The following is a 57,671-nucleotide window of genomic DNA, read 5'->3' as shown; positions in this document are numbered from 1 at the left end:
GAACAAAACAAAAAGCAGGAACAATAGGAAATGTAGGAACTACCTCTTTTTTCCCTTCTAAAAACTTAGGTTGTTATGGAGATGGAGGTGCAATTTTTACAAATGATGACGCACTTGCACATACCATTAGAGGTATTGTAAATCACGGAATGTACGAAAGATATTATCATGATGTGGTTGGTGTAAATTCTAGGTTAGATTCTATTCAGGCCGGAGTTTTACAAGCCAAGTTGCCTAATTTAGACGCGTATTGTGATGCTCGCAGAGATGCTGCTCGTTTTTATAATAATGCATTTGCGAACAATACAAATATTACAACACCTAAAGCAACATCGAACAATACAAAAAATTGCAATGAAATTTGTGATAGTTGCGATTGTCATGTTTTTCATCAATATACGTTGCAAATTACAAATGGTAAGCGCGATGAATTGCATAAACATTTATTAGAACTAGGAATTCCGAATGCAATTTATTACCCTGTGGCGCTGCATTCTCAAAAAGCCTATGCAGATACTAAATATAAAGAGGAAGATTTCCCCGTTACGAACGATTTAATAAAAACTGTAATTTCTTTACCGATGCATACTGAGTTAGACAAAGAACAACTTACTTTTATTACGAATACAATTACCAATTTTTTAAAATAAATTAATAGCTAACAATCCCCAAAATGAAAAAAATACTTGTAACAGGAGGCCTAGGTTTTATAGGTTCTCATACAGTTGTAGAATTGCAAAACGAAGGTTTTGAAGTAGTAATTATAGATAACTTATCTAATACAACCATGGATGTTTTAGATAAAATTACAGAAATTACTGGCATAAAACCAGCCTTTCACAAAGCTGATGTTCGGGTAAAAAGTGAAGTAAAAGCGGTATTTGATGCTCATAAAATTGACGGAATTATTCATTTTGCTGCCTTTAAAGCAGTTGGCGAAAGTATGGGGAAACCTTTAGATTATTATGAAAATAATTTAAGTTCGTTGATTTACATATTGCAAGAAATGAGAGACAGAAAATTAGATAATTTTATCTTCTCTTCTTCTTGTACCGTTTATGGCCAAGCAGATCAATTACCTGTAACAGAAAAAGCACCTGTAAAAGCGGCAGAATCTGTATATGGAAATACCAAACAAATTGGAGAAGAAATTATTAGAGATACTAGTAATGCCCACGGAATAAATTGTATTGCGTTGCGTTATTTTAATCCCATAGGAGCGCATCCATCGATAAAAATTGGAGAATTACCTTTAGGTGTTCCGCAAAATTTAATTCCGTTTATTACTCAAACCGCTGCAGGAATGCGTAAAGAATTAGCTGTTTTTGGTGATGATTACCCAACTGTAGATGGTACAGCTGTTCGTGATTATATTCATGTTGTAGATTTAGGAAAAGCGCATATTGCTGCTTTATCTAGACTTCTAAAAAAGAACAATAAAAAATCTTTTGAGTATTTTAATATTGGTACAGGAAAAGGGAGTTCTGTTTTAGAAATTATCAACACTTTTGAAAAAGTAAATAACTTAAAACTAAATTATAAAATCGTTGGAAGACGCGAAGGTGATGTTGTTGCTGCTTATGCTGATACTACAATTGCTAACAAAGAACTAAACTGGAAAACAGAAATAAATCTAGAAGAATCATTAGCATCTGCTTGGAAATGGCAACAGAAACAATCTGTTTAAGCGCTTAAATACATTTTAAAATTCATAAAAAAACCTCAAAAGCCATTTAACTTTTGAGGTTTTTAAATTAATAATGAACTATAATTTTATCCTTTTACCGGCACAGCTACTATAGTGTTTGCCCAACCTAAATACATTGTTGCATTTTCGCCTTCACCTTCAAAGACAATAGAAAAAGACTCTATAGCTTCGTCAGATTTTGATACTTTACCACTTACTCTAGCAACATCTTCTTTCATGTCATAATAATAAGCACCCCAAACATTTTTTTGGTTACTTAATATAACAGTCCAATCTCCATTAGTAGGAATTGTATACAATGTATATGTACCCGCTTTAACGGCTTTATCTCCAAAAGTTACATCTTTATAAAAAGTGATTTCTGGGGCTTCATTTGCTCCTGTTCTCCAAACTTTGTCATTTGGTGCTAACTTGTCTAAAGATCTACCTTTTAGTTGTGGTCTACCGTAAGTAATTTTAACAAGTTTGTTAGATTCTTTCCAGTTATTTGGATAAGAAGCTCCATCCATAGGACTTACATCTACTTTAGCAAATTTTTGCGCAGTAACATCTGCTGATGAAATTAAGGCAATTGTAAAAATTGCAATTGATAAAAAAGCTTTTTTCATGTATTTTAATTTTAATATTTTAATTTATTTTACTTGGTCATCAAAGTTAAAAAACCTTACAATTAATGACTACTAATATTCTGTTAAGATTTTAATGACAACCACAATCTGTGCTACAGCTCTTATCTTTTTTTTTTGGAAAAACAAATTTTTTCAATAAAAAAACAACAGCTAAAATTACTAAAACATAGGCTATAATTTCTTGCATTAGCTTAAAATTTGATAGGTTAAAAAAGAAGAAACATAGGCTAGAAAAGTCATTCCAAATAATTGTATTAAAGGCCATTTCCAACTTTTAGTTTCACGTTTTACAATGGCTAAAGTTGCCATACATTGCATTGCAAAGGCATAAAAAACCATTAAAGACATCCCAACAGGAAAATTAAAAAGTTTACCTCCTGTTGCATTTACTTCGGAAGCCATTTTTTGCTTAATGGTTGTGGTATTTTCATCATCTGCTTCTACACTATATATTGTAGCTAAAGTACCAACAAAAACCTCTCTTGCTGCAAATGATGTAATTAAAGCAATTCCTATTTTCCAATCATAACCCAAAGGTTTTATAACGGGTTCTATGGTTTTTCCTAAAATTCCGATGTAAGAGTTTTCTAATTTTTTTGATGCAATTATTTGCTGAATTTCATCTGTGTTTAATTGCTGATTGGCTATATTTTCAATAACATCCTTTTCTACATTTTTATAACTATCTCCTCCGTTTGATGCCAAAAACCACAATACAATAGACAATGCTAAAATAATTTTTCCTGCACCAAAAACAAACGCTTTCGTTTTTTCAAGTACATCAAAAAATACATTTTTTAAAGACGGTAATTTGTAATTTGGCATTTCTACCACAAAAAATGATCTAGATTCTACTTTTAATGTTTTGTGTAAAATGTAAGCCGCTATAATTGCAGATGCAAACCCCAATGCATATAAAGATAGTAACACCAATCCTTGAAGATTTAAAAATCCTAAAACTTTTTTATCCGGAATTATCAAAGCAATTAAAATTGCATAAATAGGTAATCTTGCAGAACAAGTTGTGAATGGTACAACTAAAATGGTTATTAAGCGCTCTTTCCAACTAGAAATAGTTCTTGTAGCCATAATTGCAGGAATTGCGCATGCAGTTCCAGAAATTAACGGAATTACGCTTATACCGTTCATCCCAAAGCGTCTCATAATTTTATCCATCAAAAAAACAACTCTACTCATATAACCCGTTTCCTCTAAAATGGCAATGAATAAAAATAGAATGGCAATTTGTGGGATAAAAATAATAACGCCTCCGATTCCTGGAATTATTCCTTCAGTTAATAAATCTGTTAACACTCCTTCTGGTAAACTGCTTTTTGCAAAGTCTGATATTTGTGCAAAAGTAGCATCAATAAAATCCATGGGCACAGAAGCCAAATCGAAAATAGATTGAAAAATTACAAGTAAAATTAAACTAAACAACACATAACCAAATATTCTGTGTGTAAAAATTTTATCTAATTTACCACGTAAATCTGTGGCTTTTGTTTTATCAACAATATAAGTTTTCTTTAATATTTTATTTATTTCTTGGTATCTAAAAATAGTTTCTTTGTGTTGGTATTTCTTTAACTTAAAAGTATCTTGCTTAAAAGCTAGAAGCTTCTCTTTTTCGACTTTCGTAATCGTTTCTGGAAAATTGTTTTGAGTAACCATTAACCACAATTCATACAAGGTATAATTAGAACTAATTTCTTTTAGTTTATGAAAATAATCTGGGTCAATTTTATGATTTATACCACACAAGGGCGAAGCTTTTGCCGCTACATGACAACGAATAATTGCTTCTTTTATTTCTTTAATTCCTTCGTTTTTTCTAGCACTTATTAAAATCACCTCGGTATTTAGCTCTTTTTTAAGAAGCGATAAATCAATAGAAATCCCTTTTCTATGCATTTGATCAACCATATTAATTGCCAAAACAGTAGGAATTTCTAAATCTTTAATTTGAGAAAATAGTAATAAATTTCTCTTTAAATTTTCTACATCGGCAACCACCAAAATTACATCTGGAGATTCTTTGATGTCTTTTTTAAGCAATGTTTTTAAAACAATGCTTTCATCTAAAGAAGTAGGATTTATGCTATATGTGCCTGGTAAATCTGTAATAATTGCATTTTGAGTTGCAGACAACTTACTAATTCCTTCTTTTTTATCTACCGTAACTCCGGGATAATTCCCAACTTTTTGAGTTAAACCTGTAAGTTGATTAAAAAGTGAAGTTTTACCTGTATTTGGGTTCCCGATTAAAGCAACTTTTATATCGTTTTTAGACATTTTTATTTACTCGCTTTTAAGGATTTTAATTATTTCGGCAGTTTCTTTTCTAATGGCCAAATGACTTCCGTTTACACAGATATATAATGGATCTTTTAATGGTGCAAGCTGTATTAGCTGCACCTCTGCACCAGGCAAACAGCCCATTTCTAGTAATTTTAGAGGAATAGAATCTAATGATTCTTCAGAAATATAACCTATTTCTCCGATATGTAAATCTGCAATTGTGCTCAAAATTTCTATTTATATTTACAAAGATAGGAATTTAGAATGATTCTAAACAAGTTATTTATTACTATATTCTTCTTTTAAAAGAGCCACATCTTTCTTAAGTTTTTCCATATCATTTTTTTCTGTACCATCGTAATATCCGCGGATACGTCGTTCTTTATCAACCAATACAAATTGCTCTGTATGAATAAAATCATCTTCACCGCCGTCACCGTCTTCAATAACAGCAAAGTAACTTTTTCTAGCCAGTTCATAAATATGCTTTTTAGAACCAGTTGTTACATTCCATTTTGCATCAATAACTCCTTTATTTAATGCGTATTCCTTTAAAACAGAAACACTATCTATAACAGGCGTTACCGAATGTGATAAAAACATAATATCATTATCATTTTTATAAAAATCTTGTAGTTCGCTCATATTATAAGCCATTGCAATACAAATATTTGTGCAACGTGTAAAAAAGAAATCTGCTACATAAATTTTATTTTTGTAGTTTTTTTGAGTGATGGTTTCTCCGTTCTGGTTTATCAACTCAAAATCTGCAATTCGATGATCTTTTGTAACATGCTTTATAGAAACATCTACCAAACTAGGGTTTACATCTGCAGGATTGTATATTTTTAGTTTTTTATCAACCTTAACTAAATGATAAAAAACAGGAATTGAAATTGCCGAAAAAACAAGTAAAAAAATGATTGTTAGTTTACTTTTTTTAAAAAAATTGAAGTCCATAAAACTAGTTTATTTCTGCAAATTTACGGCTTAAAAATCCTTTAAAAAAGGCAAGCAAAGTATATTTGATGCAAAATCTTTGTTAAAATAAAAATCATCTACTATTTGTACTTTTTAAACTCTCTTTAAAGACGTACATTTGCAGCTGTTTAATTTTTGATTTTAAGACTGAATGGAAATATTAATAAAAGCATCACAATTTATTTTAAGTTTATCTTTATTAATTGTTTTGCATGAATTAGGGCATTTTATCCCTGCAAAATTATTTAAAACGAGGGTAGAAAAATTCTACTTATTCTTTGATTATAAGTTTTCAATTTTCAAGAAAAAAATTGGTGATACCGTTTATGGTATTGGTTGGATTCCTTTAGGAGGTTATGTAAAAATTTCTGGAATGATCGATGAAAGCATGGATACCGAACAGATGAAATTACCACCACAACCTTGGGAATTTAGATCAAAACCAGCTTGGCAACGTTTAATTATTATGTTAGGTGGTGTTTTTGTAAATTTCATACTTGGTATTTTTATTTACATTATGCTTATGTGGTCTTATGGTGAAGAATACTTACCAAACGAAAATGTAACAGATGGCGTTTGGGTGCAAGATTCTTTAGCTATGAATATAGGCTTACAAACAGGCGATAAAATTTTAACTGTCGATGGAGAAAAAATAAGAAATTTCGCCGCTTTAACTTTAGAGTTTATTAACGGAAATAATTTTCAAATTGAAAGAAATGGTGAAGTAATTGATAAAAAGATTCCTACTGATTTTATCTCTCAATTAATGGAAAGAGGTAAAGATGCTGGGCCATTTTTATACCCACGTTATCCTTTTGCTATTGGTCAAATTTCTGAAGACTCGCCTAATCTAAATTCAGAATTAAAAACCAAAGATATTATTACAAGTATAAACGGTACTCCTTTAAAATATTATGATGAAGCCGAGGCTATTTTGTCAAACTATAAAAATCAAAAAGTTACTGCTACTGTTTTAAGAGGAAAAGAAACCAAAGAAATTAGCTTAAAAATCACTAATGAAGGCAAAATAGGTGTGGCATTTTCGGGCATCGCATTTAAAGATTTAGAGAGATTAGGCTATTATAATTTAGAGGATGTTGAGTATACTTTTTCTGAAGCAATACCTGCGGGATGGAGTAAATCTTGGAAAACGTTAACTGATTATGTAAAACAGTTAAAAAAGATTTTTAACCCAAGTACCGGCGCTTACAAAGGTTTAGGTGGTTTTATTTCTATTGGAAGTATTTTTCCTGATGAATGGAGCGCAGAATCTTTTTGGAACATTACTGCATTCTTGTCAATCATGTTAGGTTTTATGAATTTATTACCGATACCTGCTCTAGATGGTGGTCACGTAGTTTTTACGCTTTGGGAAATGATTACAGGTAAAAAACCTGGTGATAAATTTTTAGAATATGCACAAGTTATAGGTTTTATTCTATTAATAGCACTGTTACTTTTTGCAAACGGAAATGATATTTTTAGGTTATTTAAATAACCCTAAATACTTGTTAAAAGTAAACAATAATTAAAAAAATCCTCACAATTTTAAATTGTGAGGATTTTTTTTTAAACTCTTAAAGACCTATTGATTAAAGGAAACCAAGTGTATACAGTATTGCATTTGTCGCAACTGTAAGCTTTTGAGCCAGGAATTAATTTAGTAAATGGCTTTCTTTTCAATCTATGTCGCGACTCAGATTTACATTTAGGGCATGCCTTCATAGTTAATAGTTTTTGTTTGGAAGCGCCAAAGTACTAAAAATGAATTCGTTAAAAAAATAAAAAGCAATTTAGTACTAGACCATTCATTATTTAATGAAAATTCTAGTTTTCTAAATAACTTAATGCTTTTAAGTATTTCTGCAATGCGATGCAACTTAGATTTATTATTAAAACTATTAGACTAAGAGAAAACGATAATTAAAAAGCCCTTACAATATATAATTGTAAGGACTTTTTTAAACTCTTAAAGATCGATTTATTAGAGGGAACCAAGTATATACTGTGTTACACTTATCGCAACCATAAGCTTTAGCTCCCGGAACTAATTTAGTAAATGTCTTTCTTTTTAATCTGTGTCGTGACACAGATTTACATCTTGGGCACGCTTTCATATATAGATATACTAGTTAGGTAAGCGAAAGATAATCTATATGAGACTATTATATAAGTGTTTAATTACCTTCATTCTACGCTATATTAACTTAACCCAATTTATTTATAAAAAAGATCAGATAGTGTAGTTTGCAGTATTAGACCTTACTTATTAAAAAAATCCTTACAATTTTACATAGTAAGGATTTCTTTTTTAATCCTTTATAGATCTATTAATATAAGGAAACCAGGTATAGGTTGCGTTACATTTATCGCATGCATAAGATCTAGAACCTGGTATTAATTTTAAAAAGGCTTTTCTCCTCATTCTGTGCTTAGACACAGATTTACATTTAGGACAAGCTTTCATTAGTTAGTTGTTTTTAAGGTGATTACTCTTCGCGTGCAATGTACTTAAAAACAACTTGCTATAACTACCATTAAAGATTAGATGTCTAATCATTGATGGTTTAAAATACATATTTTAAAACCTCAACCTCACTACATATAGACTAGAACTAAAGATCTTCACAATATAAAATTATGAAGATCTTTGTTAAATTCTTAAAGAACGATTAAGAATAGGAAACCAAGTATACGCTGTATTGCAATCCTTGCAAGAAAACCCTTTAGAGCCTTTAAATAGTTTTATAATTGGTCTTCTTTTTAATTTTTGTTTTGAAACTGATTTACATTTTGGGCAAGCTTTCATTAATTTTAATGTTTTAAAAGAGGCCTACAATATACTTAAAACCTTTAATAGAGCACAAATAATAATATTTATTAATCAAAATAAGAATCAATTCTAAATAAATGACGCATCCTGAATAATCGATGTAAATTCTTCAAGACGCGTCATGTTGGGGGTTTTTATTAAAAGCTATAACGCAATCCAAATAAAACACTACTTGGTGGCATCGGTACAAAACCAGATTCTATATAATCCGCATTAAAAATATTGTTAGCAGTAACTGTAAAGCTAAATTTATTAATAGCTACAATTACAGATGCATCCCAAACATTATAACTAGTTCCAATAGAACGTTCTGCATATTTGTAGATAATATTTTGTGTTACATTTTTAAACAACTTACTTGTAAAACGTGTTGTAAAATGATTCTTTAATGTATTTAAAGAATACCTTGATAAATCTTTATTTTGATCTAAAATATTGTCATTTAAGTAGGTATAACCAACCGCCAATGTTTGATTAAAATCTTTTATCTTAAAATTATAAGCTGCATCAAGTTCAAAACCTTGTGTATTTACTTCTGTAATATTTGTTGCCGTAAAAACACTATTATTTGTATTTGGCCTTATATAATCTATTAAATTATTTGCATCTCTATTAAAAATAGCCACTGTAGTAGAAAAGTTAGATTTTGTATATTTTAAACCAATTTCTTGCGCAAATGCTTCTTCTGGTTCTAAATTCTCATTTCCTACCGTTACCGGATCTTTATAAAATAAATCTGTGTAGGTTGGTATTCTGTAAGTAAAACCAATATTTCCATAAGCCTTTAAATGATCAGATAAATTATAACCTACATCTATTCCTGGAAATGCGTGAAATTTAAAATCAGAAAAGTACGTTACAGCAACTCCCGGTGTAATATCTAATTTATCATTTGCTAGTTTAAAACGGTGTTCTAAAAACAAATTAGCCATAATTCTATTTCTATCACCCAAATTATTACTGCTAATAGAAACTCTAGAAATATCTACACCAAAACCTGTAATACCTAAATTAGAAGTATACGATGCATTTGTTTCTACACCCACTTTATTGGTAATGTGTAAATTTCTATAAAAACTAGGATTATCTCTTCTTAATAAAAAAATATCTTGACCACGTCTCCAATAAATTCTTGGTGTAATCTTAAATTTTTCTGATTTAAAAACTGTGGAAATTCCTAGAACACTATTCTGAGTTTCTTCATACTCATTAAAAGTAGGATTTGTTGTATAAAAATTTTCTGCTCCAAATTTTTTATCAAAAAAAGTTGCAATCAATTCTATTGGCTGCTTTTTCTTATTAAAAATTCCTTTTACAAAATAGTTGTAATTATTATAATCAGAATTTTCTCTATATCCATCCGAAGTTAGTGCACCAACATGCGCAATAATTGAGGTGTTTTCAGTTTCTTTACCAACTGTTAAAGAGTAATTTAACTGGCCAAAAGAACCTGTTTCCACATTTACTGAGGTTGATTTGTCTAACTTATTTTTAGTAACAATATTTATAGCTCCTGTAAATGCATTTTGCCCAAAAACTCTTGCTGCCGGCCCTTTAATAATCTCTATTCTTTCAATAACCTCAATTGGTAAAGCTGCATTTAAAGTATGATGCCCCGTTTGCGAATCATCCATTTTTATACCATCAATCAATAATAAAGTTTGGTCAAAACCGCCACCTCTAATATATAAATCTGCCTGGCTACCCGCAGTTCCTCTTCTTCTAATATCGACACCAGCAACTTGTTGTAACAAATCTGCTACATTTGTTGCTGCACTATTTTTTATTACTTCGGACGAAATAACAATTATAGTGCGTGAGTTTTCTTTAAAAGGCAAATCTATTCTTGAAGAAGAAATTATTACTTCTTTTAACGTGTCTCTTTTTACAGATTCAACTTGTGCTTTTGCTTGCACAACATAAAATAATAGAACAATTAGTAACGTAATTTTAATTTTCATAAATGTTGATTTAAAACGATGCAAAAGTGCTAACTTTCCGGACGATTAAACTAGTCCAGTTTTAAAATGACAGATAGTCCGGTTAATGCGCTTTTTAAACAACTCATTGATTTTAATAAATCGATGTCTCAACCTGTATATATTCAAGTTTCACAACAACTCATAAACGCTATACAACGCAGGTATTTAACCAAAGGCACTTTACTACCAGGAACCCGGGTGTTAGCTCAATTACTAAAAATCCATAGAAATACAGCTGTTGCTATTTATGACGAATTAGCTTCTCAAGGTTGGGTAGAAATTATACCAAATAAAGGCACTTTTGTTTTAGTGCCCGAACTAAAAACAGCAAAAATAAAAGCAACATCGCAAAAAACAAATCAAGCATATACCTATCCAAAAACAACAGGGTTTCCTTTTCAAGAATCATTTCATTTAGCTTCTACGGTTCAATTAACTGAGGCTAAATACACTATTAATGATGGTAAACCAGATTTACGCTTACACCCAGTTCATGAATTTACAAGGTGGTACAGTGCCGCTATGAAAAGAAAAACGGTATTAAAAAAATGGAACAGACCTAGTGAATCTTCTTATTCTTTATTTCAAAATCAGCTATGTAACTATTTAAATGCAACGAGAGGTTTTCATATAAGACCAAATAATCTCATAAGTACACGAAGTACAGAAATGAGTTTATACATTGTATCTCAGCTATTAATAAAACAAAACGATTTAGTATTAGTAGGTCATTTAAGTAATTATGCATCTAATATGATTTTTCAACAAGCAGGCGCTACTATTAAAACAATACCTATAGATGCCGATGGTTTAGATATTGATTACATTAAAAAATATTTTGTAAAAGGCAGCATTCGGTGCATCTACATATGTGCGCATAGACAATACCCAACAGCAGTAAAACTAAGCGTAAAACGTAGGTTAGAATTGTTACAACTTTCTACAGCCTACGGATTTGCAATTATTGAAGATGATTATGATTACGATTTTCAGTTTGATGGTTCTGCAATGTTGCCAATGGCAAGTGCCGATGCAAACGGAATGGTTATTTATTTAGGGAAGTTTGGGCAATCGTTATTCCCTAGTTTTCAAACAGGATTTGTAGTAGCACCAGAAAATCTAATATCGGAAGCAACAAACTATTTACAATTGCTTGACAAACAAGGCGATTTAATTCAAGAACAAATGCTATCTGAATTAATTAATGAAGGCGAAATTCATCGTCTGATGAAAAAAAACCTCATCATCTATAAAGAAAGACGCAATTGTTTATGTAAACTTCTAACCTACTATTTTTCAGAAATAGCAACATGGAATATTCCCGCTGGCGGATTGGCTATTTGGTTAGAGTTTAAACCGAATATATCCTTAATAAAACTGGCAGAAGAGGCCGAAAAAAATAATTTATTTCTCCCAAAAACAATTTTGTATCAAAATAAAAACACGTGTGCTATTCGTTTTGGCTTCGGGCATTTAAATAAAGAAGAAATGGAACCAGTGATTAAAAAATTAAAGAGCGCTTACTCCAAAATTTCGGTTACATCTATTAATAATTAGTTATACTTTTTTAGCCATAAAATTACTTTTTAAATAGTTATTTTCTATTACTAATTGTTCATTACTATTTATTTTCATCAAACTTTCATTCCTTATTTCTTGTATTTTTATACCATGTTTGCATTAATAGATTGTAATAATTTTTATGCGTCTTGTGAGCGGGTTTTTAACCCTAATTTACAAGGAAAACCAGTTGCTATTTTAAGTAATAACGATGGCTGTGTTATCTCTATGAGCGATGAAGCTAAAAAATTACAACTACCTTTTGGTGCGCCAATTTTTAAATGGGAACAATTTTGTAAAGCAAATAATATTATTGTTTTATCTTCAAATTATCCTTTGTATGGAGATATGAGTGCAAGAGTAATGAGTATTTTATCAGACTTTTCTCCAGATATTGAAGTATATTCTATAGATGAATCTTTTTTAGAATTAAAAGGTTTTGAAAATTATAATCTTACCGAATATCCAACTAGTATGAGAAGCCGTGTTTTAAAATGGACAGGCATACCAACTTGTGTAGGTATTGCACCAACAAAAGCATTGACTAAAGTTGCCAATAAAATTGCCCGTTCTAACCTAAAACAGTCTAAAGGAATTTGCATTATTGATTCTGATGAAAAAAGAATTAAAGCTTTAAAATGGACTAAAATTGGAAATGTTTGGGGAATTGGAAGTCGCCTAAAAAAACGCTTACAAGAAAAAGGATGTGAAACTGCATACGATTTTACGCAACTTTCTAGCGATTGGGTTTTAAAAAATTTCTCTATTGTAGAATGGCGTTTGCACAAAGACTTACAAGGTATTTCTAAAATTCCGTTAGGCGAAGTTTCATCAAAAAAGATGATTGCAACTACAAGAAGTTTTGAATACACATACACAGATATTGATAATATTAAAGAACGTATTTCTACGTTTACTGCAAGTTGTGCTCAAAAATTACGTGTACAGAAATCGAGCTGCCACATGCTAATTGTGCAACTTTCTAGTGACCGATATCAAAAAGATTTAGAACAATATAGCGCAAGTAAAACAGTAGTTTTTTCATATCCAACAGATTCTACTTTAACCATTTCTAATGCTGCGATAGAAGCTGTAAAAACGATTTTTAAAAGCGGCATTAAATATAAAAGAGCAGGTGTTATTGTTACTGGTTTAGTGCCAAATGATAATTTTCAACTCAATTTATTTTCGAGCGAAAACCCAAAACACAAACCTTTAATGGCTGCTATTGATAAATTAAATAGTAAATTTAAATCGGATAAAATTAAACTTGGCAATCAAGATTTAAAACGCACATGGAAAATGCGTCAAGACAGGTTATCGCCTAAATTTACAACCAATATTCATCAAATAATAACGGTAAACGCAACTAAATAAGGCCACTTTTTATGAATTCTAATTATAAAATTCTAGCTGTTTTTGACTATTCTACAGAAGCTCATGTAACAAAATCAAGATTATATGCAGAGGGTTTTAAAACAATGCTGATGGATGAAAAAACGATAGATTCAGATCCTTTAATTAGCAATGCAATTGGTGGCGTAAAATTGTTGGTTCATCAAAATGACTTTGACAAAGCTGCAGAAATCTATAATGAAATTAGAACGTATCAGAAAGACAAAAGCGGAAATGATATTTTTTGCACAAATTGCAACTCTAATAAAATTTTAATTGCGCCACTTCAAAGAAAAAATATCTTTTATATGTTATTCCCTTTTTTCGAAAAAACTAGACATCGCTGTAATGATTGTAAAACAGTATTTTAAGTTATAAAAAAATATTGAACATATACAAAAATGTTATAATTTGCAGTTAAATGAAAACATCAAAAATACTAACTTTTTTTACGCCAAAAGCTTCCACAGGAAATGGAGCAATCTTAGTTGACGTTGGCATTTCTGCTGGGTTTCCTTCGCCTGCAGACGATTTTAGAGAAACTAGAATTTCTTTGGATGATGAATTAATCAGAAATAAAGACGCTACTTTTTTTGCAAAAGTAAAAGGGCAATCTATGATTGATGCTGGTTTAGATGATAATGATTTGTTAGTAATTGACCGAAGCTTAGAACCTGCAAACAACAAAATTGCCGTTTGCTTTTTAGACGGCGAGTTTACAGTAAAACGTTTGCGTGTCGAAAAAAATGAAGTTTGGTTGCAACCAGAAAACCCTAATTATCCTATTATAAACATCACCGAAGAAAATGATTTTGTTATTTGGGGAATTGTAACAAACGTCATCAAAAAAGTTTAAAATTACCTTTTTTTAATATTTTATTATTGTTTATCGATAATTTTTATATATTTGCATCAGCAACTATTAAAAATTATTTAAAATGAAAACAGCAAAAATATTAAAAGTAATGCACATCCTTTCCTGGATTGTTTTTATTGGCTTATGTATAAAAACAGGTGCAATTTTAATCTCTTACTTTATAAGTACCGGTAGCCCCGAAGCTGCACGAAATTTGTATACAGGTTTAGATTTATCAGAATATTACAACCACAGTTTTAGACAATACACTTTTATCGTAAGTTATAAAGTGGCACTTTTTGCAACTGAAGCTTATATTGCCTTTCTAGTTACTGAATTATTAAGTTCATTAAACTTAGAGAAACCCTTTAATTTAGTAGTTCAAAAACTAATGCAAAATATAAGTTATAGCATTTTTAACTTATGGGTTCTTGCGATTCTACACAACGCTCATGTAAAATTTTTAGCAAAAAAATATGACTACTCCATGGATTTGTTCTCGAGTGATTTTATCTTTTTAGCAGGAGTAATTTTCATTTTTGCCCAAATGGTAAAAAGAGGCATTGAAATTCAATCAGAAAATGATTTAACAATATAAATTATGAGAAAATTATCTATTTTAAAAGCAACTGTAGACCTACTTTGGATCTTTTCTACACCAATAATACTTATCCTTCTTAGCTTTTCTATTGCAATATTCTTTATCGATCTTGGCGAATTTAATATTGAAATGAATTCAGTTAATTTTAATGAAAACGACATGCTATCAAAAGTATTATTTGCAATCTCTTCACTAAATTATTTATTGATTATTGCTGCCTTATACTTCTTTAGAAAAGTATTAAACTCTTTTATAAGAGTAAAAATATTTGAAGAAACAGTTAGTAAACTATTTAAAAAAATAGGAAATCTATTGATTATCTCTGGTTTTATTTCGCTAATTATATCCATAATTTCTACAATTTATTTTGAACAAAAAGTAACCTTAGAATTTAGCTTAAATCAACATTTAGTAATTATCTGTCTAGGCCTATTCTTTTTAATTTTAAGTGAAATATTCAAAATAGCTACATCAGCAAAACAAGAAAATGACTTAACAATATAACAATGGCAATCATCGTAAATTTAGATATAATGCTTGCCACTCGTAAAATGCGGAGTAAAGAATTGGCAGAAATAATAGGTATTACCTCCGCAAATTTATCCGTTTTAAAATCAGGTAAAGCAAAAGCAATTCGGTTTTCTACTTTAGAAGCAATTTGCAAAGCTTTAGATTGTCAGCCTGCAGATATTTTAGAATATCAAGAAGATTAAAAGCATCTCGATACAATTTTGCGAAAAAACAAAATCACTCGATGTGACATCAAGAATATAGAACATAAAAAAAACTCCGAACAAAATTCGGAGTTTTTAAATTAGATTCCTGTCTTTACAAAAATGATAAATTTGTTTTATTTATTCATCGGCTCGTCCATATTCATATATAATATATCAACATCTGTAGCCTCTTTACCTAATAAATATTTACTAAAATGATCTGCTCTTAACCAAAAAGAATATTCTGTCATATCACCAAAACCATGTCTTTGCCCTGGCATAATCATAAATTTAAAACGTTTATGCGCTTTAATTAATTGTTCTGCCATTCTAATTGTTCCTGCAGGATGCACGTTGTTATCCATATCTCCATGAATTAACATTAAATGCCCTTTTAAGTTTTTTGCCAGAGACTGATTGTAATCAATGTCATATTTATGAGAGATCTTCCCTTTTTCGTCAATTTCTTCTTTTACTCCGTGATGCGTTTCACTCCACCAAGAATTGTATACTCTATTATCATGATTTCCTGCGGATGAAACTGCCGCTTTAAAGAAATCTGGATACACTAACATTGCTGCTGTAGACATAAATCCACCGCCAGAATGACCGTAAATTCCTACTTTTTCAATATCGATAAACGCGTGTTTGTTAGCTAATTGTTGTGCTACATATTTTTTATCAGCCAAACCATAATCACGTAAGTTTCCGTAACCGTAATTATGATACCATTTAGATCTGTCTGGATGACCACCTCTATTTCCTAAAGTAATTACCACAAAACCAACTTGCGCCATTCTATCTAAACGATCCATTCTATAAGAAAAAGATTTGTTTACAGCTTCGGTTTGTGGTCCTGGATACACATATTCTAACAACGGATATACTTTTGTAGAATCCATATCAAAAGGCTTGTACATCACTCCGTAAATATCAGTAATTCCGTCATCTGCTTTTACTTTAAAAGGTTCTGGAAATTGATATCCTGATGCAAATAATTGCGATAAATCTGCAGTTTCTAAATCTAAAATTAATTTTCCGTTCGTATCTCTCACTTCCGATTTTGGAGTGGTATTTACTCTAGAAAAATTATTTACAAAATATTGATTCGAATCAGACATCGAAGAAGTTGTTGTAAAATCTCCTGGATCTAAAGTCTTTAATCCAGATCCCTTTAAATTAATTTTATAGGTATGCGCATAATAAGGATCTTGGTCTTTATGCACACCATTTGCAGTAAAATATAAAGTTCGGCTTTTTTCATCTAAACCTTCAAAACCTGCCACATGATAATCGCCTTCTGTAACTTGGTTTTTTAAGTTACCATCCGCATCATATAAATAAAAATGCGCCCAACCATCGCGTTCTGCCCAATGCAACATTTCTGTTTCATTGTTAAATAAAATTAAGGGCGCAGACTCTATATACGTATTAAAGCGCTCTTCAATTAACGTTCTATACTCACCTGTATTGATATCAGCAACATTAATATCTAGTTTTTTTCTATCTCTAGAAATCACACTAAAATAAATTTTTCCTTTTTTTGATAACAGCAAAGAAGGTGTAAAATCGTCATCTCTGTCAGATTGTTTTCTTGGTGCTCTAAAAACAGTTAAACTTTGCTGACGAACCGTATCTAAAGCAACTTTTGCATGCGTTTTTGTTGGAATATCAAAAATTAATAATTCTGATTTGTAATATTCTTGCTCTCCTGGCATATGATATTTATAAGTTTCTAACGTTGGTCTTTTTTTACCTGTAGAATTAATTACCCATAAATCTTTAATGTGTCTAGCATCCGATTTTTCGAACACAAACTTTTTAGAATCGTGAGACCAAGTTCCCCAAACACCTTTACGTTTGTCTTTATTTTTGTCTTTATCAACATTATCTTCTCTTGAGTCGCCACCGTAACCGTAGTTTTCTTCCCCATCTTTTGTCCATTGATTTTCTACAACAGTGCTATCTTTTTCGTTTTCAATAAACTTTTTAAAGTTTATTTTATCCATCCAATACAAATTAAATTGTTTGGAGTATAAGACGATAGAACTATCGGGAGCAATGTTTGCCCATTTTTCCCATGGTTTTTTCTCTTCTTTTTTTGTGTTGATAATTTTCAAACCATTACTACCTAATATATATTCTAAATAGTAAGTTTTTTTCTCCATTTTTGGTTTCTTCGTTTTTTCACTTTTAGTAGAAATAGAATCATTTTCTACATCTTCTTTTTCATCAACGAACTCCACTTCTTCGGTTGACTTTACTCTAAAACGAATTGCATTTTCTGCTTCATTAAATTTAAAATCAAAACGAGGTAAATGAGTTGCATCATAAGGATCTTTGGTGATTTCTGTTAACCACTTGGCCATCTTTATATTGTCAAAAAGTTCGTTTTTACTTTTTTTATCAAGATCGACCAAATAATGATTAGATCCATTAGATGTTTTGTAGGCGTACCAAAAACGGTTTCCTTTTTTTAACCAATGCGGATTTACAACTGTTGAATGCACCATTTTGGCTAGGTTTTCTGGCGAATATTTAGCAGCTTGCCTGTAGTTTGGAGTTGGTGTTTCTTGCGCAGAAATTGCCGATATCATGCATAAAAGCACAAAAAATAAAAGACTATTTTTCATTTGTAGTTATTGTTTAGTTTTAATTAGGAGCTAAAGTTCTCGAAAACAAATTATACCACAAATAATAAAGTAATTTATATTACTAGTTTAACGCTTTTTAACAATTAATTAAGATTCCGTTTCTCAACAAAGAACCTTTTTAATAGTTGCGAACATTCTTTTTCTAAAACTCCACTAACAACTTTTGTCTTTGGATGTAAGGTAGTTTTTAAATTTACAAAACCTCTTTCTAGTTCAGAGGCTCCATAAACAATTTTATCAATTTGCGCCCAATAACTTGCACCAGCGCACATTTGGCAAGGCTCTAAAGTAACATACAATACGCACTCTTTTAAATACTTACCTCCTAAAAAATCTGCTGCAGCAGTAAAAGCCTGCATTTCTGCGTGTGCAGTTACATCTGTTAAGGTTTCTGTTAAATTGTGCGCTCTCGCAATAATTTGATTTTTATGAACAATAATTGCACCCACAGGCACTTCTCCTTTATCATAAGCTGCTTCTGCTTCTTGCAACGCTTTTTTCATAAAATAACTATCGTCAAAAGGTGTTATCATACATTATATATTAATTGTGTAAATTTAAGTAATTATTTTACGATAGATTTGCATTTCTTAACAGTCGGTTTTACAGACACAAAAATGTATATTGTATTTTTGCAAAGAGATGAATAATTTGTTAGATAACATATCAAACCCATCAGATTTAAGAAAATTAAATCCTGATCAATTACCGCAATTAGCAAAAGAATTGCGTGCATTTATTATTGACATTATTGCTACAAAAGAAGGACATTTAGGCGCAAGTTTAGGCGTTATAGAACTCACAATTGCACTTCATTATTTGTTTAATACACCAAATGATTTATTGGTTTGGGATGTTGGTCATCAAGCTTACGGGCATAAAATTTTAACGGACAGAAAAGATGTTTTTCATACCAATAGACAGTTAGGCGGCATTGCTGGTTTCCCATCAATTAAAGAAAGCGAATTTGATGCTTTTGGCGTTGGGCATTCTTCTACTTCTATTTCTGCAGCATTAGGTATGGCAATTGCATCTAACTTAAAAGGAGAAACAGAAAAACATCATATTGCAGTTATTGGAGACGCTTCTATTGCAAGCGGTATGGCTTTTGAAGCGTTGAATCATGCAGGTGTTTCTGATGCTAACTTATTGATTATTTTAAATGACAATGCAATCGGTATTGATCCTTCTGTTGGCGCATTAAAAGAATATTTAACGAAGGTTAAGACGGATAAAAAATTAGCAGCTCAAAATAACATTATAAAAGCTTTAAATTTTGATTATTCTGGACCCGTTGATGGTCACAATTTACCTAAAATTTTATCCGAGTTAAAGCGATTAAAGTCAGTAAAAGGTCCAAAATTTTTACATGTAATTACTACTAAGGGTAAAGGTTTACAGCAAGCCGAAGAGGATCAAGTTACCTATCATGCGCCAGGAAAATTTGATAAAATTTCTGGAGAAAGAATTAAAAAAGAAGAGAGTTTATATACTAAATATCAAGATGTTTTTGGAAAAACAATTGTAGATTTAGCAAAACAAAATGAACGTATTGTTGGTATTACACCCGCAATGCTAACCGGAAGTTCGTTAAAATTTATGTTGCAAGAGTTCCCTAAAAGAACTTTTGATGTTGGTATTGCAGAACAACATGCAGTTACTTTAGCTGCCGGCATGGCAACGCAAGGATTAATTCCGTTTTGTAATATTTATTCAACCTTTTTACAACGTGCTTACGATCAAGTAATTCATGATGTTGCTTTGCAAAATTTACCCGTTGTTTTTTGTTTAGATAGAGCTGGTTTGGTTGGTGAGGATGGTGCTACACATCACGGTGTTTTTGATATTGCCTATTTAAGATGTATTCCTAATTTAATTATTTTTGCACCAAGAAATGAAATTGAATTACGCAATATTTTATATACCGCTCAATTAGGTTTAAAAAATCCGATTGCTATTCGCTATCCAAGAGGAAAAGGAAATATTATTGATTGGCAAAAACCTTTCGAGGCAATAGAAATAGGAAAAGGAATTTGTTTAAAAGAAGGAAACCACATTGCTGTTTTATCTGTTGGAACAATTGCTGATACTGTTTCTGAAGCAATTATTTTATCAGAAAAAAACTTAGACAAGCTCAGCCCAAATTCCTTAATTGCGCATTTTGATATGCGTTTTATAAAACCTTTGGATGAAAATTTATTGCATCAAATTTTTGAAAAATATCCAACGATCATTACCCTTGAAGACGGAACAATTAAAGGCGGATTTGGCTCTTCGATTTTAGAATTTGCATCTAAATATTTATACAAAAACAATATTAAAATTCTAGGAATTCCTGATGAATTTATAGAACACGGAAACACACTGCAACTTCAAAAAAATATTGAACTAGATGCGCTATCTCTTTCGCATCTGATAGATAGTTTTTAACACAAAAAAAGACGCTTATAGAGGCGCCTTTTTTTTTATAAAGTTAAAAAACTATTATTTTATAATAATTTTCTTAGAAGATTGTTTGTTATTCTCATCAACTAAATTTACAATATAAACTCCTGCTTTCAAATTCACTGAAACAGTCTGTTTACTTGCTGCATTAAAGTTGATATTTTTAGTATACACTTGTCTACCATTTAAATCAAATAGTATAAGTTTTGATTTCCCGGATGTGTTTCTTGCAAAAACTGTAAAATTACCACTAGAAATTGTTGGATATAGGGTAAACACTTTAACATCATTTAATACCTCATCAATAGAAGCTACAGCACCTTCAATAGATTTTATAGCCCATCCAAAAGAATTGGCTCCGGGATCTGAAACTAAACTAAACCTAATTACAACTGTTTCACCAATAGAAAACCCTTTATCTGTTAAAATTATGGTTTGAGATTTAAACAAGTTGTCGTTAACGGAAGCATTTGTTCCTTTATTATATTCATCTAACCATTCTGTAAATCTTCTTGCGTCGTACTTATCTATAGTTTTCCAAGTTTGTAAATCAGTAGATGCCTCTATAAGTACGTAATCATAAAAACTATTTAAATCACTTAGATTATCTGTATAAGGTTCTACAATTGCTACATCTTCGTAGGTGAAATTTTTATTAGCTTCCGTGATGATCAATGGTTTTTTTAGAATTGTACTGTACACTTTATTATCTTGATAAGGATGTTCTGAATTATTTAAAACTAAGCTAGAAACAGCGCCATTAACATTATCAATCTTAAAACTATTATTATAGACATAAACGTCTGATGCTTTAAATTCAGAGACTCCAATACTTTGAGATGCATTTTCAAAATCTATTACCTCAAATACATATTCTTGAATTATAGTTTGATTATTATTTGCATCATCAAATAACTGAACACCTACTTTATGAGAACCCTCTGGTAAATCTAACGTTTCATATTGATAAGCTACACCTGTACTAAAATTTTGTATAACTTCACTTTGTTCTACATCATCAATAAAAATTTTAACTCTGTTTACATCATCTGCTGTAACATTATAAGTTACCACTGTTTTTAAACTTTCAATACCTTTCTGTTTTGCAGAAAGTGTTGGTAAAGTCAAAAATGGAGCAATCTCATAAGAGTCTAACTCACTAAGTGTGGCAGACCAAATACCTCTACCATACGTTGCAATTACTACTTGATCGTTGACAATTTTCATGTCATACACAGCTGCAGGTATAAATTCTGATACTAAACTCCAGTTTGTTCCACCATTTTCTGTTTGAAAAATACCAATGTCTGTTCCAGCCCAAATTATATTTTTATCAAACGGCATTTCTAAAATACTGTGCACAGCTACATCTGGAAAACCTGTATCGGTCGATGTAGAAAAACCAGAAATATCTGTCCATGTAACCCCTAAATCTTCTGTTTTTAAAATTTTTGCTGCACCTTGTGCAGAAAATAAAGCGTAAGCTCTATTACCTTCTATATAAGAAACTCCGATACCAGAAATAGAATAATTATGAGCTCTTCTAGGATCATCAAAAGTATTCGTTTTAGAAAAGATTTGCCCATTATCTTGTGATACATGTAGTGCAAAAGTACCGTCTTCTCTCATTCTTGATCCGGCCCAAACAATATTAGGATCTGCAGGAGATACTTTTACATTTAAAGCACTACTAGAATTCGTACTAAAGTTAGCTGTAATGGGACTTAAATTCCAAGTTCCTGCAAAATCTGTAGATCGCCAAACACCACTTTTACTAATTGTAAACACTACATCTGGGTTGTTATCTGCACTAGCTAACTTTGAATAGAAAGGAGATTTTGTATTATCTCCAGAATCTGGTGTATTTGCATTACTTCCAGAAAAATTAATAAATCTATATATAACACCTGTTTGAGAGGTAGTGATAAAATTACCTGGTTTGTTATAATGCCAAAGAACTTCAAAACCATCACCACCAGAAGCTCTTACATAATTTTTATCTTTGGAAGAATTATTTCCAGTAGATCTCCAACTACCGTTATCCTGAGCTCCCGCTAAATAATTATCCTGTCCGTTTTGTTTGGCAACTCCATAAAACTGTGTACTGTTTTTACCTAGGGCTATACCTGACCAATCACCTTCTGTAGCACCTGGATCTAAGTTAGTTGAAGTACTATAAACACCTCCATCATTGGCTAAAAGGATTTTAAATTCCTGATTATTACCAAGTATGGTAAATAAGCCATGTTGATCTACATGTACTTCATCATTTATTTGATTTCTGCTATACCCAGAAGCAATTGATCTAGAAGTAAAATTGCTACCAGAAATAGTAACCTTAAATACAGCGATTCCTCCTACGTAAAAAATATCAGAATCGTATGGATGTGCCATAATAACGTTATCATACCAACCTTGCCCTGTTAATAAATTCGCAGATGCAGCAGTGCCATTAGTATTTAAGTTTGTAAAAGTTGCTCCTTTGTCTCTTGAAACATAAAAATCTGTATTTACCCCAACAGTTGCATTAGATGACCCAGTATAAACACTTAATAAAACAGTATTTGGGTCTGCAGGTGAAACTGCTGTTTCAAATCTGCTGTGATTACCATTATAATCTGATCTATTAAATACTACAACCCAATTAACACCGCCGTCTGTAGATTTTACAATTCCTAGGTTATAAACTGACCCATAAAGAATATTAAAGTCTGAAGGATCTGCATCTAAATCCTGAACTCCTCTTCCTGATGAGTTGTAACTTCTTGTCCAAGTTACACCTCCATCAGTAGTTCTATAAATACCTCTTGACGCTGCAACTAAAACATTATCTTTGTCCGCAGGATTTATAATTATTCTACCAACATCTCCAAAAGTACTCGTATTGGTTAAATGCTGCCAAGTTGCACCGCCATCTGTGGTTTTAAAAATGCCTGAACCTCCAATAGCACCTAAATTCCCAAACGGTTCTCCTGTACCAACATATAATGTGCTTGAGTCTGTTTGACTAATTTCTACTGTTGATGTTGCCAAATTAGGGATTTGAGTATCTGTGACACTTTGCCATGTAACACCTGCGTCTTGTGTTAACCAAACACCTCCACCAACAGTTCCTGCAAACCACTTGTTAGGATTTGTTGGATCTACTGCTATTCCTCTAGTTCTTCCAGGCACGTTTACAGGGCCTCTTTCTATAAAAACAGGAGTTAATGCATTTGCACTTTTTTTTGCCAAAGAAGACTTCTTCGATTTGTTATATTCTGCAACTAAATACCCTTCTTTATAAGTAGATTTTTCTGCATCTAAAGATTTTCTAATTTCTTTTTGGTAATCTGCAATGTACTCGATTCCTTTTTTATGCTCACTATTTGAATTTTTGCTTTTTTGTTTAACTTCTTTTGGTACAAGAACCTCCCCATCAGGCTTGCTGTTGCAAGAAGTTAAAAAGACTAATGAGATCGCTACATAAAAAACTGGAGAGTAAAATATCTTCATTATTAAATTTTTATAATTATAAAATCATTATTTGAGTTATTATCACTTGTACCTGAAAACTCGTCTGGCTCTTTTTCAATCATTCCAATGTAATTGAAACACTTTAAGCTTGTCATATCCAACCATTCTATCTTAGTCCCAATAAAAACACCTTCTTTCTTTTGTGTTTTTGTTTTTACATCTACCACTGTATAATAGAAGGTTGTTGGCAAATTACCGTCTATATTATAATTTAAAATTAAAAGTAAACTTTTATTTTCATTATAAATTTCTTTAGTGGTATCTGTTACTTCAACGTTTATTTTAGTTTCCTCTTTAGGATTTTTCAAATCTTTAGACTTACAATTAAAAATAAATGAAACAATAAAAATTAGAATTAAAAATTGAATATACTTCATTTTATAGATAATTTATTATGGTATATATTTGTATTAGGCATTTACTCCTACTAACATTAAAGCTAATTTTTTGTAAGAAATAAGGTAATTTATGTAAACTACACAATATTTCCCATTAATTTCTTGTGCATTCTAATTGCATAACTATCAGACATACCAGCAACATAACTACAAATCATCATAATTCTGTTGTATAAGTTTGTACTTTCTATTTGATATTCTTCTGGCAATAAATTTAAAACTAAGGCGTCATAATTAGAATCATTTCCATCAAACTTATTGTTTAGAGCAGTTACAAAGACATCTAATAAATCAGCAATAATTCTATACCCAGCAACTTCTTTTTCTACAACTTCTTTACTTTTATAGATTTTTGAAACACTAATTTTTATAATATCATTAATTTGCGCTTCGTATTTACATTTCTCTAATAAAGACTTCTCAAAAGTTCCATTTAGAATTGCTTTTTCATTCGCAAGAAAAATATCGACAGCTTCGTTAATTAAAACCCCAATTGCCAAAGCGCGCAAATAACTTACTCGATCCTTTTTACACTGTAAAGAGTGATATTTTTTGCTATCAATGGTATCTTTCACCAACTTTATCATGTATTCTAAAGCAAATTCCTCTTCAATTAAACCAAGATTAATTCCGTCTTCAAAATCGATAATAGTGTAACAAATATCGTCTGCTGCTTCTACTAAATAGGCTAAAGGATGTCTGTAAAACGAATTATTTTCAACTGATTTTTGCAACAAACCTAACTCTTTAGCAACATCTAAAAATTCAGTTTTTTCTGATTGAAAAAATCCGTATTTTTTATCAACAATATGATTTGTAGGTTTCTTTGGTAAGCTCTCTTTCGGATATTTTAAAAACGCTCCTAAAGTTGCATAACTTAAACGCAACCCTCCAGAAACACCTTCTCTAGATTCTGTAAGAATTTTAAATCCGTTTGCATTTCCTTCAAAATCAATTAGATCTTGGTATTCTTTTGCTGATAAATCGTTTTTGTATTTAACTCCTTTGCCTGATTTAAAATACTCGCCAATTGCTTTTTCTCCTGAATGCCCAAAAGGTGGATTCCCAATATCGTGTGTTACAGAAGCTGCTGCAACAATAGCACCAAAATCATTAAAAGTATAGCCTAGCTCTACTAAGTTTGGATGACGTTCTAACAAAACCTTACCAACTCTTCTGCCCAAAGTTCTACCAACTACAGAAACTTCTAAACTATGGGTTAATCGTGTGTGTACAAAATCGGTTTCTGATAACGGAATCACCTGTGTTTTGTCTTGTAAACTTCTAAATGCTGATGAAAATATAATTCTATCAAAATCTACATCGAAGCCTAAACGTGTTTCATCTTGTGCAATTCTTGGTCTTTTTTGTGTGTCGCCAAAACGTTTTAAAGAAAGTAGTTGTTCCCAGTTCATAGTATGCTAAATTTACTTGTATTGAACTTAATTTAAAAGTTCAATATTTTTTATAATGAGATTTTGAAACAAGTTCAAAATAACGAGAGTTCGAAAATACAAAAAAAGAGAAGCATTTCTACTTCTCTTTTTTTGAACTTTTATTTAAAATAGATCTTTGCGAAAACAACAAACAAAATACTCTTTATAGACAGATTGCTTCACTTTATTCGCAATGACTTTTCTATTAAGATCCACACATCAAACAATCGTCATCTGGCGCTCCGTTTTTAGAAGCATCCACCATTGATTTAAATTCTGCAGGACTCATTGGTTTTTCTTCAATTACCTCTTCTGTTTTTTCTTTAGAAACGGTAAACTGAGTTGCATTTACTGCCGATTTTGTTCTTAAATAGTACATTCCTGTTTTTAAGCCAGATTTCCATCCGTAGAAATGCATTGATGTTAATTTACCAAAATCTGGATCTTTCATAAACAAGTTTAAAGATTGAGATTGATCTATAAAATAACCTCTATGACGGGCCATATCTATAATATCTTTCATACTCAACTCCCAAACTGTTTTGTACAATTCTCTTAAATCTGCAGGAATAGATTCTATATGCTGTACAGAACCATTTGCACGCATAATGTTTTCTTTCATATCATTATCCCACAAACCTAATTGTACTAGATCTTCTAGTAAATGTTTGTTTACAACAATAAACTCTCCAGATAAAACTCTACGTGTATAAATATTAGAAGTATACGGCTCAAAAGCTTCGTTATTTCCTAAAATTTGCGAAGTAGATGCAGTTGGCATTGGCGCCATTAACAATGAGTTTCTAACTCCGTGCTTCATTACTTGCTTACGCAATTTAGCCCAATCCCAATTTCCACTTAATTCTTCATCTTTAATTCCCCACATATTGTACTGAAATTCTCCTTCAGACATTGGCGAACCTTTAAATGTAGAATAGGGTCCTTTTGCTTTAGCTAATTCCATAGAAGAAGTTACAGCTGCAAAATACATGGTTTCAAATATTTCTTGATTCAGTTTTTTAGCTTCATCACAGGTAAATGGTAAACGCAATTGAATAAAAGCATCTGCTAAACCTTGAATTCCTAAACCTACAGGTCTGTGTCTAAAATTAGAGTTTTCTGCTTCTTTTACAGGATAGTAATTCATATCAATCACTGTATCTAGATTACGAATTACTTTTTTAGTAATTTCAAATAATCTTTTATGATTGAAAAATTTCGCTCCGTTTTCTTTTTCAGAAACAAACATTGGTAATGCAATAGATGCTAAATTACAAACAGCAACTTCGTCTTTTGCTGTAAATTCCATAATTTCTGTACACAAGTTAGAAGAACGAATAGTTCCTAAATTTTTCTGATTTGTTTTGCGGTTTACAGCATCTTTATACAACATATATGGTGTTCCTGTCTCAATTTGAGATTCTAAGATTTTCTCCCATAATTCACGCGCTCTAATTGTTTTTCTACCTTTACCAGCAACTTCGTAACTTGTATATAAACGTTCAAATTCTTCGCCATACGTATCATATAAATGAGGACATTCATGAGGACACATTAACGTCCAATTTGCATCTTCTTCTACACGTTTCATAAATAAATCTGAAATCCACATTGCATAAAATAGATCTCTTGCACGCATTTCTTCTTTTCCATGATTTTTCTTTAAATCTAAAAAAGCAAAAATATCTGCATGCCAAGGCTCTAAATACATTGCAAAAGAACCTTTACGTTTTCCGCCACCTTGATCTACATAACGCGCCGTGTCATTAAATACTTTTAACATTGGCACAATTCCGTTAGATGTTCCATTAGTACCAGCAATGTAAGAACCTGTTGCTCTAATGTTATGTAAAGACAAACCAATACCGCCAGCAGATTGCGATATTTTAGCAGTTTGTTTTAACGTATCGTAAATTCCTTCAATACTATCATCTTGCATTTGCAATAAAAAACAAGAAGACATTTGTGGTTTTGGTGTACCTGCATTAAATAATGTTGGCGTTGCATGTGTAAAATATTTTTTACTCATTAACTCATAAGTTGCAATTGCTTCATCAATATCGTTTTTATGAATACCGATAGAAACACGCATTAACATATGTTGTGGACGTTCTGCAATTTGACCGTTCAATTTTAGTAAATAAGAACGTTCTAAAGTTTTAAAACCAAAATAATCGTAGTTAAAATCTCTATTGTAAATAATAGTAGAATCTAATTTCTCTGCATTGTCTTTGATTATTTTGTATACATCATCTGCCAATAATGGCGCTTTCTTTTCTGTACGTGGATTTACATAGTAATACAAATCATCCATCGTTTCGGAGAATGATTTTTTAGTGTTTTTATGTAAGTTAGAAACGGCTATTCTTGCTGCTAATTTTGCGTAATCTGGATGTGCAGTTGTCATTGTAGCGGCAGTTTCGGCTGCTAAATTATCTAATTCGGATGTGGTTACACCATCATACAAGCCCTCAATAACACGCATTGCAACTTTTACGGGTTCAACGATATCGTTTAATCCATAACACATTTTTTTAACTCTTGCAGTGATCTTATCGAACATCACTGGTTCTTGTTTGCCATCTCTTTTTAATACGTACATTGGGTTGTTGGTTTTATTTTAAACTTAATTATGATAGCCGCCAAAACATCCACATTTTGGCAGTTTATTTTTACAATTCTAATAAAAATTAGAATTTATATAGAAAATTTAGTTTCTGAGAGGGAAGTAAACTAAATTAAAAATCTGAATCGAAACTTATACTTCCTGTTCCTCCAGATTTTACACCCGCTTTTTGATACTCAGAAACTCTTTTTTCGAAGAAATTAGTTTTTCCTTCTAAAGAAATCATTTCCATAAAATCAAATGGGTTTGTTGCGTCATATTCTTTTTGACATCCAAATTCTAATAACAATCTGTCTGTAACAAATTCTAAATATTGGGTCATCAACTTAGAATTCATACCAATTAAACTTGCAGGCAAAGATTCTGTAATAAACTCACGTTCAATATTTAAAGCATCAATTAAAATTTCTCTAATACGCTCTGGAGCTACTCTATTTACAATATGATTATTATGTAAATGCACAGCAAAATCTGCATGCATTCCTTCATCCCTAGAAATTAATTCGTTAGAAAAAGTTAATCCAGGTAATAATCCTCTTTTCTTTAACCAGAAAATTGAACAAAATGCTCCTGAAAAGAAAATACCCTCAACAGCTGCAAAAGCAATTAAACGTTCTGCAAAAGAATCAGATTCTATCCATTTTAAAGCCCAATCTGCTTTTTTCTTAATTGCAGGGAAAACTTCAATAGCTCTAAACAATCTATCTTTTTCAACTTCGTCCTTAACATAGGTGTCTATTAATAAAGAATAAGTTTCAGAATGCACGTTTTCCATCATGATTTGAAATCCGTAGAAAAATTTTGCTTCAGAATATTGTACTTCATTTACAAAGTTCTCTGCTAAATTTTCGTTTACAATGCCGTCTGATGCAGCAAAAAATGCTAAAATATGTTTGATAAAATAACGCTCATCATCCGTTAACTTAGTGTTCCAATCTACAATATCAGCATGTAGATCAATTTCTTCTGCAGTCCAAAAACAGGCCTGTTGTTTTTTATACCACTCCCATAAATCATCATGTTGAATAGGAAAAATTACGAAGCGATTATCATTTGGTTGTAAAATTGGTTCTTTAAAAGACATTTATTATTGAAATTTGAGTGTTATTAAATCTTAATAAATCGCTTTGAAACGACTTCTACAAAGATGGAATTTTTTGTTCCAAAAAGAAAGCCATACTTATCCACAAAACCTATGAAGTTTTTAACAAAATGACTCTTTTTCGATTTTTTAGTGATTTTAAACTTTTTTTCAAAAAACTGTTTTACAGTGTTTTAAAATAAAAAAAACGCTTAAAGCCCTGATTGTATTGACATTCTTAAAATAGTTATCTAATAATTTTTTTATGCTTTTTTTTAAAGGCTTTATTCAAAAAAACATTGGTTGATTTTATTTATAAATAAAAAAAACAAACACTTAAAATATGTATATTTGATTATTATTAACATTTATTATTTATCAAAGTGAAAAACGGAACAGTAAAATTCTTCAATGAATCTAAAGGATTTGGATTTGTAATCGAAGATGGATCAAAAACAGAGTATTTTTTACATGTATCAGGCTTAATTGACGAAGTTAGAGAAGGCGATGCAGTAGAATTTGATCTTAAAGAAGGTAGAAAAGGTTTAAATGCAGTAGACGTTAGAGTAATCTAATATCTTAAAATTTTTTACAGAAAAAAGATCGTCTAAATTATTTTTAGACGATTTTTTTTTGCCGTATTTTTGTATAAATATTAAAGGTGATGAAAAATAGGTTTCCACAAATTGTACAAATTGCTATTATTTCTGTTTATTTAATTTTTTTGGCAGGTTCTGTTGTGAGAATGACGGGTTCTGGAATGGGCTGTCCTGATTGGCCAAAATGTTTTGGATATTACATTCCGCCAACTTCGGAAGATCAAATTACTTGGAAACCAAACACAACGTATACTAAAGGTATTATCATTATTAAAGACAAAGTTTTATTTGTTGCTGAAAAAGACCTTAAAACAGCCTCTGAATTCAACATAAATCATTGGAAAAGGTACGTAAAACATGATTATGCCACTTTTAATAAATTTCATACTTGGACAGAATATATAAATAGACTGGCAACCGTACTTTCTGGTTTTGTATTCTTGTTTTTAATCTATGCAGCATCCAAATTCTGGAAAGAAGACAAAAGAATACCGTTACTAGCCTATGCTGCTTTTTTCTTAATGTTAGTAGAAGCAGTAATGGGTAAAATGGTGGTAGATACAAATCTAAAACCTGGCTTAATAACCGTTCACATGGTTATAGGCTTGGTAATTATCGGCCTTTTATTACAGTTAAAATTCATTGTTTCTGCTAATAAAAAGGAATACAATTACAACTCATTATTCAATAAACTGTTGATTATTTCTGTCATTTTCTCTTTGATTCAAATTGCAATGGGTACGCAAGTAAGACAATTTATAGACGAACAAGTAAAACAATTTGGTTTTGAAAATAAGAATTACAGCTTAATGAATCCTAGTTTTAAATTCTATTTTCATAGATCATTTACCATTGCAATTGTACTTGTAAACTTCGGATTGTTTTACATCAATCAAATTAAAAAGCTAGGTTATAAATTGGTAAATTGGATTGTTTTCCTACTCTTTTTAGAAACCATTACTGGTATTTTAATGTATTACGCAGAATTCCCAATAGGAACGCAAGCAACACATTTATTAGCTGGAGCACTTTTATTTGGATTGCAATTTTATTTGTGGATACAGAGTAGAAAAACAGTTTTCAGTAGCAAGTAAATTAGTTGGCAGTTTTCATTAGCAGTTTCTCACGGTTACGCAAACCAAGCCAGCCTACTAATACTGATCACTGCGACTGAAAACTAAAGACTGTAAAATGATAAACGATAATTGTTGACTGAGAATTGAACACAAACCCTATGGATGCGCATTTACCCAAATTTCACCATCAGAAAAATGCTCTTTTTTCCAGATAGGAACCGTTTCTTTTAATGTGTCAATGGCAAATTCACAAGCTAAAAAGGCGGCTTTTCTATGTTTTGCAGATGCAGTGATGATTACAGGAATAGCGCCAATTTGAAGCATTCCTTCTGCATGATGAATCGCAATTTTTTTTATATCAAACTTTGATAACGCTAATTCTGCAATTTTTTGCATTTCTTTAATTGCCATTGGTTTGTAGGTAGAAAAATCTAATTGTGTCACCTCTTTTCCTTGCGTGTCGTTTCTAACAGTGCCAATAAATGCAGAAATTCCGCCACAAGAATCATCTTCTACAAAATTGTAACATGCTTGTAAATCTAATTTATCCGAAGTAATTTTAATTGAAGTTCTTTGCATTTTATGAGATTCTGAAACAAGTGCAACACTAAGACAAAAATAGGAAAACAATATTGTATTTTTGTAAAATAAAATAAAACGTCTTTAGAAAAGTTCTAAAAGCAACTAATCTGCTTCTAAGTTAACAGATTGCTTCGTAAACTCGCAATGACGAAAAATAAATACATGAAAAATATCTTTAGAGTTGTTAGTTTTTTAGAAGGAATTTCTTACTTATTATTAATGAGTTTAGGCTTGTATTACAAATATGCTTTAAACGACCCAAGTTTTGTGAAAATGTTTGGAATGCCTCACGGCGTTTTATTTATGCTGTACATTATTTTGGCAATCATGCTTAAAAAAGAAATGAATTGGAATATTAAAGATTTAGGAATCGTTTTACTGTGTTCTATTCTTCCTTTTGGAACTTTTTATATGGATTATAAATATTTAAAGAAATAGTTTTTTTTGTTGCACAGGGTCTCACAGAAAAAATAGAGATTCAGAGCATAAGTCTGTACACTAATTTCTTGCTTTCAGAAAGAATTGCATGGATTTTTTAACCGCCACTTACAGGCGGAATCACCGCGACAACATCACCTATTTTTAGAATTAAACCATCTGTTGCATATTCTTCATTTACTGCAATTGCATAGGTATTAATGTTTTCTAATTGCGTAAATTTTTGTTTTAAAACGGATTTAAAATCTTTTATGGATGTGTTTTCTTCAACGTCAATATGCAATTCTGATGCGCCAACATAATCTGTTGTAATTCCGAAAAAAAGTGTTTTTATGTTCATGAGCAACAAAGATAAAGTTTTAGTTTAATAAATTTAATCTGAATAAAAATCCGTCATTTTTAATTCCTGCATGAAACGATTTTACATAATCAACTCTTAAAAAACGCCATTTACCAAAACCAACATTGTCTAAACCTACAGAATATTCTGAATACGGATTTCTATCTGCCATGAACAAGGTTTTTGCACCACCAATTAAGTGAAAATTCAGTTTATTTAGCAACGGAATTTTACCTAAAATAGCACCTTTAAAATTATGCTCTATATGTGCTTCGGCATATTTATCATTCGTGTAAAATTTATAATATTCTAACAAACCAAAGTTATTTAACTGACTGCCTGTAATAAAAACCAACTGATTACCGTTTGTTTGTAAATTATCCATAAAAGCGATGTCTTTTTGCTTTAGAAATATCCCTCCTTTTAAATTATAGACTAATTTACCATAATTACCAGCATCTACATCTTGTGATAAGTTAGCTAGAAATAAATCAGAATTTAAATCAGAATTAGAAGCTCCAAAGATTTTTCTGTAGTTGACGTTTAAAGTTGGATACTTATTATTGCCAAGATTAAATTTAGTCTCTGGATACGACAAGTATTTCTGATTAAAGATAAAAGTTGCACCAACATTTAAAGTTGCAATTTTATGTTCTGTAAAACCCGCATTTGTAAAATCTTGCGGATCTATAGGATTATTAGAAGTATAAGGATCGGCAATACTTTGGCGTGCAAAAGAATAATTACTAGTATTAAAAAGTGGCTTTCTGTTTGCGTATTCTAAAGAAGTTGAAAGATAAACGCCGTTTTTAATTTCTTCTGAATATGCAATTTTAGCAAATTCTTTTTCGTAAATCTTCATAAAATTTTGCCTTCTTAACAAAGAACGAATCATATTATCTAACTTAGTAATTGGCGTTCTATCATTAAATTGAGCGGTTGTAACTCCGCCAGAAATAGCCAATTTAGGTTTTGTAATATTGTCCCATTTTTTGTTAAAAAAGAGAACAGGTCTTGCTCGTTCATCAGTAAAACCATAATTTACTTTTGCACCAAGATTCCACCATTTACCTGTATCATTTAGCGTTTTAAAATAACTTGCACCAACAGATGTATTAAAACCTTGCACCGTATTAAAACCAAAATCATTAATTAATCCATCATAAGAAACAGCCCATTTTTCGTACGAATTACGAAACGTATAACCCGTAATAGGCGAAAGAAAACTAAACTTATTTTGCTTTTTATTTATAGAATCTAAATACACTTTAGACTTACGTACCACTTTTATACTATCCTTAATTACATAATCTTGAACCTCTTCTGTAGTTAAAGGAACCGGTCTTAATTTGTTCCAATACACAGAGTCTTTTTCTGTTGCTTCTTTTTCAAAAGTTAAAACTTCATTTGTAAAGGTTTTCTCTGTAAAATTGGGTTTAAAATTATAGTTCGAAAATGCAGAAGAAAAACGACCGTCAAATTTAAATCCGAAGAAATCTACTTTAAAGTCGATACTCTGACTGATTAAAACCCACGCATCATTTTCATCTGAATAATTATAGTTTTGTTTTAGCTTTAAAACATCTACCACCGGAATATTAATTTGAGCACCAGTAACTGTAACATCTGCGCCATACAAAGCCCAATCATCTTCTACTATGTACAAAGAGCCATTAAAAACGCGGTCATTTTTACGTTTAGGAATGATATTTATCTTGTTGATGAGCTTGCCATTTTTATCATAAAAAGTACCTTCTAATTTGTAATTATAGTAACTAAAAGCATTTGTAGAAATTGGCGAAATTAAATCATTCCCAAACTCCACACTATTTTCGTAAAAGTTGATGTTTGCATCTTCTGCCCTATTAAAACTGATGCCGTTATCGCGCCCGCTAACTTTTGATGCAATAATATTCTCTTTAAAATCTTTTGGTTTTTTCTGATATTTAATTTCAGAAATAGTTTCAGAAAGATAAATAATTCCGCTTCTTGTAGAATCTAATCCTCCGCCAAAATCGCCCAAACTCTGACCTAAAAATTTCTCTGGAGCATCTTTAATTCGATACAAACCACGTGAGTAGAATTTGGCTGTATACTGCGCAAATTTATCAGTATTTTTATCTTTATTTGCAATTACATTTCTAATAATTACATCCGCAGGATTGTCTTTAGTTGAAATTAAAACCTCTCTTAGTTCTACGTTTTCTTCCTCTAATTTTACATTCAATTCAAAAGGAAAAGAAGAAATATCAACTTCTTTTTTTAACGTTTTATACCCTAAAAACTGAAAAAGAATAGTATGTTTTCCTTTTTTTTTCAATTCTAAAATATAATCGCCATTATCATTAGACGTTGTTCCGGTTACTGTTTTATCAAAATATACACTTACAAAAGAAAGCGGATTGTTATTTATATCTGTTATTTTTCCTTGAACTTGGGCTGTAAACGTTGCACAAATAAAAAGAAAGAAGAGAGCGGTAATTTTTTTCATGGCAGATTTTAGTTAAAAAAGCAAACTTAAAGTTTAAGTTACATAAACAGGTTTAAAATTTGTTAAACTACCTATAATATGTTTCTAACTTTAGGATGCAATAAAACTAAAATACTGTTTTTTTTCTGTTATAATAAATTATTGAAAGATTTTTAATTTTTTGTTGAATCTCTAATAACTAGCTCCGTCTCTAAAACTAATTCTTTATAATTAATGGTTTTCTTTTTCTTTCTTTCTTTAATTTCTTTGTATAATAATTTAAATGAATTTTTTCCCATCTCTAAACCTGGTTGATTTATTGTGGTTAATGATGGCGATATTATAGAAGCCATAAACCAATTGCTAAAACCAACTACACTTATATCTTCTGGTATTTTTACACCTTGCTTTATAAGTTCTGTCATTGCACCAATGGCAACTAAATCTGTATTTATAAAAATACCGTCTATGTCTTTATGGTCTTTTAAAAGTTGTGAAGCATTCTTTTTACCTTCTTCAAAACTCATTTCGCCACATTCGCAGATATATACTAATGAAGGATCGTATTCTAAATTATTATCTATTAACGCTTTCTTATACCCAAGAAACCTATCAATTGAATTTTGCGGCAATAAAGGTCCTCTAAAATGTGCAATTCGCTTACAACCAATATCAATTAAGTGCTGTGTTGCTTTATAAGCGGCTTTTCTATCATCAATAATTACTTTAGAGCATTTTACAATTTTAGCAATCTTATCGAACATTACTAAAGGTGTTTCTTGACTTATAACCTGATTTAAATGTTTAAAATCTGCTGTTTCATTGGCTAAAGAAATTAAAATACCATCTACCCTTTTACTTAACAATAAGTCTATTTGCTTTTTTTCTAATTCATACGATTCATTTGACTGAAGTATAATAACTAAGTATCCTTTTTTTTCTGCCTGAGCCACAATGCCTTTTATTACACTAGAAAAAAAGTGATGTACAATAACAGGAATAATTAAACCTATAATTTTTGATTCTTTAGTTCTTAAATTTACTGCAAAAGAATTTGGCTTGTAATTTAACATTGATGCAGTTTCTCTAACTAATTTTCTTGTTTTTTTACTTACGTCTGGATATTCTTTTAAAGCTTTAGAAACGGTGGTAATCGAAATACCCAGTTTTTCTGCAATTTGTTTTAATGTTACAAGCGCCATAATTTAAATATTTTGATAAAAAACCTCTCTAATAATAAAAAAGATTGAGCCAATATAAGAAAAATAACAAATCGAAAACGTTTTCGTTAAATCGAAAACGTTTTCGATTTAGAATATGAAAATATTATTAGCCATTAATTTAGCTTTACTCAAAATAACAATCAAATTTTATTAAATTCACAATTAAAATGAAAAGACTACAACTTATTAAAAAACTAGCTTTGCTGTGTGTATTTTTTACATCTACAGCTCTAGTTGCACAATCTACCATTTCTGGAAAGGTTACAGATCAAACTGGGCTTCTTATACCCGGCGTAAACATCATCCTTAAAGGAACTGCAAAAGGAGCCAGTTCTGATTTTGATGGGAATTATGAAATTAACAATGTAGAAAACGGAACCTATACATTGATTGCATCTTCTTTAGGATACGATACTTTTAAACAAGAAATTACAATAAACTCATCAAACATCACCTTAAATTTTGTTGTAAAAGAAAATGCACAGTCTTTAGATGAAATTATAATTACAGGAGTTGTAAATCCTAAATCTAAATTAGAATCTAGTGTTTCTATTTCTACAATTGGTATAAAACAAATTGAACAAGCTTCACCAAGAAGTACGGGTGAACTTTTTAGAAGCATACCTGGTATTCGTGCAGAATCTTCTGGTGGTGAGGGTAATGCAAACTTTAATGTTCGTGGTGTACCAGTTTCTTCTGGTGGTTCTAGATATTTACAATTACAAGAAGATGGTCTTCCAATAATGTTGTTTGGAGATACTTCTTTTGGAAATGCTGATAATTTTTTACGTATTGACTCTAATATTGGTAGAATTGAAGCAATTAGAGGAGGTTCTGCAGCTACGCAGACTTCTAACGGCCCAGCTGGTATTATTAACATGATTAGTAAAACAGGTAGCACAGAAAGTGGAGCCATAGGTGCAACTTACGGTTTAGATTTTCAAACTAGTAGATTAGATTTTGAATATGGTACTCCGTTAAGTAATGGTTTATCTTACCATATTGGTGGTTTTATGAGAGTTGGCGAAGGACCAAGAAAAATAGGTTATCAAGGTAATAAAGGTGGACAAATAAAAGCAAATATTACAAAAGATTTTAAAAACGGTTATGTTCGTACCTATTTTAAATTTTTAAATGATAGAACTGTAATGTATATGCCAATGCCAGTAAGTTTAACAGGCACAAATGAAAATCCTACTTTTGGTAATTTACCAGGATTTGATATTACTACAGACACACCTCACTCTGCTAACATACAAAACACTTATAGTGTTTATGATGGCAACCCTACACAAAACGACATGAGAGACGGTAACAACCCCGTAAGCACATCAATTGGTGCAGAATTTTCTTTTGATCTTGGGGATGATTGGAAAATTAATGGTAAGGCTAGATACTCTAATAATTCTGGACAATGGAATGCTCCATTTACAGCTAACGTAGGTACAATAGCAGAAATAGAGACTTTAGTAAGAGATGCTTCTGGAGCAACTGGTGCTTTAACGTTTCAAGATGGCTCACCTTTTAATCCTGCAAATGGTCTTGCGCAAGACATTAGATATTTTGATGTAACTATCGAAGATTTAAGTAACTTTTTTAGTGATGTAAAAATAACAAAAGCAATTAATGATAATGTTGGTGTTACCGTTGGTATGTTTTCTGCAACACAAAACACAAAAATTGGATGGCAATGGAGTTCTGCTATTTCTGAAGTAGCAGGTAATGGTGAAGCTAGATTGGGTGTTTTTGACGAATTCTCTCAAGGAGGAGCTTATTCATTTGGTCAGCCAGTTTGGGGTAACTGTTGTCAAAGAAAATACAATACAGTACACAATGTAAACTCGCCTTATGTAGGTCTTGATGCTGATATTTCTGATAAATTAAATTTTGATGGTAGTGTTCGTTTTGAAAACGTAAACGTTAACGGAACCATCAATTCTGGTCAATTAAGCAATTTAGATGCAGCTGGTAATTTAATAGGTTTTGATTACAATGGTGATGGTGTTATTAACGATTTTGAATCTACAATACCTTCAATAGCTGGTAATCCAGGACAAACTGTTAGCGATAACTATAATTTCGTTTCTTACTCTGCGGGTTTAAACTATAAATTAAATGATGGCGCTGCTGTTTTTGGAAGATTTAGTAAAGGTGCTTCTGGTAGAGCTGCAGATAGAAATACATATGGTGCAGACGGTAAAGGTGATGTACAATTTGATGAAATTTCTCAATTTGAACTTGGTTTAAAGAAAAGATTAAAAAACGGAGTTCTTAATGTTACCGCTTTTATGAGTAATACTACTGAAGGCATTAGTAATGAATTAAATAGAACTGTAGGAAATCCATTTAAAGCTTTAGGTTTAGAGGTAGAATCTGCTTTAACATTTGGAAAATTAGGTTTAAATGGTTCTGTAACTTATACAAAAGCAGAAATTGATGGTGGTGCAAATAAAGGAAATGACCCAAGAAGACAAGCTGCTTTTGTGTACAACTTAGCGCCTATGTATTCTTTTGGAACAAGTAGTCAACATCTTTTAGGTTTTACATTATTAGGTACATCTAAATCTTTTGCACAAGATGACAATACATTAGTAATGCCAGCATATGCATACTTAAATGCAATAGTTAGAGTTGGTTTAACAGAAGGTTTATCATTAAGTGTAAATGCTAATAACCTTTTTGATACCATAGGTGTTACAGAAGTAGAAGGAAATGGAAATTTAGCTGGCGGTTTAGCTGCAGCAAGAACAATTACAGGTCGTTCTACTACAATGACATTACAATATAGTTTTTAGATTGAGTATTATTATATGTTAATTTGAATTGAGAAGCAGGGTCAATGAAAACTTCATTGGCTCTGTTTTAATTATTTTTTTTATCAGAAAAAAGTAAAGAAATTATAATTTTAGGCATCATTTATTAGCATTCGAAAATACCAAATTATTAAAAAAAGCTTACGATTAACCACACATTATGAAACATCTAACCACCATCCTACTTCTTTTTTTAGCATCCTTCGCTATGAATGCTCAAAGCTTAACTAAAAAAACACAAAAACAAGAAAAAATAATCGTTTACGGCAGTGATACTTGTCACTACTGTATCGAAACAAAAGCCTATTTAAAAGAAAAAAACATACACTTTATTTATTATGACATAGACCTAAATAAAGCTAAAGAAACAGAAATGATTACAAAATTAACAAATGCTAGTATTTCTGTTGCAAGTTTAAGTTTACCAGTTATTGATTACAAAGGAGACATTTTTTTAAATAAAGGCAATTTTGAAGAATTTCTAAAAGTAATACAAACTAAAATCAAATAGCGATGAAAATACCTAAACCAAGCTTATCCTTTTGGCAAATATTTAATATGAATGTAGGATTCTTAGGAATTCAATTTAGTTTTGGTTTACAACAAACGGCAGTAAACCCAATATTTTCTTTTCTTGGAGCGCATCATGAAGACTTACCGCTGTTAAATCTAGCAGGTCCAGTTACAGGTTTAATTATTCAACCTATTATTGGTGCTATTTCAGATAAAACATGGTCTCCGCGCTGGGGAAGAAGAAAACCATTCTTTTTAATTGGTGCATTAATTGGTAGTTTGTGCTTATTTGCTTTTCCTTTTAGTCCTACTCTTTGGTTTGCAGTTGGTTTATTATGGATTCTTGATGTTGGTAACAATATGGCAATGGAACCTTACCGAGCTTTTGTTGGCGATAAATTACCTAACAAACAACTAAGTTTTGGATATCAAATGCAAAGTTTATTTGTTGGTGCAGGAATTGTTTTAGCAAATGCTTCTATATTTCTTTTTCAAGATTGGTTTGGCGATACAGAAACAGCATCCGAAGCAGTAAAATCGATTCCTAAATGGTTGTATTACTCTTTCTTTATTGGCGCAATATTATCAATTGCCACCATACTATGGTCTGTTATAAAAACACCCGAAATTCCACCATCAGCAGAAGAAATAAAGGATATTGAAAAACATAATTCGCTACCACTTAACGAACGAATAAAAACACCATTCATAGAAATTGTTCAAGCAATTAAAGACATGCCTAAGTTTATGTGGAAATTAGCTTCAGTTTATTTATTTCAATGGTATGCTCTTTTTATTTATTGGCAATTTATTTCGCCAATGTTTGAAGAAAGTATGGGCTTTAATAAATCCCAAGCATTAAGTCAGGCTGCAAAAATGAACACTACCTATAATTTATCAACCATAATTTTTGCACTAGCATTAGTGCCATTGGCTTTAAAATGGGGCGGAAAAAAAGTCTATGTTGTAAGTTTATTTTTAACAGGAACTGCGATGCTTTGCATTCCTTACATAAAAGACCCTTTAATAGTTATTTTACCTATGATTTTATTTGGTGTGGGTTGGGCTGCAATGATGGGCATTCCATATTCTATGGTTTCTAAAATTGTTCCTCAAGAAAGACGAGGCGTTTATATGGGTATTTTAAATATGATGATTGTAATTCCGATGGGAATTCAAACCGTAACATTTGGCCCAATTGTAAAAAATATTTTAAATAATAGCGCAGTAAATGCTATACTCTTAGGAGGTTTATTTTTTGTAATTGCAGGTATATTGGCTTTAAGGCTTCAGGAACCAAAACTTGACAATGAGGATGAAAATATAGCTATTACGAGCACTAATCCTCAATAATTTTATTAATTTTTTACACTTTACAAAAAATAATTTTGAATACTACTACAAAAAAAATAGATATTTTATGCGTTGGCGAAGCGCTAATAGATTTTATTGGTCAGCAATCTGGTGTTTTTATTGATAACACAAGAGATTACCACCGATACTTAGGTGGTTCTCCAACTAATGTGGCAATGAATTCATCAAGACTTGGCTTAAAGACATTAATGATAGCCTCGATAGGTAATGATGGTTTTGGAGAATATATTGTAAATAGATTTTCTGAAGTTGGTGTAAATATAGAGCACATTAAAAAAATTAATAAAAAGCCTACAAGCGTAATATTTGTTTCTAGATCAGAGAATACACCAGATTTTATCCCTTTTAGAGAAGCTGATTATTGCATTACAGAAGACCAAATACCTACAGAAATATTAAAATCTTCAAAAATTTTTCATACCACTAGTTTTGCATTAAGTAAAAAGCCAGCACAAACTACTATTCTTAAAAAAGCAGAAGAAGCATATAAATTAGGTTGTAAATTAAGTATTGACATCAACTATTCAGAAAAAATATGGCCGAATAAAACAGAAGCGCTACAAGTTATAGAATCTTACTGCAAATTTAATCCATTAATAAAAATTAGTGAAGATGATATGCTTCGTCTTTTCGGAAAAGAATTACCACATCAAGAAATTTTTGATTTTTTCCATAATAAAGGTGTAGATATTATCTGTTTAACGTTAGGCAAAGACGGTGTAAAATTATCGCAAAAAGGAGAAAAAGTAAAACAATTACCAGCAATTAGAGTAGAAAAAGTTTTAGACACAACAGGCGCCGGAGATGCTTTTTGGTCTGGGTTTTTATTTGCCTATGTAAAAGAAGAATCGATAGACCGATGCTTAGAAATTGCTCTAAATCTAGCCGCTTTAAAACTTCAAAACGTTGGTAGATTGCCAGATAATATAAATATTCTTTCTAAACTCTTATAAATATAATGGTTCAAAAAAACACAAAAAGTATTAAAAATGGAGTAATGCTAAACGCGTATCCAGATAGTATTGGCCAAACGTTAAGTGACACTATTAAAATGCTTCAGTTGCCAGAGTTCAAAGATGTTTTTTCTTTGTTTTATGTGCTCCCTACTTTTTTTAATAGTGATTTAGACAGAGGTTTTTCGGTAATTGATTATGATATAAATTCAGAATTGGTTTCTAAAAAAGACTTAGAAACTTTAGAAAAGCTAAACATTCAATTAAAATTTGATATTGTTTTAAATCACTTATCAGTAAACTCTCCGCAGTTTAAAGACATCCTTTTACATGGAGAAAATTCTAAATATAAGGAGTTTTTTATCAACTGGAATAGCTTTTGGGATGGTAATGGAAAAAAAAATGCTGATGGATTAATTATTCCTAATCAAGAATATCTGAGTAAACTATTTATGAGAAAAACTGGTTTACCTATTTTAAATGTTGGTTTTCCTGATGGTACTGAAAAACCATATTGGAATACTTTTTACCAAGAAATAAAGTACACAAAAATCACTATTGAAGATTTACCATTTAACAACATTTCATCATCAGAAAAAGAACTAATTTGTACAAAAATTAATGCATCCATAGAAAAAAAAGAAGCACTAAATACTATTGATTTTGGCAAAAATAATTCTCTAAAGAATAAAATTTTACAGATTGTAAATACCAAAAAGACATATTTAGGTCAGATGGATGTTAATGCAAAATCTGAACTCGTTTGGGAATTTTACAAAGAAACACTTGCCAAATTAAAAGGCTTTGGTTGTTCTATATTGCGGCTAGATGCCTTTGCCTATTTGCATAAAGAAATTGGCCAAACTAACTTTTTTAACAAACCCGGCACTTGGGATTATCTCGAGAAAATAAAGCAAATAGCAGATTGCAATGACTTGTTATTGTTGCCAGAAATTCATGCCGAATATGGTCTAAACTTGCATGATGAAGTTGCCAAAAAAGGCTATCAAATTTATGATTTCTTTTTACCAGGTTTAATGATTCACACCTTAGAAAAAAACTCTAATAAAGCAATCTTAAAATGGGCAAAAGAAATAATTGACAAAGGGTATAAAACTGTAAATATGTTAGGTTGCCATGACGGAATTCCTGTTTTAGACTTAAAAGGAAAAGAAGTAAACGGAACTTACAACAAAGGTTTATTAGATGATAATGAAATTGAATCTATAATGAATACCGTTATAGAACGCGGCGGAAGAGTTAAAAACTTGTATGACCCATCAGGAAATAAAATTTCTTACTATCAAGTAAATGCAACTTTTTTTAGCGCACTTGGTGAAAACGAAGCTAAATTATTATTGGCAAGAGCCATTCAGTTATTTATGCCAGGTATACCACAAGTTTGGTATTTAGATATTTTTGCAGGAAAAAATAATTACAAAGCTGCGGATGAAGGCGGAACTGGCGCACACAAAGAAATTAATAGAACAACTTTATCTATAGAAGATATTAATCAAGGGGTTAAAAAAGAGGTTGTAAAAAATCAGCTTAAATTAATGCGTTTAAGAAATACGTTAAAAGCATTTTCTGGTAATATTAGCTTTCAAGAATCCGAAGAAAACGAATTTCACATTACTTGGACAAGTAATGATTCTTTTGCTGAGCTGAAAGCCAATTTAACAACTTATTCTTTTAATATTAAGTATTCTGAAAATAATATTATCAAAGAATTGAATTTTTAAAGCCCTATTTTATTGACAAAACTCCTTAAAAGTAAGAAATAATAATTTGCTCTTTCGCTTAAAAGCATATATTTGTAAGTTACAAACAAGCAAACAAATATTATATGAGCGATTCTAGAAAAAGACACGAAGCTTTATTATACCACGCAAAACCAAAACCAGGAAAAATTGAGGTTGTACCTACAAAAAAATATGCAACGCAACACGATTTAGCATTAGCATATTCTCCTGGTGTTGCAGAACCTTGTTTAGAAATAGCAAAAGATAGAGAAAACGTTTACAAATATACTTCTAAAGGAAATTTAGTAGCTGTAATTACCAACGGAACTGCCGTTTTAGGTTTGGGTGATATTGGCCCAGAAGCATCAAAACCAGTTATGGAAGGTAAAGGATTACTTTTTAAAATCTTTGCAGATATTGATGTTTTTGACATTGAAGTTGACGCTACCGATGTTGATAAATTTGTAGAAATTGTAAAAGCAATTGCACCAACTTTTGGAGGAATTAATTTAGAAGATATCAAAGCTCCTGAAGCTTTTGAGATAGAACGCAGATTAATAGAGGAATTAAATATTCCTGTAATGCATGACGACCAACACGGAACTGCAATAATTTCTGGTGCTGCGTTAAAAAATGCTATTGAAATTACCGAAAAAGACATTTCTAAAGTTAAAATTGTAGTAAATGGCGCAGGCGCTGCTGCAATTTCTTGTACTCGTTTGTATTTAAAACTAGGTGCAACATTACAAAACATCGTAATGTGCGATAGCAAAGGTGTTATCAGAAAAGATAGAGATAATTTAACTTCTCAAAAAGCAGAATTTGCAACAGACCAAGATGTACATTCGCTTGAAGATGCTATGCAAAATGCAGATGTTTTTATAGGTCTTTCTACAGGTAATATAGTTACTCCAGAGATGTTGCTAACTATGAATAACGATCCTATTGTATTTGCAATGGCAAATCCTACTCCAGAAATAGATTATGATTTAGCTATTAAAACAAGAAAAGACATTATTATGGCAACAGGAAGATCTGATCATCCTAACCAAGTAAATAATGTATTAGGTTTTCCATTTATTTTTAGAGGTGCTTTAGATGTTAGAGCTACTAAAATTAATGAAGAAATGAAAATGGCTGCTGTACATGCTTTAGCTGATTTAGCAAAAAGATCTGTACCAGAAAAAGTAAATATTGTGTATGATGAAGTAAGCCTATCTTTTGGTAGAGAATACATCATTCCAAAACCATTTGACCCAAGACTAATTTATGAAATTCCGCCAGCAATTGCAAAGGCAGCAATGGATTCTGGTGTTGCATTAGAACCAATTACAGATTGGGAAAAGTACCGCGAAGAATTAATGGAAAGATCTGGCTCTGGAAGCAAAGAAATTAGAATGATTCATAACCGTGCTAAAAGCAATTTAAAACGAATTGTTTTTGCAGAAGCCGATCATTTAGATGTTTTAAAAGCTGCTCAAAGAGTACACGAAGAAAGACTTGGAAAAGTTATTTTATTAGGCCGAAAAGAGTTGATTCTAGAACTTAAAGAAGAAATTGGTTTTACTGCGGATGTGCCAATTTTTGATCCAAAAACAGACGAAGAAGAAGAACGTAGAAAACGTTTTGGAGAAGCATATTGGAAAAACAGACAACGTAAAGGAAGAACATTATCTGAAGCAACAAAATTAATGCGAGAGCGTACTTATTTTGGTGCAATGATGGTAAATGAAAATGAAGCAGATGCTTTTATTACAGGGTATTCTAGGCCGTATCCAAGTGTAGTGAAACCAATTTTAGAACTTATAGACAAAGAAAAAGGTGTTTCTAAAATTGCAGCGTGTAACTTAATGTTAACAAAACAAGGTCCGTTATTTTTAGCAGATACTACAATTAACATAAACCCTACTGCAAAAGATTTAATTAATACAACTTTAATGACATCTGGTTTGGTTAAAATGTTTGGAATGAAGCCAAATGTTGCCATGTTGTCTTTCTCTAACTTTGGTTCATCTAATACAGAAACCTCAAAAAAGATTAGAGAATCGGTTGCCTTTATGCACAAACATTATCCTAATTTAGTGGTAGACGGAGAATTACAAGCAGATTTTGCGCTTAATGCAGAATTATTAGCAAAAGAATTTCCTTTTTCTAAATTAAATGGTAAAAAAGTAAATGTATTAATTTTTCCTAATTTAGAATCTGCAAACATTACCTACAAGCTTTTAAAACAAGTACAAGGTGCAGAATCTATTGGACCAATGATTTTAGGATTAAGCAAAGCAGTGCACATTTTACAATTAGGATCTAGTGTAGATGAAATGGTAAATATGGCAGCTTTAGCTTGTGTGGATGCACAACAAAGAGAAAAGAATAAATAATTTTTGACGAATAGGCTCTAGACATAAGACTAAAAGTTATAGTTTATAGAGACAAGAAACAAGACTAAAGGGTAGAGAGTGCAAAAACAACCTCTACTCTATTGTCTTTTCTCTCTTTTCTAATCTCTCTTTTATGTCCTCTTTCCTCCTTTTTAAAGACCTATTTTTTGTCATTTATGTTACTGATTACAACAAACCTAAAATAAATTATTACTTTAGCCAAGAAAAAGAACTTATGATTACACAAGTTAGAGGAAGATTAGTAGAAAAAAATCCAACAGAGGTTGTTGTAGATTGCAATGGTGTTGGGTATTTATTACACATTTCTTTAAATACTTTTTCTAGTTTACCTGCGGATGAAAATGTAGTTTTATATACACATTTATCAATAAGAGAAGATGCACACACGCTTTTTGGTTTTATCAATAAAACAGAAAGAGAAATTTTTAAATTATTAATTTCGGTTTCTGGTGTTGGTCCAAGCATTGCAAGAACGATGCTTTCGTCTATGACATCCGAAGAAATACAAAATGCAATTGCATCAGAAAATGTGCCTTTAATTCAGTCTGTTAAAGGAATTGGAGTAAAAACGGCACAAAGAGTTATTGTAGATTTAAAAGATAAAATTTTAAAAACGTTTAATATTGATGAAGTTTCTGTAAGAACAAGCAATACGAACAGGGATGAAGCGTTATCTGCTTTAGAGGTTTTAGGATTTCAAAGAAAACAATCTGATAAAATTATTGCTGCTGTTTTAAAAGAAAATCCAGATGCTTCTGTAGAAAAAATTATAAAATTAGCATTAAAAAACTTATAGTAATTTGGTTAAAACATTTAAAAAAATACTTTTACTAGTGCTTTTTACTTTCGCAGTAAACGCAGCTACTTATAGTCAAACTACTCAAAGCAAAGATTCTATTGAGGTTGAAAAAGACACTTTAAAATTAAAGTATAATTTTAATCATACGCAAAGCGGAAGCCTTTTTTTAGACGATTTAGCAGAAAAGGAAGTCATATTTGACAAAGAACTAAACAGATATGTAATTATCGAAAAAATTGGTGATTATTATACAAAAACACCCATTTTCTTAACTCAAAAAGAATACCAACAATATCGTCTAAAACGAGATATGTTGCAGTATTTTAAAGATAAAGTAAGCGCAACTAATAGTAAAAAGAAAGGTTCTTTAGATGCACAAAAAGATTTATTACCTTCTTATTATGTAAACTCTAAATTTTTTGAATCTATTTTTGGTGGAAACACGGTAAAATTTACACCTACAGGAAGTTTAAACTTAAAAATTGGTTTTATTTATCAGAATACAGAAAACCCACAAATATCAGAAGAAAATAGAAGCAGTTTTACTTTTGATTTTGATCAGCAGATTAATGCAAGTTTACGTGCAAAAGTTGGTGAGCGTTTAGAGTTTATGGCAAATTATGATACACAATCTACATTCGATTTTCAAAATCAAGTAAAAATAGATTATACGCCTACAGAAGACGATATTCTTCAAGGATTAGAAGCTGGTAATGTAGAGATGCCAATTAAAAACTCTTTAATAAATGGCGCTCAAAGTTTATTTGGTGTTAAAACAAAATTAAAATTTGGGAACACAAATGTAACCGCAGTTTTCTCTCAACAAAATTCTGAAAGCAAAACGATTGTTGCACAAGCCGGTGCATCAATACAACCATTTGAGCTAAGAACTACAGATTATGATACTGATAGACACTTTTTCTTATCACAATTTTTTATTGATAATTATTCAAATTCTTTAAGAAATTATCCTTTGATAAGTAGCCAAGTAAACATTACAAGGATTGAAGTTTGGGTAACTAACAGAAATGCCAGCACAGAAGATTTTAGAAGTATTGTTGCCATAGCGGATCTTGGAGAATCTAATAATGTAAATTCTACGTATAAAAATTTAGTAGACGACAAAGGAACCGTATTAAACACTAACCCTGTTAGTATTACAGCAAACGGACAGGTATTAAATTTACCTCAAAATAATTCTAACAATATTTATGACCCAGTTGTTTTAGCCGGAATTAGAGATGTTTCTACAGTTGATAATACGCTAACAGGTACATTTCAAATGGAACAAGGAACAGATTTTTCTATCCTTGAAAATGCGAGAAGATTAAGTACAAATGAGTATAATCTAAACGCTCAATTAGGATATATTTCTTTAAATAGAAGATTAAATGACGGTGAAGTTTTAGCGGTTGCCTATGAATATACGGTAGCAGGAAGTGTAAACGGAAGTACAAAAAAATCTTTTAAAGTAGGTGAATTTTCGAATGATGGAATACAAGCTCCACAAAATTTAGCCGTAAAATTATTACGTAGTGAAATATTAACCACCAAAAGAAAAGATGTTAATGGCAACGATGAATCTTTTCCTACTTGGCGTTTAATGATGAAAAACATCTATGCTTTAGGTGCATTTCCATTAACGCAAGAAGGGTTTCGTTTCGAGATTCAATATAGAGATGATGCTACAGGTATACCCTCTAATGTATTGCAAAATGCACAAACTGCAGATGTTGCAAATACGCCTTTAATTCAGGTTTTAAGTTTAGACCAACTAGACCAAAGTCAGTTTAGAACTGCAGATGGTTTCTTTGATTATGTAGAAGGAATTACTGTAAACTCACAAAACGGATATGTTATTTTTCCTAATCCAGAGCCTTTTGGAAACGATTTAGCAAAGAAATTAACAAACTCGGCAGATGAAACTTACTTATTTAAAGAACTATATTTAAATACAAAAATTAATATTCAAAACAACTTTCAAAACAAAGATAAATATTTCTTGAAAGGATATTTTAAATCAGAAAGTGCTGGAGGCATTTCTATTGGTGCTTTTAATGTACCAAGGGGTTCTGTAAAAGTTACTGCGGGCGGAAAACAATTAGTAGAAGGTATCGATTTTGTAGTAGATTATCAATTAGGACGCGTACAAATTATAGATCCAGGTTTGCAAGCATCCGGCACACCTATAAACGTATCCACAGAAAATAATGCGGTATTTAATCAGCAAAGAAAAACCTTTATGGGTGTTGATGTTGAGCATAAATTTTCTGATGATTTTGTAGTTGGAGCAACGATTTTAAATATTAATGAAAGACCATTAACGCCAAAAGTTAATTTTGGTGCTGAACCAATTGATAATACCATGTTGGGTTTTAACATCGATTACTCTACAGAGGTCCCTTTCTTTACAAAATTGGCAAATAAATTACCTTTTGTAGATACAGATGTGCCGTCTAATTTTTCTGTAAGAGCAGATATGGCTTACTTATTACCAGGTACTCCAAGCGGAATTGATGTTGCTGGCGCTGCAACTTCTTATATAGATGATTTTGAAGCATCGCAAATACCTATTAGTTTATTATCGCCTTTAGATTGGTACGAAGCAAGTACACCCAAATTTTTTAATGGTTTTAATGGTGATTTAAGTGATTTGCCTTACAATTATAAAAGAGGAAAATTAGCGTGGTACAGTATTGATCAAATATTTTACGGTATAGGGCAAACACCACCAAGTATTGATGCCGACGAATTATCTAGAGCAGAAACAAGACAAATTAACTATAGAGAATTGTTCCCAAATGTGCAATTAGACATTACGCAAAACTCTTTGGTAAGAACGTTAGATTTAGCCTATTTTCCGCAAGAAAGAGGTTCTTATAACTTTAATACTTTAGACAGCGACGTTAATGATGACGGAACTTTTAAGAAGCCAAATGAAAATTGGGGTGGCGTTATGCGCCCGTTAAATACAAATAATTTTGACCAAGCCAATGTTGAATTCATTCAGTTTTGGATTATGGATCCGTATCAAAATTATTCTATTACAACTGCAGAAGGTTTGCCACAAGGTATAAACCCTACTGATTTAAATAATCAAGTTGGAGATTTATATATCAATTTAGGAAACATTTCTGAAGACATTTTAAAAGACAATCGTAAAATGTTCGAAAACGGTTTGCCAGAAGATGGCTTAAAAGTTAACGGTTCTAATGTTAATAGTACAATTTGGGGAGATGTACCAAGAAACCCATCTATCATCTATGCGTTTAGCGAACAAGACGCAGCAAGAACAAATCAAGATTTAGGTTTTGATGGTTTAAATGATATTGAAGAACAACAATATTTAAAAAAAATATCAGACTCTTTAAATTTAAATATTAATTTTAGTCGTTTAAATCCGAACGATATTGCATCTGATAACTTTAAATTTTTTAGAGGTGCAGATTTAGACGGTATTGATGCATCGGTACTTAAAAGATATAAAGACTATAATAATACACAAGGCAACTCGCCAACTTTAAATCAATCGCCAGAAACATACCCAACATCTTCTACAACATATCCAGATGTAGAAGACATTAACAGAGATCAAACAATGAATACTGTTGAGAGTTATTATGAGTATAAGATTTCTATGAATCATGCTGATTTAGCAAAAGGAAGAAACTATATTGTTGATGAAAAAACAACTTCTGTAACTTTAGAAAACGGAAATACACAGCAAACAAAATGGTATCAATTTAGAGTACCTATTAGAAACGGAACTTCTGTAGGCGGAATTACTGACTTTAATAGCATCCGTTTTGTAAGAATGTTTTTAACAAATTTTAAGATGCCAATAGTAGTTCGTTTTGGAGAACTAGATTTAGTGCGTGGAGATTGGAGACGTTATACAAAAACAATAGATAATCCTCAAGTAAATGACCCAAGAGATTTAAATCAATCAGAATTAGAAGGTTTTGAAGTAGGTGTTGTAAGTATTGAGCAAAACAATGGAAGCTACATTCAGCCACCAGGAATTGAAAGAGAACGTTTGCAAGGTAGTACAACTGTGCAATTACAAAATGAACAATCTGTAACTTTAAAAGTAACAAATTTAGAACCTAACAGCACAAGAGCTATCTTCAAAAATATGAGTGTAGATTTAAGACGTTTTAAAAACCTTAAAATGTTTATGCATTTACAAGGTGATGAAGGTTTTAGTGGTGTAATAAGATTAGGTACAGATTTAGATGATAATTATTATCAATTAGAAGTTCCTTTAACAGCAAGTTCTGGCGGAAACGGACAGTTAGATATTTGGCCAGAAGCAAATAATTTAGATGCTTTAATTGCAACTTTTGGTAAGGTAAAACTAGAGAGAGACGGCATTGGTGCTGCTATAAATGTGTTGTATACTTCTACTTCTCAAACAGAAGGTTTACCCTACAAAATTAGTGTAAAAGGAAATCCTACGCTAGCGCAATTAAGAACCATAATGCTTGGTTTAAAAAATAGTGGTGTTGTGGCTAAAAGTGGTGAAGTATGGTTTAATGAATTACGCTCGTCTGGTTTTGATAATAAAGCGGGTTGGGCTGCGGTAATGAATGCGGATGCTAATTTTGCTGATGTTGCAAATGTATCCCTTTCTGGAAGTGTTAGAACCATTGGTTTTGGTAATGTAGAAGACAGAGTAAATCAACGTAGTTTAGACGAAACCAAACAATATGATGTTGCAACAACCATCAACTTAGGAAAAGTTTTAACTCCAGAAAAATGGGGAATTCAATTACCAATGAGTTATAGTGTTGGTGAGCGATTTATTGATCCTAAATTTGACCCTCAATACCAAGATGTTCAATATACAGAAGCAAAAGTATTTCTTGAAAACCTACCTGCAGGTAATGATAGAGACAAGGCTTTAGAGAATATCAACAATTCTCAAGATTATACAAAAAGAACAAGCATTAGTTTTATAAATGTTAAAAAGAATAGAAATCCTAATTCTACAGAAAAGCCTAAGTTTTATGATGTAGAAAATCTAGCCGTTTCTTATTCTCATAACTCAGAATTTCATAGAGATTATAATATAGAAAAATATATTAGCGAAAATGTTAGCGCTGCTGCAGCTTATAATTTTAGCTTTAATTCAAAATCTATTGAGCTATTTAAAAACTCAGAAAGCTTTAAAAGCAACTATTGGAAATTTATCAAAGACTTAAACTTTAATCCGGTACCACAAACATTAGCCGTAAACTCTAGAATTAATAGAAGTTATAATGAGCAACAATCAAGAAATTTAGTAGAAGGATTATCGCCTCAGCCAGAATTAAAGCAACGTAGATTTTTATTTGATTGGGATTATGCAATTGGTTTCGATTTAACAAAGTCACTTCAATTAAACTTTAATGCAACTAATAGTTATATGTATGATGCGTTTGGAAACGGAGAAGATTTACAAATTTTTGATGATTTTTTTAATACAGGAAGACCAAATCATTACCATCAAAAATTAAATACAACCTATAATTTACCTTTGGATAAGTTTCCTTTTTTAAGTTTTATGAAAGCTGATTATGCATATACTGCAGATTTTGATTGGCAAGTTTCATCTCAAGATCAAACTATTGTTGAACAAATTGGTAATGTAATTCAGAATGCAAATACACACAATATAAACACCACATTTACTTTTGATAAGCTCTATAAACAAATAGGTTTTGAAAAATTATTACTTACAAAATCACAACGTAAAAACGCAAAAGATAAAAACACTGCAAGAATAAAGCCTAACAAAGATTTACCTCTTGGTAAGAAAATTTTAAAAGGTACTTGGGATGTTGTTACCTCTGTTAAACAAGGAAAAATAAGTTATGCAGAAAATAACGGGCAATATTTACAAGGTTATACAGAAGACATTGGTTTTTTGGGTGGTGCACCCACATCGTTTGCTTTTGGTAGCCAAGTTGATATTAGAAACAAAGCCCTAGAGAATAATTGGTTGGTTACTAGAGTTGATGGTGATGAGTATTTTAACAAAACTTTTAGCAGAACACAATACAACAAATTAGATTATACATTAACACTAAAACCTATTGATGATTTAAATATTGATGTAATTGGTAATAAAATTAATACAGCAGATATTTCTCAACAATTAGATTTAATAGAAGGAAGTACAACTTTTGAAGAAACACCAATTTTTGAAACGGGCAACTTTAGTACAAGTCACTCAATGCTTTCAACAGCATTTACAAGTGGTGACGTACTTTTTCAAACAATGAAAGATTATAGAGTTGGTTTATCATCAAGAATAGCTACTCAAAGCGGAATAGACGTAAATGACCCTAACACAGAATTTAATAATGACGGAACTGTAAAAGGTTTTGGCGCAAATAGCCAACAAGTATTATTACCTTCATTTATGGCTGCTTATTCTGGAAAAAACCCTGATAAGGTAAGCACAAGTTTATTTAGAAATATACCAATACCAAACTGGACTTTACGATATAACGGATTAATGAAATTTGATTGGTTTAAGAAAAATTTCTCAACATTTGTAGTATCACATGGTTACAGGTCGTCGTATACAATTTCTAGTTTTACAAATAATTTACAGTATAGTGAAGCAACTGCTTACACAGTTACAAATGCCGCGGGTAATTATGAGTCGCAAAGATTAATAGCTGCAGCCACTTTGGTTGATGAATTTTCGCCTTTAATTAAATTAGATATGAAAATGAAAAACTCATTTTCTTTAAGAGGCGAAATTAAAAAAGATAGAACCCTAACCATGAATTTTAACAATAGCACCTTAACCGATATTGTGGGAACAGAATATATTTTTGGTTTTGGTTATGTAGTTAAAGACGTTAAAATGAATACACGTTTTACAGGTAAAAAAACTACCTTAAAAGGTGATATTAATTTAAGAGCAGATGTTTCTTTAAGAGACAATTTAACACAAATTAGATATGTAGATGAAGATAATGATCAAATTAGTGGTGGTCAGAAATTATTTTCAATTAAATTTACCGCAGATTACAGATTGAATAGTAATTTAACAGCATCGTTTTATTACAATCATCAAACATCTAAATATGCTATTTCTACCACTTTTCCAAGACAGGCAATTAATGGCGGATTTAACATAATCTATAACTTAGGAGGAAATTAAAAATAATTACTAAAATTAAAAATTAAATAAAATGAATATTCCAGCTGAATTAAAATACACTAAAGATCATGAGTGGATTAAAATTGAAGGAAACATTGCAACTGTAGGAATTACAGATTTTGCTCAAGGGGAATTGGGTGATATTGTTTATGTAGATGTAGATACTTTAGAAGATACGGTAAATGAAGGAGACGTTTTTGGTTCTGTTGAAGCAGTAAAGACCGTTTCAGATTTATTTATGCCACTAACTGGTGAAGTTATTGAATTTAATGAAACATTAGAAGATGAACCAGAATTAGTAAATACAGATCCATATGGCAAAGGCTGGATGATCAAAATTGAAATTTCTGATAACTCCCAAATTGAAAACTTACTAAATGCTGAAGCGTATCAAAAACTTGTTAAAGGATAATATTTATATAATTGCGTTAATTATTAGTATTACCATTGTTTTTTTAAGTTTGCTAAAATTACCAAGTTCTAAAATAAACATAGTTAATATCGATAAAGCGTACCACAGTATCGCATATTTTGCACTTGGAATTACTTGGTTATTGGCTTTTTATAAGAAACCAGAAAAAAAATATCTAATTGTAATTTGCTGTATTATTTTTGGCATAATAATTGAAGTATTACAAAGTAAGTTAACAAACTATAGAACAGGAGATTATATAGATGCTATTGCAAACTCATGCGGAGTTCTCTTAGCTTTATTGATTTTTAATCTGTTTTCTAAAAAAAAATAGATTAATTTATGATAAGACTTGTATTTTACCCAATAATTTAATTAAATTAGCAACCTATTAAAAACTCTTTAAGAATGGAAATCAAGAAAAATCCTAAATCAAATTTAGAAAATTTCAGTAAAATATTTATGCAAATCGGTCTTGTTCTAGCCCTTTTTGTTGCTTATGCTGCTATAGAGCAGAAAACATATGACAAAACCTATGGAGACCTAGGTACTGTTAATATGAACGCAGAAATGGAAGAAGACATTCCAATTACTGAAAGAGTTGAGCCAGTGAAACCAAATACGCCACCGCCACCAACTCCAGAAAAGATTGAAATCGTTAAGGATGAAAAAGAGGTTGTAGAAACTGTAATAGAAACAACTGAAACTGATGAAACTAAAGCTGTAAAAGTTACAGAAATAGTTGAAATCGATGAAGGTGAAGAAGTTATTGAAGACGTTAGTTTCATGATCATTGAAGATGTTCCTGTTTTTCCAGGTTGTAAAGGAAGTAAAGAAGAACTAAAAGATTGTTTTAGCCAAATGGTACAAAAGCATTTTTCTAGAAAGTTTGATGCAGAATTACCAAATGAGTTAGGTTTATCTTCAGGAAGAAAAAGAGTATTTATTGGTTTTAAAATTGATAAAAACGGTAACATTGTAAATGTACAAGCTAGAGGACCACACCCAAAAATTGAAGATGAGGTTATTAAAGTAATGAAACAGTTACCTAAAATGAAGCCAGGTAGACAAAGAGGAAAGCCAGTTGGTGTAAAATATAGTATTCCATTCACATTAGTAGTGGAGTAAAAAAATACAAAATAGTTATAAAAAAGCATTTAGAATTAATTTCTAAACGCTTTTTTTATTTTATTAATTATAAAAACTTAAATATTATAATAGTAAAACATTACTATTCTCTGTTTGTCAAGAAAAACTAAAACATAAAACAACTTAATAATAAAACTCTGGTTGATAGCACTAGATGTTATATGAAGTTAAAAAAAATCAGGATAAATTAATTCTTATTGAACATTTATATTTAAACCACGCAAATTTTTACAATAGGTGTATTTAAGCAAGTTTATCCATTTAACATAACAAACTATTAATTTGTTTCAAAACCGCGAAACAACACCTTAAATCAATATATTATAAGGATTCTAAAACTTTCAATTATAAGTAGATCTAGAAACATTGTTCCTTACTAAATAAGTGTAAAAAAGTTGGACGAACATGAGGCATGATTGTATACCAACTATTTAATTTCATTTGTATAAATCTAATTTTATGACAAGGATCTGCATCCCTAGTTACAATTTTATAAAAAGTAAAGATCTATACGGAATGTTATGGAATCAATAAAGCTCATTAAAATTAAAATTTTAATGAGCTTTATTTTTTGTAAAATATGTTGTGATACTAATTATTCATTACCAAAAGCAACTTTTGATTCTGGTCTCCATTCATTAACAGAAGCTATAGAATTATTTTCATAATTAATTTCTTTTAAAGAATCTTTTGACCAGATAAACCACTTTCCTACTTTTTTACCATTGTCGTAAAAAGCTAATTGTGTTTTTTTTCCGTCAATATCAAAACGAGTCCATTCTCCAGTGATTTTTTTGTCTTTGAAAAAACCTTGAGTTTTAACAGATCCGTCTTCATAATAATAAGTCGCTTTTACTAAGTCGCCATCAACAATAAAAGTTGGTTCCTTTTCTTGCGCATATCCTATTGTAGCTAGACAAAGCATACATATTGTGATTATATTTTTCATGATGAGTATATTTAAGGTTAACGTTACTTTTACAAATATAAGACTATTATTACAATTTCAAAACAATTTGATAACATTAATTTAACATTGCGCGCGAATTAATTAAATTCTCCAAAAGAAAAATAATATTTACAATTAACTGATAGTCATTACAAATCTGCCGAATCCTAAAAAAAAGAATAAGCTCTATAGATTAGAATGTAAAAAAAACATAATCAGACAACAAATTAGTTATAAAGTTCTCGTCCTTTTATATATCCTTTATTTAAAATGTTTTTTTATACCACAAAAAAGGAATAAAGACTTTAGAATAAAAAACTAAAAAATTTACAGAGAAAACCGAAGTTTTAGCCACCAATCAAAGATTATATAAAGGTTTTTAGCCGCAGGATTAATTTGGTCTATTAATATAGTAGAGAAAAAGGTGACTTTATTCTTTCTAATTTGTGTATGTATTGCAGGTATTGATGATACCTATTCAACAAAGAAAAAGAGTATTTTATTTATTCAGGCAATTCCTGCAATAGTTTCTATAATAACACTAATGTTACTTTAACAAAAATTTACTTGTTTAATGCAGTCCTTTTTAAATATTCTATTATTTTTACCAAATAAAATTATAAAATGGAAGAGTATATAGAAGCTTTAAAGGGTTTATTATTAGAATATACACCAAGTGTAATAACCGCAATTATTATCTTAATAGTTGGTTTATTTCTAATAGGTATCGTTATTAAATCATCAAAAAAAATAATGGCAAATAGAGGTGTTGATGTTACACTTCAAAAATTTTTAGGTAATCTTGGTAGCTGGATTTTAAAAATATTGTTATTTATCACTGTTATTTCTCAATTAGGTATTGCTACAACTTCATTTGCAGCAATTATAGCTGCTGCTGGTTTAGCAATTGGTTTAGCGCTACAAGGTTCATTAGCTAATTTTGCAGGTGGGGTTTTAATA

At 30.9% G+C, this 57,671-nt stretch carries 43 protein-coding genes and 1 pseudogene (2 of these 44 only partly in view); 27 read left to right on the top strand and 17 right to left on the bottom strand.

Annotated elements, in window-relative coordinates; genetic code table 11:
• Positions 1-650: the 3' portion of a DegT/DnrJ/EryC1/StrS family aminotransferase gene (locus BTO16_RS16300; RefSeq protein WP_105022705.1), read on the top strand. It extends 514 nt beyond the left edge of the window; only the last 650 of its 1,164 coding nucleotides appear in the window; its start codon lies off the left edge, out of view; its stop codon occupies positions 648-650.
• A 23-nt stretch (positions 651-673) separates the two neighbouring features.
• Positions 674-1,687, top strand: a complete 1,014-nt coding sequence (gene galE / locus BTO16_RS16295; RefSeq protein WP_105022704.1) for a UDP-glucose 4-epimerase GalE — start codon at positions 674-676, stop codon at positions 1,685-1,687.
• Positions 1,688-1,773: 86 nt separating this feature from the next.
• Here galE and BTO16_RS16290 read toward each other — a convergent pair whose 3' ends face one another.
• From BTO16_RS16290 to BTO16_RS16270, 4 genes are all read right to left on the bottom strand, one after another.
• Positions 1,774-2,316, bottom strand: coding sequence for a DUF2911 domain-containing protein (locus tag BTO16_RS16290; RefSeq protein ID WP_105022703.1), 543 nt, complete (start codon positions 2,314-2,316; stop codon positions 1,774-1,776).
• A 207-nt stretch (positions 2,317-2,523) separates the two neighbouring features.
• The gene (gene feoB / locus BTO16_RS16280) at positions 2,524-4,632 is read right to left on the bottom strand and encodes a ferrous iron transport protein B (protein ID WP_105022701.1); all 2,109 of its coding nucleotides are present in this window, start codon (positions 4,630-4,632) and stop codon (positions 2,524-2,526) included.
• Positions 4,633-4,638: 6 nt separating this feature from the next.
• Entirely contained in the window at positions 4,639-4,866 is a 228-nt protein-coding gene (locus BTO16_RS16275; RefSeq protein WP_105022700.1) for a FeoA family protein, read from the bottom strand.
• A gap of 51 nt (positions 4,867-4,917) precedes the next feature.
• A complete protein-coding gene (locus BTO16_RS16270; RefSeq protein ID WP_105022699.1) occupies positions 4,918-5,598 on the bottom strand; it encodes an SCO family protein in 681 nt (226 codons plus the stop codon).
• Positions 5,599-5,770: 172 nt separating this feature from the next.
• Between BTO16_RS16270 and rseP the strand changes: the two genes are divergently transcribed.
• Entirely contained in the window at positions 5,771-7,117 is a 1,347-nt protein-coding gene (gene rseP / locus BTO16_RS16265) for an RIP metalloprotease RseP (RefSeq protein ID WP_105022698.1), read from the top strand.
• A 1,472-nt stretch (positions 7,118-8,589) separates the two neighbouring features.
• Here the strand turns inward: rseP and BTO16_RS16255 are convergent.
• Complete coding sequence (locus tag BTO16_RS16255) at positions 8,590-10,413, bottom strand: TonB-dependent receptor plug domain-containing protein (RefSeq protein WP_105022696.1); 1,824 nt, start codon at positions 10,411-10,413, stop codon at positions 8,590-8,592.
• A gap of 66 nt (positions 10,414-10,479) precedes the next feature.
• Here BTO16_RS16255 and BTO16_RS16250 point away from each other — a divergent pair, with 66 nt between their 5' ends.
• The 7 genes from BTO16_RS16250 (at position 10,480) to BTO16_RS16220 (ending at position 15,559) form a co-directional block, all read left to right on the top strand.
• Positions 10,480-11,991, top strand: a complete 1,512-nt coding sequence (locus BTO16_RS16250; RefSeq protein ID WP_105022695.1) for an aminotransferase-like domain-containing protein — start codon at positions 10,480-10,482, stop codon at positions 11,989-11,991.
• 114 nt (positions 11,992-12,105) lie between these two features.
• On the top strand, positions 12,106-13,371 hold the full coding sequence (locus BTO16_RS16245) for a Y-family DNA polymerase (RefSeq protein WP_105022694.1): 1,266 nt from the start codon (positions 12,106-12,108) through the stop codon (positions 13,369-13,371).
• A gap of 11 nt (positions 13,372-13,382) precedes the next feature.
• Positions 13,383-13,760: a putative signal transducing protein gene (locus tag BTO16_RS16240; protein WP_105022693.1), complete on the top strand. Its 378-nt coding sequence runs from the start codon at positions 13,383-13,385 to the stop codon at positions 13,758-13,760.
• Between the two features lie 50 nt (positions 13,761-13,810).
• Positions 13,811-14,245 carry a LexA family protein gene (locus BTO16_RS16235; protein WP_105022692.1) on the top strand — a complete coding sequence of 145 codons (435 nt, stop codon included), beginning with the start codon at positions 13,811-13,813 and terminating at the stop codon, positions 14,243-14,245.
• An 82-nt stretch (positions 14,246-14,327) separates the two neighbouring features.
• The gene (locus tag BTO16_RS16230) at positions 14,328-14,843 is read left to right on the top strand and encodes a DUF2975 domain-containing protein (protein ID WP_105022691.1); all 516 of its coding nucleotides are present in this window, start codon (positions 14,328-14,330) and stop codon (positions 14,841-14,843) included.
• A 3-nt stretch (positions 14,844-14,846) separates the two neighbouring features.
• Complete coding sequence (locus BTO16_RS16225) at positions 14,847-15,350, top strand: DUF2975 domain-containing protein (RefSeq protein WP_105022690.1); 504 nt, start codon at positions 14,847-14,849, stop codon at positions 15,348-15,350.
• A 2-nt stretch (positions 15,351-15,352) separates the two neighbouring features.
• Entirely contained in the window at positions 15,353-15,559 is a 207-nt protein-coding gene (locus BTO16_RS16220; protein WP_105022689.1) for a helix-turn-helix domain-containing protein, read from the top strand.
• A gap of 137 nt (positions 15,560-15,696) precedes the next feature.
• On the opposite strand, the gene BTO16_RS16215 is transcribed toward BTO16_RS16220, so the two are convergent.
• Positions 15,697-18,195: a S9 family peptidase gene (locus BTO16_RS16215; protein WP_105022688.1), complete on the bottom strand. Its 2,499-nt coding sequence runs from the start codon at positions 18,193-18,195 to the stop codon at positions 15,697-15,699.
• Positions 18,196-18,299: 104 nt separating this feature from the next.
• Entirely contained in the window at positions 18,300-18,749 is a 450-nt protein-coding gene (locus tag BTO16_RS16210; RefSeq protein WP_105022687.1) for a nucleoside deaminase, read from the bottom strand.
• Positions 18,750-18,858: 109 nt separating this feature from the next.
• On the opposite strand from BTO16_RS16210, the gene dxs reads away from it, so the two are divergent.
• Positions 18,859-20,646: a 1-deoxy-D-xylulose-5-phosphate synthase gene (gene dxs, locus BTO16_RS16205; RefSeq protein WP_105022686.1), complete on the top strand. Its 1,788-nt coding sequence runs from the start codon at positions 18,859-18,861 to the stop codon at positions 20,644-20,646.
• 54 nt (positions 20,647-20,700) lie between these two features.
• On the opposite strand, the gene BTO16_RS16200 is transcribed toward dxs, so the two are convergent.
• The 5 genes from BTO16_RS16200 to BTO16_RS16180 all read right to left on the bottom strand — a co-directional run bounded on the left by BTO16_RS16200 (position 20,701) and on the right by BTO16_RS16180 (position 29,721).
• On the bottom strand, positions 20,701-24,156 hold the full coding sequence (locus BTO16_RS16200) for a T9SS type A sorting domain-containing protein (protein WP_105022685.1): 3,456 nt from the start codon (positions 24,154-24,156) through the stop codon (positions 20,701-20,703).
• A gap of 2 nt (positions 24,157-24,158) precedes the next feature.
• Positions 24,159-24,554: a hypothetical protein gene (locus BTO16_RS16195; protein ID WP_105022684.1), complete on the bottom strand. Its 396-nt coding sequence runs from the start codon at positions 24,552-24,554 to the stop codon at positions 24,159-24,161.
• 98 nt (positions 24,555-24,652) lie between these two features.
• Positions 24,653-25,990: a deoxyguanosinetriphosphate triphosphohydrolase gene (locus BTO16_RS16190; protein ID WP_105022683.1), complete on the bottom strand. Its 1,338-nt coding sequence runs from the start codon at positions 25,988-25,990 to the stop codon at positions 24,653-24,655.
• A 226-nt stretch (positions 25,991-26,216) separates the two neighbouring features.
• Entirely contained in the window at positions 26,217-28,613 is a 2,397-nt protein-coding gene (locus BTO16_RS16185; protein ID WP_105022682.1) for a ribonucleoside-diphosphate reductase subunit alpha, read from the bottom strand.
• A gap of 136 nt (positions 28,614-28,749) precedes the next feature.
• Positions 28,750-29,721 (bottom strand): ribonucleotide-diphosphate reductase subunit beta, encoded by a 972-nt coding sequence (locus tag BTO16_RS16180; protein WP_105022681.1) that lies wholly within the window; start codon positions 29,719-29,721, stop codon positions 28,750-28,752.
• A 380-nt stretch (positions 29,722-30,101) separates the two neighbouring features.
• Between BTO16_RS16180 and BTO16_RS16175 the strand changes: the two genes are divergently transcribed.
• A complete protein-coding gene (locus BTO16_RS16175) occupies positions 30,102-30,293 on the top strand; it encodes a cold-shock protein (protein ID WP_105022680.1) in 192 nt (63 codons plus the stop codon).
• A gap of 89 nt (positions 30,294-30,382) precedes the next feature.
• Complete coding sequence (locus tag BTO16_RS16170) at positions 30,383-31,411, top strand: COX15/CtaA family protein (protein WP_105022679.1); 1,029 nt, start codon at positions 30,383-30,385, stop codon at positions 31,409-31,411.
• Between the two features lie 138 nt (positions 31,412-31,549).
• On the opposite strand, the gene BTO16_RS16165 is transcribed toward BTO16_RS16170, so the two are convergent.
• Complete coding sequence (locus BTO16_RS16165; protein ID WP_105022678.1) at positions 31,550-31,972, bottom strand: molybdenum cofactor biosynthesis protein MoaE; 423 nt, start codon at positions 31,970-31,972, stop codon at positions 31,550-31,552.
• Between the two features lie 165 nt (positions 31,973-32,137).
• On the opposite strand from BTO16_RS16165, the gene BTO16_RS16160 reads away from it, so the two are divergent.
• Positions 32,138-32,413, top strand: coding sequence for a DUF3817 domain-containing protein (locus BTO16_RS16160; RefSeq protein WP_105022677.1), 276 nt, complete (start codon positions 32,138-32,140; stop codon positions 32,411-32,413).
• A 97-nt stretch (positions 32,414-32,510) separates the two neighbouring features.
• On the opposite strand, the gene BTO16_RS16155 is transcribed toward BTO16_RS16160, so the two are convergent.
• From BTO16_RS16155 to BTO16_RS16145, 3 genes are all read right to left on the bottom strand, one after another.
• The gene (locus tag BTO16_RS16155) at positions 32,511-32,753 is read right to left on the bottom strand and encodes a MoaD/ThiS family protein (RefSeq protein ID WP_105022676.1); all 243 of its coding nucleotides are present in this window, start codon (positions 32,751-32,753) and stop codon (positions 32,511-32,513) included.
• Between the two features lie 19 nt (positions 32,754-32,772).
• Positions 32,773-35,244: a DUF5686 and carboxypeptidase regulatory-like domain-containing protein gene (locus BTO16_RS16150; RefSeq protein WP_105022675.1), complete on the bottom strand. Its 2,472-nt coding sequence runs from the start codon at positions 35,242-35,244 to the stop codon at positions 32,773-32,775.
• A 152-nt stretch (positions 35,245-35,396) separates the two neighbouring features.
• A complete protein-coding gene (locus BTO16_RS16145; RefSeq protein WP_105022674.1) occupies positions 35,397-36,425 on the bottom strand; it encodes a LacI family DNA-binding transcriptional regulator in 1,029 nt (342 codons plus the stop codon).
• 188 nt (positions 36,426-36,613) lie between these two features.
• Here BTO16_RS16145 and BTO16_RS16140 point away from each other — a divergent pair, with 188 nt between their 5' ends.
• The 11 genes from BTO16_RS16140 (at position 36,614) to BTO16_RS16090 (ending at position 55,741) form a co-directional block, all read left to right on the top strand.
• Positions 36,614-39,241, top strand: coding sequence for a TonB-dependent receptor (locus tag BTO16_RS16140; protein WP_105022673.1), 2,628 nt, complete (start codon positions 36,614-36,616; stop codon positions 39,239-39,241).
• A 178-nt stretch (positions 39,242-39,419) separates the two neighbouring features.
• Entirely contained in the window at positions 39,420-39,770 is a 351-nt protein-coding gene (locus BTO16_RS16135; protein WP_105022672.1) for a glutaredoxin family protein, read from the top strand.
• A gap of 2 nt (positions 39,771-39,772) precedes the next feature.
• The gene (locus BTO16_RS16130) at positions 39,773-41,125 is read left to right on the top strand and encodes an MFS transporter (RefSeq protein WP_105022671.1); all 1,353 of its coding nucleotides are present in this window, start codon (positions 39,773-39,775) and stop codon (positions 41,123-41,125) included.
• Between the two features lie 35 nt (positions 41,126-41,160).
• Positions 41,161-42,099: a carbohydrate kinase family protein gene (locus BTO16_RS16125; protein ID WP_105022670.1), complete on the top strand. Its 939-nt coding sequence runs from the start codon at positions 41,161-41,163 to the stop codon at positions 42,097-42,099.
• A gap of 5 nt (positions 42,100-42,104) precedes the next feature.
• Positions 42,105-43,841, top strand: coding sequence for an alpha-amylase family protein (locus tag BTO16_RS16120; RefSeq protein ID WP_105022669.1), 1,737 nt, complete (start codon positions 42,105-42,107; stop codon positions 43,839-43,841).
• 104 nt (positions 43,842-43,945) lie between these two features.
• Entirely contained in the window at positions 43,946-46,222 is a 2,277-nt protein-coding gene (locus BTO16_RS16115; RefSeq protein ID WP_105022668.1) for an NADP-dependent malic enzyme, read from the top strand.
• A gap of 235 nt (positions 46,223-46,457) precedes the next feature.
• The gene (gene ruvA, locus BTO16_RS16110) at positions 46,458-47,039 is read left to right on the top strand and encodes a Holliday junction branch migration protein RuvA (RefSeq protein WP_105022948.1); all 582 of its coding nucleotides are present in this window, start codon (positions 46,458-46,460) and stop codon (positions 47,037-47,039) included.
• Between the two features lie 4 nt (positions 47,040-47,043).
• Entirely contained in the window at positions 47,044-54,201 is a 7,158-nt protein-coding gene (sov, locus tag BTO16_RS16105; protein WP_105022667.1) for a T9SS outer membrane translocon Sov/SprA, read from the top strand.
• Between the two features lie 31 nt (positions 54,202-54,232).
• A complete protein-coding gene (gcvH, locus tag BTO16_RS16100; protein WP_105022666.1) occupies positions 54,233-54,613 on the top strand; it encodes a glycine cleavage system protein GcvH in 381 nt (126 codons plus the stop codon).
• A complete protein-coding gene (locus tag BTO16_RS16095; RefSeq protein ID WP_211298244.1) occupies positions 54,579-54,947 on the top strand; it encodes a VanZ family protein in 369 nt (122 codons plus the stop codon). Before gcvH ends, BTO16_RS16095 begins: the two co-directional genes overlap by 35 nt.
• A gap of 74 nt (positions 54,948-55,021) precedes the next feature.
• Positions 55,022-55,741, top strand: a complete 720-nt coding sequence (locus BTO16_RS16090) for an energy transducer TonB (protein WP_105022665.1) — start codon at positions 55,022-55,024, stop codon at positions 55,739-55,741.
• Between the two features lie 616 nt (positions 55,742-56,357).
• Here the strand turns inward: BTO16_RS16090 and BTO16_RS16085 are convergent.
• Complete coding sequence (locus BTO16_RS16085; protein WP_105022664.1) at positions 56,358-56,711, bottom strand: toxin-antitoxin system YwqK family antitoxin; 354 nt, start codon at positions 56,709-56,711, stop codon at positions 56,358-56,360.
• A gap of 388 nt (positions 56,712-57,099) precedes the next feature.
• On the opposite strand from BTO16_RS16085, the pseudogene BTO16_RS18060 reads away from it, so the two are divergent.
• Positions 57,100-57,267: pseudogene (locus tag BTO16_RS18060) on the top strand (DUF1304 family protein); the annotation flags it as partial.
• 68 nt (positions 57,268-57,335) lie between these two features.
• On the top strand, positions 57,336-57,671 hold the start of the coding sequence (locus BTO16_RS16075; RefSeq protein ID WP_105022662.1) for a mechanosensitive ion channel family protein. The gene runs 471 nt beyond the window's last position; 336 of the gene's 807 nt are visible here — the first part of the coding sequence; it begins with the start codon at positions 57,336-57,338; its stop codon lies beyond the right edge, outside the window.

Source organism: Polaribacter glomeratus (assembly GCF_002954665.1).
Classification (GTDB): Bacteria; Bacteroidota; Bacteroidia; order Flavobacteriales; family Flavobacteriaceae; genus Polaribacter; species Polaribacter glomeratus.
This window is presented reverse-complemented; position numbering and strand designations above follow the sequence as displayed.

Excerpts from the sequence above, each read along its gene's own strand:
- dxs (WP_105022686.1), top strand. The coding sequence starts at position 18,859 with ATGAATAATTTGTTAGATAACATATCAAACCCATCAGATTTAAGAAAA.
- BTO16_RS16195 (WP_105022684.1), bottom strand. The coding sequence starts at position 24,554 with ATGAAGTATATTCAATTTTTAATTCTAATTTTTATTGTTTCATTTATT.
- BTO16_RS16180 (WP_105022681.1), bottom strand. The coding sequence starts at position 29,721 with ATGTCTTTTAAAGAACCAATTTTACAACCAAATGATAATCGCTTCGTA.
- BTO16_RS16270 (WP_105022699.1), bottom strand. The coding sequence starts at position 5,598 with ATGGACTTCAATTTTTTTAAAAAAAGTAAACTAACAATCATTTTTTTA.
- BTO16_RS16155 (WP_105022676.1), bottom strand. The coding sequence starts at position 32,753 with ATGAACATAAAAACACTTTTTTTCGGAATTACAACAGATTATGTTGGC.
- BTO16_RS16230 (WP_105022691.1), top strand. The coding sequence starts at position 14,328 with ATGAAAACAGCAAAAATATTAAAAGTAATGCACATCCTTTCCTGGATT.
- gcvH (WP_105022666.1), top strand. The coding sequence starts at position 54,233 with ATGAATATTCCAGCTGAATTAAAATACACTAAAGATCATGAGTGGATT.
- BTO16_RS16165 (WP_105022678.1), bottom strand. The coding sequence starts at position 31,972 with ATGCAAAGAACTTCAATTAAAATTACTTCGGATAAATTAGATTTACAA.
- BTO16_RS16220 (WP_105022689.1), top strand. The coding sequence starts at position 15,353 with ATGGCAATCATCGTAAATTTAGATATAATGCTTGCCACTCGTAAAATG.
- BTO16_RS16135 (WP_105022672.1), top strand. The coding sequence starts at position 39,420 with ATGAAACATCTAACCACCATCCTACTTCTTTTTTTAGCATCCTTCGCT.
- BTO16_RS16185 (WP_105022682.1), bottom strand. The coding sequence starts at position 28,613 with ATGTACGTATTAAAAAGAGATGGCAAACAAGAACCAGTGATGTTCGAT.
- BTO16_RS16200 (WP_105022685.1), bottom strand. The coding sequence starts at position 24,156 with ATGAAGATATTTTACTCTCCAGTTTTTTATGTAGCGATCTCATTAGTC.
- BTO16_RS16215 (WP_105022688.1), bottom strand. The coding sequence starts at position 18,195 with ATGAAAAATAGTCTTTTATTTTTTGTGCTTTTATGCATGATATCGGCA.
- BTO16_RS16250 (WP_105022695.1), top strand. The coding sequence starts at position 10,480 with ATGACAGATAGTCCGGTTAATGCGCTTTTTAAACAACTCATTGATTTT.
- BTO16_RS16095 (WP_211298244.1), top strand. The coding sequence starts at position 54,579 with ATGCTGAAGCGTATCAAAAACTTGTTAAAGGATAATATTTATATAATT.
- BTO16_RS16115 (WP_105022668.1), top strand. The coding sequence starts at position 43,946 with ATGAGCGATTCTAGAAAAAGACACGAAGCTTTATTATACCACGCAAAA.
- BTO16_RS16245 (WP_105022694.1), top strand. The coding sequence starts at position 12,106 with ATGTTTGCATTAATAGATTGTAATAATTTTTATGCGTCTTGTGAGCGG.
- BTO16_RS16255 (WP_105022696.1), bottom strand. The coding sequence starts at position 10,413 with ATGAAAATTAAAATTACGTTACTAATTGTTCTATTATTTTATGTTGTG.
- BTO16_RS16145 (WP_105022674.1), bottom strand. The coding sequence starts at position 36,425 with ATGGCGCTTGTAACATTAAAACAAATTGCAGAAAAACTGGGTATTTCG.
- BTO16_RS16130 (WP_105022671.1), top strand. The coding sequence starts at position 39,773 with ATGAAAATACCTAAACCAAGCTTATCCTTTTGGCAAATATTTAATATG.
- BTO16_RS16210 (WP_105022687.1), bottom strand. The coding sequence starts at position 18,749 with ATGATAACACCTTTTGACGATAGTTATTTTATGAAAAAAGCGTTGCAA.
- BTO16_RS16240 (WP_105022693.1), top strand. The coding sequence starts at position 13,383 with ATGAATTCTAATTATAAAATTCTAGCTGTTTTTGACTATTCTACAGAA.
- BTO16_RS16120 (WP_105022669.1), top strand. The coding sequence starts at position 42,105 with ATGGTTCAAAAAAACACAAAAAGTATTAAAAATGGAGTAATGCTAAAC.
- feoB (WP_105022701.1), bottom strand. The coding sequence starts at position 4,632 with ATGTCTAAAAACGATATAAAAGTTGCTTTAATCGGGAACCCAAATACA.
- BTO16_RS16225 (WP_105022690.1), top strand. The coding sequence starts at position 14,847 with ATGAGAAAATTATCTATTTTAAAAGCAACTGTAGACCTACTTTGGATC.
- BTO16_RS16150 (WP_105022675.1), bottom strand. The coding sequence starts at position 35,244 with ATGAAAAAAATTACCGCTCTCTTCTTTCTTTTTATTTGTGCAACGTTT.
- BTO16_RS16140 (WP_105022673.1), top strand. The coding sequence starts at position 36,614 with ATGAAAAGACTACAACTTATTAAAAAACTAGCTTTGCTGTGTGTATTT.
- galE (WP_105022704.1), top strand. The coding sequence starts at position 674 with ATGAAAAAAATACTTGTAACAGGAGGCCTAGGTTTTATAGGTTCTCAT.
- BTO16_RS16160 (WP_105022677.1), top strand. The coding sequence starts at position 32,138 with ATGAAAAATATCTTTAGAGTTGTTAGTTTTTTAGAAGGAATTTCTTAC.
- BTO16_RS16090 (WP_105022665.1), top strand. The coding sequence starts at position 55,022 with ATGGAAATCAAGAAAAATCCTAAATCAAATTTAGAAAATTTCAGTAAA.
- rseP (WP_105022698.1), top strand. The coding sequence starts at position 5,771 with ATGGAAATATTAATAAAAGCATCACAATTTATTTTAAGTTTATCTTTA.
- ruvA (WP_105022948.1), top strand. The coding sequence starts at position 46,458 with ATGATTACACAAGTTAGAGGAAGATTAGTAGAAAAAAATCCAACAGAG.
- BTO16_RS16290 (WP_105022703.1), bottom strand. The coding sequence starts at position 2,316 with ATGAAAAAAGCTTTTTTATCAATTGCAATTTTTACAATTGCCTTAATT.
- BTO16_RS16085 (WP_105022664.1), bottom strand. The coding sequence starts at position 56,711 with ATGAAAAATATAATCACAATATGTATGCTTTGTCTAGCTACAATAGGA.
- BTO16_RS16190 (WP_105022683.1), bottom strand. The coding sequence starts at position 25,990 with ATGAACTGGGAACAACTACTTTCTTTAAAACGTTTTGGCGACACACAA.
- BTO16_RS16170 (WP_105022679.1), top strand. The coding sequence starts at position 30,383 with ATGAAAAATAGGTTTCCACAAATTGTACAAATTGCTATTATTTCTGTT.
- BTO16_RS16235 (WP_105022692.1), top strand. The coding sequence starts at position 13,811 with ATGAAAACATCAAAAATACTAACTTTTTTTACGCCAAAAGCTTCCACA.